Below are 57,671 nucleotides of genomic sequence, written 5' to 3'. Positions count from 1 at the left end.
TTTGCCCTGGTTGATGGCAAAGAAAGATAATTAATTCCTCTTACAATGAGCAATATTATGCAGTTAGATCAGCTTCCATGTTGAAGTTTTTCTAACGGTCAGATTATCGTTCAAGATCGGCCAAATACGACTGTTCAAGGCAAAAGATTGATCTCTTACAGAAAATCAGATTCACTTAGTTGCTTCATAATCCTGGCTGTCACTCCCCAGATGAAGTGTTCGCTTGCTGTAAAAACAAGAGTAGAAAAAACAAAACCATCTTTTTTCATTTTTCTTTCTGTATAGTTTTTTTGATTTATAACCCGTTCCAGCGGTATCTTGATCAATTCAGATACCTCATCTTTATTCATTTCATAGGGTTCGATGGATTCAATTCTGGCAAGCCAAGGAGAAACTACAGCAAGAAATAACGTTTTATCTTTTTCCAACTCACAGACGAACGTTACTCTGGACGGTTGTATACCCAATTCTTCTTCCAGCTCCCTTAAAGCTGTGGCATAAAGGTTTTCATCCTTACTTTCTCTCAGGCCGCCGGGAAAGCAGACATGGCCAGGTTGAATACGCAAATTCATGCTCCTGCGTGTCAGGATAAGACAGTCTGAACTCTGCTCATGTAAAACAATGACAGCCGATTCCGTCCGGTAAGCAGGTATTCTGTTAAAGTCCATGGATAATTGCCGAAATTTTAGTGAAACCTTCAAAGTATTCGCTTAACCAGTCGGAGTCAATAACTATTCCCCCACCTGTGGATAAAGAAAGCATTTTATCTTTTTCCGTGACTGTACGGATAGCCACACTGGAATCAAAACGTCCATGAGCAGAAAAATAGACAACAGAACCACAATAGATGCCGCGCGCATATTGTTCCTCCTCATTAATAATACGCATGGCTTCATGCTTGGGCGCACCTGTAATTGAACCTGATGGAAAACAGGACATAAATGCCTGTATTGCATGAATGGAAGGCAAGCATTGTGCACGAATATCACTCACCAAATGATGAACGCCATTAAAACTTTGTACCTCGCATAAAGAAGAAACATGAACGGAGCCAGGTTCTGCAATTTTACCTAAATCATTGCGTAACAGATCCACAATCATTACATTCTCAGCACGGTTTTTAGGGCATTGTTGCAGTTGCTCTTTTAAAAATTCATCCTCGTTTTTGCTGTCAGACCGTTTAACGGTACCTTTGATGGGAGAGGTTAACAAATCTCCCTTATTCATCAGTAAATAACGCTCAGGAGAAAAACTTAAAATATTAAATTTATCCATTTTCAGATAAGCGCTGAAAGGAACCGGATTCCTGCTGCATACTTGATCATACATCACCCAGGAATCACCCTGGAAAGAAGTGGTAAAAGGCTGAGTATAATTCACCTGATAACTTCTTCCTTTTCTGATGTTCTCATGAATACTATCAAAAGCCTTTTTATAAGACTCTTTTGAAACCAAAGGTTGAAAATCGCGCTCAAGATAAAACTCACAGGAGGGGCTTTGATTTTTCTCCCACAGAGTCAGCACTTCATCAATAATGTGAGCGGTTTCTGCCTGACGATGCGCGGCAAAAAGAAAGACCTGTTTTAAATGATGATCAGTGATGATAGCCCAGTCATATAATCCGAAGTCCAACAGAGGGGTAGCAAAAACAGGTTTGAGCATTGATGGTATATCTTCCAATCTTAGGCCAAAATCATAGGATACATACCCTATAGCGCCTCCTTGAAAAGGAACATCCACCGGCAATAATTGCTGAGGTAGCAGTTCATGCAATCGACTCAAAAATTCATTCGTGTCCTGATGCTCTTCAAACTCTATTCTCTGGTAAGGACAAGCGCTGACAATATCATATCGTCCCCTGAGTGCATCACTGCTTTCCAATAATACAAAACCGGGCAAATGTTTTAATCGGCTGTAAAATGGGCGCATGTTGCCAGCGTAATGAAGAGGAATCAAACTAAAAGTATTCATAATTATGACTATTCTTTACTCAAAAGGGAGGTTATTATACAATTTGTCCTTTGTATACAAAGAGGCACTCGAATGTACGTCTATTTTAATAAAATTAAATATCAAGGAAAGCCTTTACTTTGGAAAGTGGATAAAGAAAATAATACAGCCATCTGTATGTATGAGTGCCACCGAGAAAACAAACCTCTTGATTCAAAAAAAGTTAACGCAGCCTTAAAAGATATTATAGGAATTGACTCAAGCGACTCATCGGCCAAAATCAGCGATTATCAAAAATTTCTAAAAAAACATTCTGCTCAAGAGGCAAACCAAATAAGACGATCCAGTTCTGCACCCAAAATTGTAGTGCCGCGACAATCTTCTCATGGAATGTTTAGTTCCAATTCCAATTCGCCATCAAAGAAACCCTCGTTAACAAGAACACTATCGACTCCACATTACCTTAAAACTTTCACTACAGATGAAACTCCCCAAAGTTTGTTCGAGATTGTAACACTCCCCTCCAAAGGTGAAACTACAGCTTATTATACATTAGCAGAAAACAGCACAAGAAGACTCAATGAGAGCCCAAAAGGTGTATTAGCGCCGATTGATATAAAAAATTTACTTGTACAGTTGCTAAGGGACGAATATTTACACCCTTTTCGTGTACGACAACTTGATCTGTTAAAGCAATTTTTTGATCAATATCTTGAACCCATTTACTCTGAATTAAAGAATGATTTAAAGGGTAAAGAAGCCATAGAGCTTTACCTCCAAAATGCCGTTCTTAATGGAGTTCGCCAGGTGTCGGTTAATAATCTGCTCACTGTTTTTAATGTACGAGGCCCACTTGTCCCTCATAATCAAAAACAGGTAATACAATTTGCCTACCAACAAAAACAGCTCATTGCGGATTTTATGATAATGTATCTTGAGTTTTTCATTCGTGATGATTTACAGGTGGAAGATATACTTAATGAGCAATTGGTTGAAAATAAAGAATTAATCACTTGGCTTAATGAGGTGAAAAAGAAATTTCTGCCACATCAAAAGGAATTAGCAAAACTTTTCAATACTTTAAAATTACTGACCGTCTATTTTGGAATAATTTCCTACGAACTCAGCACAGTGACTTCTGAAGATTGTAAAAAAAATTCCACCTACGACATCAGTGAATTGACAAAACAAATGGCGGAAAAATCCAACAACCCTCTATTAAGTTTTGTCTTAGGGATATTTGAAGAAGATTTTGCTCAAGAAATTTTGCAGCAATTACAAAAAAGCAAAGATAACACTAACAGTGGGCTTTTAAATACCACCTACCATTCCTTATCCGCTCTAATCGATGAGGCGCTTGAAAAAATATATAGCCCTGACAAACTGAAAAAAAAGGATATACTGCCAAATTTAAAAAAAGAACTTACAAAATCCGTTATTCAAGCCATCTATGCCATCACTAATGGTGATCGGCATTGTCCTGAGGCGCAATATATTACTACTTTAACCGATGACGATTTATATGTTCGCAGAGAATGGAAAGAAGAGCTAATGGATATTTTAGAGCACCAACTCCTGTCAAAATATGACAAGAAAAAAGAAAGCAGCATATCCAGCAAAGCCAATAAATACCTGGAAAAACTCATATCCTCATTTTTCAAAGAGAAAGTGGATCACTTGGTTAAAATGGAAATGCAGGCTGAAAAAAAGGAAAAACAGGAGAAAGAAGAACAATCACTTAAAATATTTGGTTAATTCTTTGCTATCCTTTTGTTTGCAGCCTCTAGGGCTGCTTTTTTTTATTCTTTAGCGTAATAGCTCAATCCATTATATTAACCCCAGTTCGAGGTTATGTTAAATAAATGAGCAAAGGAGAACCATTATTAACGAAGCATAAACAAAAATAGATCTGCTGGGGAATGGGAGCTATAAATGATGGCTTTTACTCTGGTTTTTATCAGCAATTATGAGTATCCTTAAGCATCATGTTGATAAGGAGATAAGCGATGACTACAGTTGCTCAGTTTGCCATAACTTACCAGCAATATCTTGATGAAAATGGTGAACTCAAGAACTCCTCTCTCGAATTGGCCAAAGACAAGGAAACCCTTTGCAAACTATACCGTACCATGGTCTGTACACGGATGTTCGATAAAAAAGCCATAGCATTGCAACGAACGGGGAAAATGGGAACGTATGCACCAATTAATGGACAGGAAGCCCTTTCCACTGCCATTGGACACGCTATGCAGCCGGAAGATGTTTTTATTCCTTATTATCGTGATTATGCAGCCCAATTTCAGCGCGGAGTAAAAATGTCAGAAATCCTTTCTTATTGGGGAGGTGATGAACGAGGCAGCAATTATGCCTGTGGTTCGGAAGATTTGCCAATATGTGTTCCCATTGCCTCTCAATGTCTCCATGCAACAGGTGTAGCTTTCGCCTTTAAATACCGTCAACAGGCACGCGTAGCCGTGGTTTGTGTTGGTGAAGGCGGCTCTTCTGAAGGTGATTTTTATGAAGCCTTGAATGTAGCTGGCGTCTGGAATTTACCGATCGTTTTTGTTGTAAATAACAACCACTGGGCCATTTCCGTCCCCAGAAATCAGCAAACATCCTGCCAAACCATAGCCCAAAAGGCCATTGCTGCAGGATTTACCGGCATACAGATCGATGGCAACGATATCCTGGCTGCCCGTCAGACGATAGGTGAAGCCATTGAAAAAGCCAGAAGAGGAGAAGGACCAACTCTCATCGAAGGTTTGACTTATCGCTTATGCGATCATACCACTGCTGACGATGCCACCCGTTATCAACCTTGCGAAGAAGTCGAAGCAGCAAAGCTTAAGGAACCGCTTCAGCGATTCAAACAATATCTAATCAGTCAATCTTATTGGTCTGAACAGGAAGAAGAACAGTTAATTAAAGAATGTACCAAAGACATTGATGAAGCCGTATCTGAATACCTTAATAGCATCAGACAACCTGTAAGCAGCATGTTTGATTATCATTATGCCGAACTGCCAGACTACTTGATTGAGCAACGAGCCATAGCCATGGAGGATGCAACAAATGCCTGATATTACTTTGGTTGAAGCCGTGACCCAGGCACTGGCTTATGAATTGGAGCAAGATGAAAACGTCATCGTTTTTGGGGAAGACGTAGGTAAGAACGGTGGAGTCTTTCGCGCAACTGCCGGATTACAGGAGCGTTTTGGGGAAAAAAGGGTCTTTGACTCTCCACTGGCTGAATCCATGATTGCAGGTCTAGCCGTAGGTATGTCGATCCAGGGTTTAAAACCTGTGGCTGAATTTCAGTTTATGGGATTTATATATCCAGCGATGAATCAAATTATCTCTCATGCAGCACGCATGCGCAATCGTACAAGAGGCCGTTTACATTGTCCCCTGGTTTTTAGAGCACCTTTTGGTGGGGGCATTCGTGCGCCTGAGCACCATTCAGAAAGCACAGAAGCCTTGTTTGCACATATTCCGGGATTGCAGGTTGTGATTCCTTCATCACCTAGGCGGGCGTATGGATTGCTGCTTGCTGCCATTCGTAATCCTGACCCTGTTATTTTTCTTGAGCCTAAACGCATTTACCGACTGGTAAAACAACCGGTAGCAGACGATGGTGAAGCGCTTCCCTTAGGACAATGTTTTACCCTGCAACAAGGCGAGGACGTTACTCTGGTTAGTTGGGGTGCAAGTCTTCACGAAACCCTGCAGGCAGCTAAACAATTAGGCGAGGAAGGAATTTCTTGTGAAGTCATTGATGTCGCAAGCATTAAGCCTCTTGACAGCGAAACCATTATTGCATCCGTTGAAAAAACCGGACGTTGTGTCATCATTCATGAAGGAGCAAAAACTTGTGGAGTAGGCGCCGAAATTTCCGCCCTTCTTATGGAAAACAGTCTGTCTGATTTATTGGCACCGATTCAGAGAGTAACAGGCTATGATGTGGTGATGCCTTATTTTCAACTGGAAAAACACTATATTCCCAGTGTTGAGCGAATTAAACAATCTGTAATGAATATAATGGAGTGAAAATGACTATTTTCAATTTACCTGATTTGGGTGAAGGACTGCCTGACGCTGAGATTCACGAATGGTTTGTTAAGGAAGGTGACATGGTAAAAACGGATCAGCCGCTGGTATCCATGGAAACTGCCAAAGCCGTTGTAGACGTACCCTGTCCGCAAGACGGTAAGATAACCAAATTGTATGGTAAACCTGGTGATGTCATTAAAACCGGCGAACCTCTCGTTGCCTTTGAATCTGCCAGTGAAAAACCAATGGATAAAGGCACTGTGGTAGGTAATCTCGAAGAAAGCACTGAAGTCAGTGAAGATCATTTCATCATTGGCAAAGCAGCTGGCAAACCATCGCGTCCCAAAGCAACACCCGCTGTTCGCATGCTGGCTAAAAAACTGGGTATTGATTTAAATAAAGTGAAAGGAACGGGTGAGCATGGCATTATCCTGCGCGAAGATGTAGAACAATTTGCCACTGACGAAACCCAGCTCCCAAAGGGCTATGAACCGCTTCGAGGTGTACGACGTGCCATGTTGAACAGTATGGTGCAATCACACAAGGAAATTGTACCCGTCAGCATCTTTGATGAGGCTGATATTGACTGTTGGAAAACAGGCACCGATATCACCGTAAGGCTAATACGAGCCATTATTGATGCTTGTCGCAAGGAGCCAGCTCTCAATGCCTGGTTTAGCACACAACACAGTGCCAGAAAATTAATGGATAAAGTTCATTTGGGTCTGGCAATGGACAGTGATGAAGGATTATTTGTGCCGGTCATCCATAATGTAAGTGATAAAACAGACACAGACTTAAGAAAAGAAATTGATGAGTTAAAAAAACAAGTCCAAAGCAGGCAGGTTGAACCGGAAAAACTTAAGGGAGCCACCATCAGCTTATCTAATTTTGGAAAATTTGCCGGTCGCTTTGCAAGCCCTATTATCGTACCTCCAATGGTTGCTATTCTGGGTGTTGGAAGATTATATCAGAGTGCTGTCAGCCATAATGGCAAAATTGAGAGTCACAAGGTATTGCCGCTTTCATTAAGTTTTGATCATCGTGCCGTTACCGGCGGTGAAGCTACGCGTTTTCTGGGGGCAATAATAGACTCATTACAGCAACCTTAATAAAGAATTAAAAACTGCTGTAAAATCAGCATGGCTGTCTGTCGATTTTAGCTATTTTTAAATACTTGACAGAGGGTTCTACATAAAACCGTATGGATGCCGCGGCAATCCGTAAAGTTGTATTTTTTCCCAAATCATTACATCGAATCCCCGCTACTTGATAGCGAGGTCTAACTAAAGTTTCGGATAGATGCCGCGGTAATTTAGGGGATTAACCTCGAATCATGAAACAGACCACTCCATAGCAAGTTCATTTAAAACCGCTGCCAGACGACAACCTGCCAAGGCTACTCTTTGGGCAGAAATGTTTTGCGCATGTTTTTGATAAGCTTTACCAGGCTTTTCATGCGGATGAAGCTGATAGACATCCTTAATCGCAATTGCATGCGACTCTTTAAGCCAATCTGTCGGCTTTCTGCTGACTGGTTTTAGTTCACAAGGCCATTGTTTTTCAATCTGGTGAGCGCGTCTTATAAGTTGCGGCTGTTTAACATAATCAGTTGTTTTAAAAAGACCTGCTCCTTGATCCCAGTACCAATGCAGATCATCGGCAACTGCATTTTTACCAAGGGAAAAAAGATTACCGCCAGCATCGCCCTTAGGGTATTTCCGAGTGACCAAAGTTGCACCATGAAGAGGTTGATGAAGATCGCCTACTACATGAATAAGAACTCTCAAGGCAATGCCCTTATCAAAAACAAAAGTTCGTTTATCCTGCAAAGTCTTTATTGCATTCTCAATCGCCCATACTGCATTTATCTTTTGTACCTCTGGCAAATGCGATCCATCCATGGAAAAAGGTTGATTAACGTAATGCATCGCATCAAACCACATCACGCCGTTATTATAATGAATGGTATCAAGCCAAACAGCTGCATTTACAAAACTTTGTGGTTTATATACTTTATCCAATGCATGATTGATTTGATTAAATCTGTGTTTTGCCTCAGGAGTCATGTAATCATAGGCAATTTGGGCAATCAGTCTGTGTCCCAGGGCATTCCAGCTGCCCGCCTGGGAAGAGAAGAAAAGAAAAAGTGAAGCAATCAACATTTTTATGTAACAAGTCATCTGCATTCATTCCTTTAATTAGCAATGTTAACTTCGATTGCTCCCGGAGCAAATCCGGGAGCAGCAACTCGTGGTTTTAGAAGAAGCCGCGCATCTCCTTTAGCGTAGTGAATAAAATCTACCCTAAATAAGGCGACCAGGCAGGCTCCTGTACATCACCTTCGCGGGCAGGTAAGCGCATTCGTATGCGTCCATCAATAGATACTACTCCTAAAACACCCTTTTCTTTATGACGAGTCGCATAAAGAACCAAACGACCATTAGGAGAAACAGAAGGCGACTCATCGAGAGAAGAAAACGTAAGAGGTGTTACAGAACCTCCTCTAGCCGATTGCACGGCAATGTTAAAATTACGATCCTCACGATGAAGCATTACAATACTCTTTTGATCAGGTGTGTATGAAGCGCGCGCATTGTAATTACCTTCAAAAGTGACGCGATTTATGCTGCCGTCAGCAAAGATTAAACGATAAACTTGTGGAGAGCCCCCACGGCCCGAAGTAAACAACAGGCTTCGACCATCCGGCGCATACCTGGGTTCGGTATCAATGGCACTGCCAAAGGTTAACTGCTTTAATTGTCCATTTCGCAAATCCACCCTGTATATTTTGGGTGCACCATTTTTAGATAACACCACAGCTAGCTCTTTACCGTCTGGAGACCAGGCAGGAGCGCCGTTAATTCCCGGAAAACTGGTAATTAAACGACGACGGCCTGTTTCTACAGAAACGGTATAAATCTGAGCGCGTTTTTTTTCAAAAGTTACATACGCAATCATTTTACCATCGGGTGACCAGGCAGGAGACATGATTGGCTCTGTTGAAACTAAAAGACTTTGTGGATTATAGCCATCAGCGTCAGCTACTTCCAGAGAATAACGAGCTCGTTCGGCATTCCTTTGTACCAGGATATAAGCAATACGAGTGGAAAAAACGCCGCGTTCACCCGTCAGCTTCTGATAGACCTGATCACTGATGTGGTGTGCTAAAGCACGAAATTGATTTTGATTCACCCGATAGCTACGGCTTAGCAATATTTTTCCATTTGTAACTGCATCAAGCAATTCAAAATTCACTTCATAATGCCCTCCGCCAACAGAATGAATTTGACCAGACACAACGCTGTCAGCCCCCATTTTGCGCAAAATCTGAAAGGTAGCATTGGAAGTCGAGCTGCCAGGCCCGGAAACAATTTTAAACTGCCCTGATGAGCGTAAATCATTCTCGATCACTTCCGCTATCTGGTTACCCAAAGAATCCTGACTAAAAGAGTTCACGGCTATAGGTAATGCCGAATTAATGCCTTGTGTAAGCTCCAAATCAAGAGCAAAACCACTTACACTGAGCAGCATTAAAAAACCTGCAAGATATCGAGAAAACACTTTTTTACCCCCTAACTTGTTCTGGACGCACCGTCAAACTAATGTCGCGAAACAAATTGAATGTTTCTATATCACTGGGAACTGGCAAAGGCGATGCTTTGTATATTGCTGTCTGGGCTGAACGATCGAGGACAGGATCTCCGCTGCTGCGCACCAAAGTGACTTCAAGCACCATGCCATCCGGCGCCAGCCGAATACGAAACTTGCTGGATAAACTGTCGTCAACATTCTCTGGCAAAATCCATTGTCTGCTGATGGCATTTACGATTAAGGCCTTATATTTATTCACCTCACCAGCCATACGAGCCTGTTTTTCAGCTTCACGTGCTGCCTGCTCTCTGGCTGCTTGTTCTTGTTCTGCCTTTAATTTCTTGACCCGCGCCATTTCTTCAGCTTGCTTTTTCTTTAGTTCAGCCAGTTTTCTCGCTTCCTCCTCCTTCTTTCTTAATCTTTCCTGTTGCTGTTTTAATTCAATCAGACGCTTTTCTTCTTTAGCTTTCTGTTCAGCCAACTCTTTCAAACGCCGCTTTTCCTCTTCTAATTGCTTTTTTTTGGCGATAGCTATTTTATCGGCCTCTTCTTTTAGCTTTTCTATACGTTTTTGCTCTTTTAAACGAGCCTGTTTTGCCTGCTCAGCTTCACGGGAAAGCTTATTCTGACGTGCAATTTCCGCCTGCCGTTGCTTTGTTTTTTCTTCTCTCAGACGTTGTATGGTTTCTGTAACTTCCTGCTGATTGATACTCACCGCTTTCACGATTTCCTGTGGCTTTAACTGTTCGTAACGATTTGCCTCAGCTTTTGCCTGTAAATCCATCGTGGGAGTTTTATGATGAGGTTCTATCCATAAAAAAACGGCGAGGAGAACATGCAAACTGATAGCTAAATAAAAAGCCTTACGATAACCTTGTACATCATTCATGATTTATTCACACCTGTATCACTGTAAGAGTCGGTTAATAATCCGACTTGTTCTGCACCAGCTTTTTTCAATAGACTCATTGCCTCTACAATCTTGCCGTAAGGAACACTGCGATCACCTTTGACAAGGACATTCAACTTCTGTTGAGATTCCCTGGCAAGAGAAAGTTCTGCAGCGACTCTTACAGCCAAAGATTGTGCATCTATTGGTATAGAGGGAGTAGAACTGATGTTCAAAAAAAGACTACCCTGTTGGTTAACGGAGACAATAATGGGTTCTCTTTCCGTGGTTTTTAAAGACTGACTGGCGGCCTTCGGTAAATCCACGGTAATGCCCTGAGTTAGCATGGGAGCCGTTATCATAAAAATGACTAACAAAACCAACATCACATCGATATACGGAACTACATTAATCTCAGAGACAGGCTTTGTAGAGTCTTTATTTTTTCTTTTTATCATGAATAACCTCTGACGGTTTCACTTACAGCTATAATCTAAATTTTTACCCGCTATTTGAGTCATGACCCTGTTGTTCAATCAGTGAGACAAATTCTTCTTGAAACAAATCATAGCGATTTAGCAGGTTATTTGCCCGCGTCGTATAGCGGTTATAAGCGATTACTGCGGGAATCGCCGTAAATAAGCCAAGTGCTGTAGCAACCAGAGCCTCTGAAATACCCGGTGCAACCATAGCGATCGTAGCTTGTTGTGCCTGTCCAAGTGCCTGAAAGGATGTCATAATACCCCAGACTGTACCAAACAAACCGACATAAGGCGCTATTGAACCTACGGAAGCAAAAAAAGGCAAGTGTTTCTCAAGCTTCTCAGCTTCTTTGGCATGACTAATCTGCATGGCTCTTTGAATAGGCTCAATATTTATCTGGCCCGATTTACTGCTGCGCACAAACTCCTTAAACCCAACCTGAAATATAGCAGCCAGCCCTTGTATTTTTGAGCTCTGGCTGTTTATCTCAGTATATAATTTACCGAGATCAGCACTTTCTGAAAAACGCTGAATGAAATCCATCATCTGCCGCTTTTTTCGCTTAAAATACCAAGCTCTCTGAAAAATTAATGTCCAGGAAGATATGGAAGCAATCAACAGCAAAAACATCACCAGTTTAACGACCAAACCTGCCTGCCAAAAATACATAAATACGCTGCTATTTGCCACAATTTACCTCCAATAACTTATTGCTGTTCAATGGGAACTAAACCGAAATGCCGGTAAGCTGCTGATGTGGCTACTCGCCCTCTTGATGTTCTCATAAGAAAGCCTTGTTGAATCAGGTAAGGCTCAAGAACATCTTCGATAGTTCCTTTTTCCTCTCCGATGGCTGCAGCAATACTATCAACACCTACGGGGCCGCCTGAAAAATGTTCAATCACAGCCAACAATAATTTGCGATCCATAATGTCAAACCCATGATGATCGATATCCAACATCTCAAGTGCGTGCCGGGCAATCTCTAAAGTGATGATACCCTGCCCTTTCACTTGTGCAAAATCTCTAACCCGTCGTAATAAACGGTTAGCTATTCTTGGTGTTCCCCGAGAGCGTGTTGCAATTTCACAAGCACCTTCCGTTTCTGTCTGTACGCTTAATAAGCGTGCAGAACGACTGACGATATGACTCAAAGCTTCTGTTGAGTAAAATTCCAGACGTTGGACGATACCAAACCGATCACGTAATGGTGACGTTAAGGAGCCTGCTCTCGTGGTTGCACCGATTAAAGTAAATGGAGGCAGGTCCAATTTAATGGAGCGTGCAGCAGGACCTTCGCCAATCATGATATCCAGTTTATAATCTTCCATGGCAGGATATAAAATTTCTTCAATCAATGGATTCAGACGATGTATTTCATCAATGAACAATACATCGTTTTCTTCCAGATTGGTCAAAATCGCCGCAACATCTCCAGCGCGTTCAAGTACAGGTCCTGAAGTCTGCCGTATATTTACTCCCATCTCATGAGCAATGATATTGGCCAGAGTCGTCTTCCCTAAACCTGGAGGACCAAATATAAGCACATGATCCAAAGCATCATTACGCTTTTTCGCAGCATCAATAAAAATACGCATTTGTGAACGAATATTTTCTTGACCAATGTACTCATCCAGGCGTACAGGCCTAATGGCTCTGTCAATGGCTTCTTCAGAAATAAGCGATTGAGCGCTAATTAAACGATCACTTTCCAGCATGGGCGTTTTTATTTTGGGCTTTAGCCGCCATTCTAACACAGCTTTTAAAATGGTTGCAGAAGATTTTATGGTAATTGAGACGGCTAAAATAACATGAAAATTACGATCACCCCTTTAAGATTTGATGTCTGCTATACTAACTGTTGTGATGATGGTGGGCAGACAAAATGCGATTCAAAGTGAACAAATACCGAAAAATGAAAGATTTTAAAGTTAGTATTCGTGTCAGCATTATCACTTTATTTGTTATCTTATTAAGCTTGATTGGTTTTTCAATTATCGGTATTCAATATGTGGCTTTAAATAAAATTCTAAGTTCAAGCACCATAAGATTGATTGATAAAAGCTCTCTTTTGGTAAAAGAACGTTTTCGTAATTATTTTCTACCCTTAAATACGTATTTGCTTGAAATTAAAAATATGATCCATCAGGACATTATTCACCCCGAAAATCGAGAACAATTCGATAAATTTCTTATTGAATCCATAGATGATAACCTTGAGTTGTCCATGATTTATTTTGCAACACCAAAAGGGAATTTTTATGGAGTGGAACGAGGCACAAATGGCAAACTATATCTTGACCATATTATCAACTCCCCAAAACCCTCTTCCCGAATCCGTTATGAAGTTGGTACACAAGGAAATATTGTAAAAACACAATGGCAGAAAAAAGACTTTGATCCGAGGAAACGACCGTGGTATCAAAAAGCCGTTAAAGCGGGAAAAGTCATTTGGACGGATGTATATAAATTCCATGGTTTTCAGTCTGGCATTAATGCTGATGAACAGTATGGGATTAGCTCTGCAGCACCAATTTATGATAGCAAACGTCGGTTAAAGGGTGTGATAGGCATTGATCTAACAGTGAATAATTTGCAGCGTTTTATCCAGAGTTTACAAATTACAAAAAATACCATCATTTATATTATCAATGAAAATAACCAGATTCTTGCTTACCGTGATATGACACAACAGGACAATCTTCTAGGAAAAAGACTTTCCCCTGAATTAGTTAAAAAACTTTTTTCAGCTTTTCCTTCTTCTGGTTTGCATCAAGGGAAAACTTTAGTTACTTCCTATCAAAAAAATAGTCAAGATTATTTTTTAGCCTACCAGCCTCTTACAGATCACTCTAAAAAAGTTTGGCATGCTATTATTTTGGTTCCCTCAAATGATGTTTTAGCTCCCCTTAAACACTTGAGTCTTCGTAGTTTGTTATTAACTATTTTTATTCTTTTTATTGGGATTATTATTGTCCGATATATCTCACAGAAAATATCCAGACCTATCATTCAGCTCGCCCGAGAAGCTAAAAAAATTAAAAAACTTGAGCTTAAACCTCAGCCTCCATTAAAAACCAGGATCAAGGAAATCAGTTATATGGACCGATCCTTAACGGCTGTACGTTCCGGCCTCTCTTCCTTCGAGCGCTATGTTCCGAAATCTTTGGTTAAAAAATTAGTAAAAAGTGGGAAAATTGCTGAAGTTGGTGGCAAAAATCAAGATATTACTATCTTGTTTTCTGATATTAAAAATTTTACTGCATTATCAGAAAAGACTGATCCTCAGCAATTAATGAACTACCTGTCTGATTATTTCCAATCTATGACAGAAGTTATATTACACTCTCACGGTACTCTTGATAAATATATAGGTGATGGCATTATGGCTTTATGGAATGCCCCTATATTCGACGCTCAGCATGCACTTCATGCCTGTCAAACTGCCATAGAAATGATGGATAAACTTAAAAAATTGAATAAAAACAATCAAAAACTCGGCCTCCCTGAGTTGACTATAAGAATAGGAATTAACTCAGGAGAAGCTATTGTAGGAAATGTTGGCTCGGAAGAAAGGCTTGGATACACGGCCTTGGGCGACGCTGTTAACATAGCGAGCCGTCTTGAATCAATCAATAAAATATATCATACACATATCATTGTCAGCGAATCAACTTTCAAACAGGTTGAATCCTTTTTTGCATTTCGTTTGCTTGATAAAGTCGCTGTTCGTGGTAAACATGAAAGTACGACAATCTATGAGTTAATCCTTGAGTCTCATTTACCTCATCTCGATCAACATAAAAAAGAATTTTCAAACGCCTTTGCCAAATACCATTCTGGCCAATGGAAAGAAAGTATGGAATTATTTAAAAAACTTACCCCTGCGTATGAGGGAGACCAATTAGCGTTAGTTTATATAAAACGTTGCCAAGCATTAATCAATTCACCTCCGGTAAAATGGGACGGCATATGGCGAACGGAATATATGTGAATTTCGATAACTACAAACATAGCTCACAAACCCAAGTTCCTAGCCATGTGATATTTACGAAAAATAATATTGTCCACTGTGCTAATTCCTCAAATAGAGGCTTTGAGCAATTGACGGGCTCTGTAAATACGTGATCGTACTGTGCCCACAGGGCATTTCATCCGATTTGAAATTTCCTCATAACTGATACCCTCAATGGCATGCAATCCATAACAGCATTGAAGTTTTTCAGGTAATTTTAAAAAAGCTTGTTCTATTTGTTGCCCTAATTCTACGCCCATAGCATTATTTTCCGGCGACTGATTATCTGTTTTATTTTGATGTGCGTAATGAAACTCGCATTGAGCACGTAATTTTATAGCGCGATAATGATTTTTTATCGTATTCAGCGTAATTCGATATACCCATGTTGAAAACTGAGATTGCTGTTTAAACCCATGCAGACAACGGTAAACTTTAAAAAAAACATCCTGAGTAAGATCATTTGCAGTAGCCTGCTCACGAATATACAGGTTAATTAATAAACGAATTTTTTTATAATAACGTGATAGAAGAATGCCGTAAGCATTTTGATTTCCGTTGACAGCCAAATCAGCTAACTGCTCATCGGAACACTCGGCTGAAGATACCATATTGGCCTCCTGCTCAAACGATAAGATTCTATTTTTGCATTTGATTTTGACCTTATTTTCCTTAATTATGAATCAATAGAAGACATTATGGTAATTTTTTATGTTATTTGTTGTAAAAATAATTGTAGCTGCCAATATTCGGTTGGATTTAATTGATCTTTAAAAATAACAATATGCTTTTTGTCATTATCAGAAGAAAACAGCAGCAGCTGAAAGAGGTCTGTATTCACTAACAGCCTTACTTCCTTAAATAAATAAGATTGTTTATCCTTTATCGTCCAACCATGATTTCTATATGCAATCTGCTCAAGAAAGGGATGAGGTTTTTTATATTTATTAATGGCAGATATTTGCCATAATATGACAATGAATAAAAAAAACTTTATAACCATCCATAAGGCAGAAATCGCCAACAGGATTCCGGCAACACTATAAGCCGTCATGGTCAAACGAAAGTAAATCCAAGACTTAGCGGTTTTGATCGCAAATTCTGATGTATTCAACAAGAGCGTATAATTCCTTGTCAACTGGCTGAGCGTGTCCCATTAACCAAGCGTACAATTCAGGATCTGTACAGTGAAGTAAATATTCAAAAGTTTTTAATTGTTTCTTTCCCAATGATTCCAGATATTTATCGACAAAACGTCCAAGGATCAGATCAAGTTCCAACATTCCTCGACGACAACGCCATCTCATTTTTGCCTTGAATTCAGGACTCATTTTTAATAAATTACCTCACTATTCAAGTGATTAATGATACACTAGAGTCAGTTGGTATTTCTACTGTCTTAACCAAAATCTTGACTTCTGTGCTTCTATGTCCTAGCACCAAAGCAGCATTGAATGATTTTTCTCAGGGTTGCCCAAGGGATGCAGTGCTTTAATTTATATTAATGCCCTGAAATTTGAAGTTTTATGAATAGAATCCAGATATTCACAATAATATAATAAAGAATTTATCATGATAGAAAGAAAAGAAACATATAGCATCAACAGCCGTTCTTTATCCATGTTCTTTCCCTTAACAGAAGACATAACTCTGGAAAAAAATAGAAATTATCTTTTTGATTTATCCTATATGAGGATACTTAAAGTCCGAGGTGAAAAAAGTGCAGAATTTTTACAGGGGCAATTAAGCTGCGATACGAATCAGGTTACAGAGCAAACCATGCGGCAAGGAGCTATGTGTAATCTCAAAGGACGAATTCTGGCACTGTTGGATGTGTTTTATTATCAAGGCTTAAACCTTCTACTCCCTGCTGATTTATGTGAAAGCACGCAAAAATCTCTACAAAAAGCCGCTTTATTTTCCAAAGTTAATCTTGAACAAGACTCTCATTTTAATATTTATGGTTTTTATTATCAAAACCCAAGCGATCTGAAACCATGTGAAATTCCTGCCTCCTGTTCAAAATACCAGATGATACAGTCCTCCGATATAAACGGATATCATTTAGGTCAGGGATTATTCATCTTTTTTGTCTCAGGACAGCAAAAACAAGTGGAATTACTCGAGTCTTTTAATAATGAAAATAAACAACGGCGTAGTTCCTTAGCCTGGCACAGACTGATCTTATCACATGGTTTCGTCAATATTTATCCAGAAACTCGTGGACTTTTTCTGCCTCATCGACTAGATCTGCACCATCACGGCTATTTGAATTTTGAAAAAGGCTGTTATAAAGGCCAGGAAATTATTGCCCGCACTCATTACAAGGCAAAACTGAAGCATGAGTTAAAACTGTTTACCGTTGAAACGTCTGAAGCACTTTTTTCCAACCAAAAAATATTTGATGAGACTGGAAAAAAGGAAGTTGGCGAACTTGTAGACTATTCGCCAGTAGATAAGGAGCAATTCCTTGTCGCTCTAAGCCTTCTTGTAGAAAGGACAAATCCAGTTTGGTTTGAACGTCATGATAATCCTGTCGATATCTATGAATATTCCCCTCCATGATCTCTCAACTCATAAGTGTTTAAAAAAACGGAGACAACTTAATAGTGAAATCCTCTTGTTTGCCAGAATCTGTGGAAGTTGATGATCTGAAAAGGGAAGGATTGTATGATTCTTTGTTTTGTTTTTCCACTTCGGTTCTTTGCTCTATTTGTAAATAATAATAAAAATTTTCCAGTGTTTCTTCCAGCACATCCTGATAACCCCAAAGTGGTTGCGGTTCCCGCTCAAGCACCTTTCCAGTTACCGGACACACAGAATAAACAGGACTTGTATCCTTCCTAAAACAGCTTCTTTTATCTAACACTATACCGGAGGCAAGCACATAGGGCTCTGTTATAAATTCAAAATCAATCACGTCAGTCAAATCATCATCTAAATGATTAACTTCTAACCAGGATACAAATTGAGGTATCAATTTTTCTCTATCTATTTTAACCTCTGATTTTTCATCCTTCGAAAAACTGATTTCCCTTAATATTTCATTCACTTTTTCCAAAGCATCTATAGGATCATTAAAAACCTGTGGCGGTAAAACGAGCAAGTCTTTATTAAAATTCTCATAAAGTATTTTTAACAAACCAGGGGGTATTTCCTGACCATTAAATTTTTTATATGGCTTACCTCCCACAAGATAAGGTTTTAATACTTCCGAGTCTGATACTTCCACCCAACCTTCACTTAAATCACACAACATCCGACAGTGATAAGCAATTTTATCCTCCTTATATGTAATTGTATACATACCTTCCTCTCGGCTTTGACGAATAAGCCAGCTACCGGGCGGAAGATCGTCTAGCAGCAATGTAAGACGATTTATATCCTTCTCTTTTTTTAATTTTCTAAAAGCCAAAACCGGATTTTGCTTTTTGTCTTCTTTAAGCTTTGTTGCTATTTCATCTTTAGGAACCATATGCACCTCATTACATGTTATTAAATAACAAAAAATATATTAACCACAAATTCTTAACAAATTATTAGGGGTAAAAAATTTTTATTTCCTCGCCAGGGCGATTTCATCAAAGTTCAAAATCCAATCATTTTTTTCAAATATTGAGTAGAAAGGGCAGCTTTCATTCGTTTTAAAGCAATGCCATCTTGGTTTGAAGTATCCTGGGTTAATAATTTAAGGACTATTTTACGCATAATGCTCAAATTTCTATCTGCATAGCCGCGATATATGGGGCATTGATCTTCGTTCATACCGACATCCAACTTATAGTGTAAGCCATTTTCTATTTTCCAATGGTCGCGAATCGCCTGACGCATTAAGTTGTGTTTTTTATAAGGCAGGGATGTCATGTAGTAACGTGTAGCCGTTTCAATGTCTCCTGTGGGTAAATGCCGCGTGGATTGCACACGGATATAGGCGCTTAAATCTTTCCATTGTTGACCGCGAAGGTACATGGCTGGTAATACGGTGTATGTTCTTTCTTCAAAACGGCTGTGGTCATAATTATTGGTGTCTTTCTGTTGGAAAACCATGGCTTTGTAATTTAGGGAGTCCGCTTTTTGAAAGAGGTTATCCACTTTCCGGTGCATGCGTTTATGATTCTTTTTTAAAGCAAGCACATAATGAGCTTGTTTGAGACGTATTAAATTGGCAATTCCCTTTTGCGTTCCCATTGCATCAATCGTTATTACTTTATCTTTGATATTGAGTGCTTTTAGTAGTACAGGTATCCCCTTTATTTCATTAGACTTGTCAGGTGTAACCGTGCTTCCAAGCGTCGCGGATAAGCGTGGGGAGTAAGCATTCACCAGATGGGTCGCCTTCTTATGGCCCCTTTGATAAGAGGAGCCGCGACTCGTCTTACCATCAATCGCAATCAGCTCATCCATAAAAAATTGACTGATTCCTTCTATCCATGAACTTAAACAACGCTCAAATTCTAAAGGGTCAATCAGAGAAAATACCCGTGCCAATGTGTGATGGCTTGGCAAACCTTCACTGACGTCAATAAATTGGCTTAACCATCGCTTGCGCGACCTGGCAAAAATCTCCATGGCTTTCCAACTGTCACAGCCACATATTAATCCGCATAAAACAATAATCAGTATCGTTAAAAGTGAATACGTGCAACGACCTCCAACTCGTGGATCGCGGATGGACAGAAAACAATGAAACAAATATTGATTTTTTCCAAATTTACGCGTACTTTCTAACACAATCAGGCTCCTTCTTAAGATTTTTATAATCTACGTCGGTCAACGTAGGTGCCTGATTATTAACACTTTCTATTTTAATTTGCCAGATAAATCAACTCTCTCTTCTACAGTTGAGATACTCTTATCGTTTGATTTTTGAACTTTGATGAAATCGCCCTGTTTCCTCGTAAACCAACTAAGCCTTAAACATAGAGAGCTTACCAACAAGAATGAAAGACAAAGAATTTTATAACACCGTATCATTAAGCAGGTATCCAGATTTAAGTCCATTAGAAAAAAAACGAATATCAATTTAAATCTAAAGTAAATCAAATGATTATCTGTACATAAAAAAATTTATGCTATACTAATTTTGTTATTTGAATATCAAATAACCCCTATGGAATAATTAACAAGGAAAATCTGTCATGAAGAATAATACTATTTCAAAAGTAACAATGGCTGCCGTTATGGCCGCTGGTCTTTCAGTTAGCACTTTACCTGCCAATGCCGCAGATAAGCCTGGTATGGAAAAATGCTATGGCGTAGTTAAAGCCGGAAAAAATGACTGTGGTACTGCTAAACACAGTTGTGCTGGACAGGCTAAAAAAAGTGGTGCTGAAACAGATTGGGTTTATCTACCCAAAGGTACCTGTGAAAAACTTGCTGGTGGTAAGTTAAAAAAAGATGAAAGCTAATTTGTAATGGCTTCTTTCATTAGAGACAGCTCTCAGACCGCAAGATTTTCTGGTTGCACAGGCATCGGATTGCGGTCTGAGCATGTAGGCAATATATTAAAACAGCGGCCGAAAATAGATTATTTCGAAGTGCTTGCTGATAATTATCTGCAACAATCCAACACACATTTTAACCAACTTTTAAAAATTGCTGAATGTTACCCTTTAAGCTTACATAGTGTCGGTTTATCCATTGCTACCTCCAGTAAACCAGATATGCAATATTTGCAACAATTAAAAGAACTGGCCAATCGTCTTGATTGTACCCTGCTTTCGGATCATCTTTGCTGGACGCATGCAAAAGGACATTACACTCATGAATTAATGCCATTTCCTTATACTGAGGATACCTTAGCCTTCATTGTCGAAAAAATTCATTTTGTACAGGACTTTTTACAACAGCCTGTGATGTTTGAAAATGTTTCCCGTTATATCAGTTATAAACAAAATACACTAACTGAAGCAGAATTTCTCAATGAATTATGCAAGCAAACAGGATGTGGGATCTTATTAGATATTAATAACTTATATGTGAACCACTATAATCATAATGATGACATTCATCTTTATTTTTCATCCTTAGACTCAAAGAATGTTTGGCAAATGCACCTTGGCGGTTTTTCGAAACAACAAGGTTATTTACTTGACAGCCACAGCGATCGAATTTATCAGGAAGTATGGACTTTTTTTGAAAAAGCACAAATCTTATTTCCTAAAACACCAACCATTATTGAGTGGGACAACCAGTTACCTGAATTTTCTGTCTTATACGAAGAAATGCAGAAGGCCAAAAAAATCATGGAGCACATCTCTGCAAACAGGAGCGTTCAACATGCACAATCATCTGCTTGAAACCATTCAAAATATTTGGATACAACAATTGACTGGCGTTCCTTCATCAGAAGAACTGCATAACTTACTAATTCCTACAGATTATAATGGTGTTGCTGTTTATGAAGAAAGCAGTCATGCAGCCTTATTTAATCACCTAAAAGACAGTTTCCCTCTTTGCTGCAGACTAGTGGGCGAGTCATTTTGGTATGCCTTATTACATCAATACATAAAAACACACCCTTCAAAAGAATATGATATTAATGCGTATGGCGACAGTCTTCCACTCTTTATTGAGACATTTGAACCAGTGAAAACCGTTCCTTCTTTAATAGAACTTTCTGAAATTGAATGGCACTGGCATATCTTAAGTCTGATGTCCCCAGTAAGACCTTTTAACTTTGAAGCCTTTTCCAGATTGGATGAGGCTGATTTTCAGTCTTTACGTTTTCACTTAACTCCAAACCTGAAAATTATCCAATCACAATTTCCCATTTATCAAATCTGGGAAATGAATTATTTTGAGCTGGATAAAGAAATTAATTTAAACGAACCCGGCGAAAGCATTGTTCTTTATCAAAAAGAGAATGTTCCATGTATTATGCTTATCAATGAGGAAGAGCGCCTTTTTCTTGAGTATTTATTAAAGCCTTTGCCCTGGCATCAGATAGCAACATTGTTAAACGAATATATGAACACCAACAGGCTTAGCGAAATTTTAACCAAATCAATGAGTTATCAATGGATTAATCAGTTCACCATGGAGGCCGTATGAAAAAATGCATTGCGAGAACATATGAATTAACTGATAAAGGTTTTGATTATATAGCACCTTTATTTATTTTACTTGTCCGACTTTATCTGGCACAAGTGTTCTTTATGGCCGGTTTAACAAAAATAGCTAACTGGGAATCAACTATTTTTCTTTTTGAAAATGAATATAGCGTTCCGTTATTATCTCCTGCCATCGCTGCTTATCTTGGGACAATTGCAGAACTGGTTTTGCCTGTACTGATTGTTCTTGGAATTGGATCAAGATGGGTGATTCTCGTGTTTTTTATCTATAATCTGGTAGCTATGTTTTCATATAGTTTTTTATGGACACCCGATGGAAGTGTAGGTTTAACAGATCACATTCAGTGGGGACTATTGATTTTAATGCTTCTATGCACAGGGTTTGGAAAATTTTCTCTGGATTATCTTATAAGACGTTTTTATCTGAAAATGGATAAATCAGAATAATAGATCGCATCCCTGGATTTAAGTTCAGGTTGGACGAAAAATAAGAGAAAAGCACAGCATAGATAGCAAGATGGCTATGTGAGCATTTTGAAGGCTTATTTTCATTCAAGAACAAATCCTACCGTTCAAGGCAGCCCGTCTTTTGCGCTACCTCATACGACGAGTATTCCCCGGTAGCATGCGTCTTAGCACATTATTTTTATCAATAAAATGATGTTTCAAGGCAGCAATAACATGCAAAGCCACAAAAGTAATAATTACCCATGCAAGGATTTCATGGGTTTGATTCATCCATTTTGCCAAAGCTTTATCCGACCCTATACCAGGAAATGGTAATATAAATAAACCAAAATAACTGGGTGGCTTATTAGCAGCTACAGACATTATCCAACCTGATAAAGGCATTAATATAAGTAAGAGATACAAACTGTATTGCACAAAACGAGACATAAATCGTTGCCAATCAGGAATGTTGTCCGGCAACGGGGGTTTTCCGCTGATATGTACCCAGACAAAACGAAAAAGCATTAAAAACAAAACAGTAATGCCAAAAGATTTATGAATCATAAATGCAAAACTGCGATATTTCTCAGGTACTGAATCAAGAAAAAAACTAAAGGATAGCATCATAATCACAATGAAGGCTATCAGCCAATGAAACAACTTACTCATCGGCGAATAAGTTAGGTTTTTATTCTTATTCATACCATCAAAACTCCTTGATATTTAAGATCTCTTGACACTCTAACTTAAAGCCCTAGCATTCTATATTACATGCACTTCAGCTATAAGATGCATCACACAAAAAAGCCAAGACTTTTGGTTCGGTAGCCTAGGTTCTATGCAATTATCTTATACCGCTTGCAAATTCGGGTGCTTTTCTCAAATTTTCGCTACGACAAAAATAAGTGCACAGAACCATCGAAATATCAATTATGATGACTTATTATTCGTCATCTGTGATGATGTTTGCGTCAAGTCTAAAAGCTCTCTGATAGCAACAAAAAACATCGTATAATTTAATGAAGCACTTGATCTTAAATCTGCTAATATGGAACGCCATCGCTCAATAAGCTCAGCATATTTATCTGACCATCTGTCAAAACGCTTCATATAATCTTTTTCATCCGTTTCTATGCTGATGATACTTGCGGTTAATTGTCTTTGTTGCCAATCCAGATCATCCCTTAAAGCTTCTCTGGATAAAGATTCCCAGTGGCTTTCTGTAGGATGAATAATGACTTGTGTCCGTATCCAGGCTAAATCAAGATATTCACCAATTTTAAAATATATTTCAGCTACTTTAGTCACATCAATATTCATTTCATTCGCAATTTCGATAATATCCACAGCCGCGAACAACCCGCGTGTTACCGTAAGCTCATGCGCCAACCCTTCTGGAATACCATCCTCAACATATTCCTGAAAATGCTCAAAATATTTATTTCTATGTCCTTCACCAAAAACATCCGGCATCGATTTTTTTAAAAGAACCACACCGGGTGAATACACAGAAACAGCCTTACTAATGTCAAGTTTATGCCGACGAGTCCTTAGAAACCATCGAGTGACTCTTCGAGACAGTCGGACATAAAGCAGCATCATATCAATTTGATTCTGTGCTGATATACTGGTACCCAATGCTTCGATTTGACGCCAGATATTTTCCAAATCAAGCACAGCGCGTGTAATCATGTAAGCTCTTACAATAGCCGAAACAGGTGCTCCGGTCTCATCCTGCAAGCGATAAACAAAAGTAAAACCCATTTCATTCATCATAATATTACTAATACGAGTCGCAATAATCTCTCGACGCAAAGGATGCCCTTCCATCTCTTTACTAAAACGATCCTGCAGAACTTTTGGGAAGGCACGCAGTAAAAATCGCTTTAAATACGGATCTTCAGGTACATCAGAGGATAAAATCTGTTCTTTTAAAATGGTTTTACTGTAGCATAGTAAAACGGCAATGCCTGGACGGGTTAATCCCTTTCCTGCGAGCTTGCGCTCCATGAGAACCTTTTCATCTGGAAGAAATTCAAGACTACGATCCAGTTTACCGATACGTTCCAATTCATTCATATAACGACTATGTAACTCAACAGCACGTGAAGCCAAGGCAGCTGTCAAACTAATTGCCCGAGTTTGCACGTAGTTATCACGCAACACTAATTCTGCCACCTCATCTGTCATTTCACTGAGCAACTCATTGCGTTGTTTGTAAGTTAAATCACCGCTATTCACGATGCTGTTTAACAGAATTTTTATGTTGACTTCTTTATCTGAACAGTTGACGCCGGCTGAGTTGTCGATAAAGTCAGTATAAATTAAACCTCCATTCATGGCATATTCAGTTCGCGCTAACTGTGTAAGCCCTAAATTCCCACCCTCACCGACTGCTTTACAGCGCAATTCCGTGGCATTAATTCGTGTAGCATCATTGCTGCGATCACCCACATCAGCATTACTCTCGTATTTAGACTTCACAAAGGTCCCAATCCCGGCACTCCACAGCAGATCCACCTTTGCCTTAAGAATAATACGGATAAGTTCATTTGGCTCCACAACCGCCTGCTTAATGTTAAAAGCTTGTTTCATTTCCTTACTGACCGTAATCGATTTGGCAAAACGGCTGAAAACACCTCCGCCTTTGGAAATGAGTTTTTTATTATAATCTATCCAGCTTGACCTCGGCAGATTAAATAACCGCTCACGCTCTTTATAAGAGATTTCCGGATCGGGGTCAGGATCAACAAAAATATGAAGATGATTAAAAGCCGCCACTAATTTTATGTGTTTGGATAACAACATCCCATTCCCAAAAACGTCACCACTCATATCACCAATACCAATGACAGTAAAGTCAGTGGTCTCGATATCAATGTTCATTTCGTAGAAGTGACGCTTTACTGACTCCCAGGCACCCTTTGCGGTAATCCCCATCTTCTTATGGTCATATCCAATAGAGCCACCAGAAGCAAAAGCATCCCCCAGCCAAAATCCATATTCAATGGATATTGCATTAGCAATATCGGAGAAACTGGCAGTTCCCTTGTCAGCCGCCACCACGAGATAAGGATCATCTTCATCATAACAAATCACATCTTTTGGTTTGATGACCTCACCTTCTTTCAGATTATCGGTGATATCGAGTAAACCACGTATAAATTGCTGATAGCAGTTGATTCCTTCTGCAAGTATTTCCTCACGAGTACTATACAGAGGCAATTGCTTAGGCACAAATCCGCCCTTCGCACCGCTGGGAACAATAACCGCATTCTTAACCTGCTGCGCCTTCATTAAGCCAAGAATTTCTGTGCGAAAATCTTCTCGGCGATCGGACCAGCGCAATCCACCACGAGCTACTTTTCCCCCACGTAAATGCACACCTTCAAAGCGCGGTGAATGCACAAAAATCTCATACATGGGGTAGGGTCTGGGCATTAAGGGAATAGTTTTGCTGTTTAATTTAATGGCGATATAATCCTTATGCTTACCCTGGGCGTCTTTTTGATAGAAATTGGTACGTAAGGTTGAACTTATCGTTTGAACATATTGCCTGATGATTTTGTCTTCATCAAGATTGGAAACCGAATCAAGATCAGTTAACACTTCACTTACCAAAGCATTGAATTTTTTGTGCTCAGCATCAAATAGCTCCGGATTAAACTGTAATTCAAACAAATCTATTAATTTTTTCGCGATCATTGAATTATTATTCAATGCGTTTTCAATATACTCCTGACTAAAAGCTATTCCGATCTGTTTAAAATATTTAGCATATGTGCGTAAGACAGCAACTTGGCGCCAATTCAATCCAGCAGCTAGCACCAACTGGTTAAAACGATCATTTTCTGCCTTGCCAAACCATACATTGGCAAATGCATTTTGAAATAAATCCTTTATGCTATCCAGCTCTAAATGGCTCCCTTTGGTATATTGCATGGAAAAATCATTAACCCAGGTGATCTTGCCATCCTTAAATTTCAGCATATACGGTCGTTCGCTAATGGCGCGTAATCCTAATGATTCCAGTATGGGAAGCACATCAGATAAGGCAATGGTGGTTTCATGCTGATACACCTTCAATCTGAAAGAGTCGGGACCTTCATGCATAGGACGATAAAAATTCATCCCTAAAGGATTTTCATCTGACAGCTGACGAATATGTTTTATATCATAAACAGCCGTTCGCGGTGAGAAATGTTCACAATAATCTACAGGAAAAGCGTCTTTGTATTCAGCAAACAATCGATTCGATTCTTCTTCGCCAAAGGTTTCCAGGAGATAATGTTGTAATTCATCAGGCCAGGAGCGCCCTACTTCAATCAATTTTTTTTCAATTTCCTTCAAATCATAATCCGGGCAATGTTTCGGATCAATGCGTATGATGAAATGAATCCGTGCCAAAACCGACTCGGAAAATCGCGTGGAAAACGAAATTTCTTTGGCATTAAAACTTTCTGCCAGAATTTGTTGCATAGCTTGTCTTAATTCAGTATTAAAGCGCTCTTTCGGCACATACACCAGACAGGAAATAAAGCGTCTGTAAACATCCTGACGAGCAAACATACGGATACGATTTCGCTCCTGCATATAGAAAATTCCCATTGCCATTTCGAGCAACTCATCTTCACTGGCCTGAATTAAATCATCGCGAGGTAAAGTATCAAGAATGTTGATAAGAACTTTACCTGCGTGGCTACGGGGACTTAAATTTGATTTTTCCATAACCAATGCCACTTTTCGACGAAGAAAAGGAATATGCTTGGGATTGGTATTATAGGCTGCGGAGGTATACAAGCCAATGATTCGACGCTCACCTATTACCTGACCTTGTTTGTTAAAACGTTTAATCCCAATATAATCAGTGTATGCATCGCGATGCACGCTGGCCAAGGTGTTGGTTTTCGACATCACAAGAATGCGGGAAGATAAGGTCAATTCCCGTGCTTCTGGAGTCATGGCAGAAATACTGCGGGCACTGGATTTACTTAAATTCTCTCTGAGAACACCTAAGCCTGTTTCAGGAATAGATTGTAAAATGGTTTCTTTTCCTTTCTGAACCAATTCATAATCTCTCACACCAAGAAAGGTAAAATGATGATCCTCTATCCACTGTAAAAATGCCTTTGTTTCCTCAACCTCATCCTTATCAACAACAGATGAAATATCATCAAGTTCTTTTATCGCAGCGCGCACCCTTTCACGCATTTTGCCCCAGTCTTCATAGACCACACGATTATCTTCGAGAACACGTTCAAAATTTCGATGCATTTCTTCCAGTACATAGGGATCGGTTTGTCGGTCAATCTGAAGAAAGATAGCTGCCTCATGATGTAAAGCAGGAGCTTCATTAGCCTTTACTTTTTTTGCCTGAAAATCAATAACACGACCTTGTTCATCTCTCTCAATTTTAAGCCCGCCAATGTGCATAATAAGATGCAATGAAAAACCCATTCGCCGAATAACCATGCGGATTGAATCCACTAAAAACGGCATATCATCAGTTATAATTTCAATGACAGTGTGGGTGGTTTGCCAGCCATGACGTTCAAAATCGGGATTATAAATTCGTATTTTAGTTTGATGTGGTGAGCGTTCCTCTATTAATGCCCAAAAACTGATGGCAGCACCGTATAAATCATCAATATCCCATTCTTTTAAATCTTCAAGGGAAACGGTATTAAAGAATTGGCGAATGAATCGAGTACAGTTCTTAACCTGCTTGCCAGTCAACTTCTGTTTGATTCGCTCAGTAACGGCTTCAATGATTAAATCTTTGCCTTCTTCAAATTTATAGGACATTCACATTACCCCATTGGAACATAACAAATTGCGCTGAATTATATACCTATTAACATCCTTTTTGCGATATTCCGAACCTTTGTTTTCACCATATTTTCAAAAAAATATCCGATTTCATTGCATTATTCATTCATGATACGCTGCACAGTGTTTAGCAGATTTGGACGCATTTTGAATTTCAAAGCGCAGTTTACATGAGTAAATAAGCATTTGAAATTCAAAATGCGTCCGAGATATAAAAAGTTGAAGCCGGGTAATATGAGTTATTCAATATAAATATAACTACCTGCACTAACCCAGTTTGCCAATTCAATAATTTCAAAATTTCTCATGCGAATACAACCGCGGGAACCGCGCTGACCTAACAGCGTACTGTCTGGAGTACCGTGTATATAGATAAAACGCTGCAGGCTATCCACGTCCCCGCCTTTATTTCGTCCATCCTCCAGCCCGTCAAGTCGTAAAATACGCGTCAAAATCCAGTCACGGCCGGGATATTGTTCCGCCAGTTTTTCACTATAGATTTCTCCAGTCCACTTTCGACCGACAAATACGCTGTTTATTTCATGCTCGAAGCCAATGATAGAATGAATGGTATGCCAGCCGCGTGGTGTACACTCGCTGCCACGCATCTCTCCCAGACCATTCTTCGCAGTGGATACTGAATAAGTATACACCAGTTGATCATTTTCATAACAATGCATCTGTTGTGTTGCTGTTGATATAAGCAATAATTGATTTTTATTTTGCATTATCGGATTCATTAATCCCTACTGTTTTTACATTTATAAATTCCAAAATACCTTCTCGTGAGAGTTCTCGACCATACCCTGATTGCTTGATGCCACCAAAAGGCAGTCTTGGATCAGATGCCAAAAAGTCATTTACAAAACAACTGCCTGCCTGGATTTCTTCGGTGGCAATGCGTTCACCTCTTTCTATATCACGAGTAAATACCGCAGAACCCAGGCCAAATTGACTTTTATTAGCCAATCTGATTGCTTCGGCTTCATCTTCCACCGTAGTCACGCTAATGACAGGGCCAAATAATTCTTCATCAAAAGCAGGCATACCAGGTTTGACTCCGGTCAATAAAGTGGCCGGATAATAAAAACCTTTTCTCTTAGGAATGACGCCGCCTCGTTGCAGTTTAGCACCAAGCTCAATACTTTTTTGCACTTGCTGGTGCAGAGCATCACGCAAATCTCCTCTGGCCATAGGCCCAAGTTTGGTGGAAGGATCTTTGGGATCCCCCATTTGATAACCCATTATTAATTGCTCAATTTTATGAATTAATTCATCTGCGATAGATTGGACAGCCAAAATGCGTTTTGCTGCGATACAAGACTGGCCTGCATTATTGAATCGTGATGAGATAATGGCATTTGCGGCCAAATCCAAATCTGCATCCTCCAAAACCAGATAAGGATCATTTCCTCCAAGCTCCAACACGGTTTTTTTTAAATATTTGCCAGCTGTAGAAGCCACAGAACTACCTGCTTTTCCGCTGCCTGTCAGCGTCACGGCGACAACATTGTTGTTCGCTATGACTTTAGCCGCACCTTCATTATCTACAATAAAATGCTGAAAGAGATGCTCGGGGTATCCCGCTTCCAAAATTAATTCAGCAATCGCTTCACCTGTTCCGGTAGAAATGGGAGCATGTTTCAGGATGGCGGCATTACCAGCCATTAATGTGGGGGCCGCGAAACGAAATACCTGCCAAAACGGGAAATTCCAAGGCATAATGGCAAACACAATTCCTAAGGGTTGGTAGCAGACCTTCGTGCGTTTCATGTCTGTATCAATAAATCTGGCCTTCAGGTGTTGTTCAGCCTGCTCAGCATAATATTGACAAACCCACGCGCATTTTTCAATTTCAGCTTCACTGGAAGTAATGGGTTTACCCATTTCACTTGTAATCAGTGAAGCATATTGCTTTTTATTTTTACAAAGAAGATCTGCCACTCTGTTCATTAACTTTTTTCTTTGAGAAAAATCTGATTTTCTCCATGCTTGAAAAGCAAGATGGCCTGCATCAATTCGTGAATTGATTTGTTCATTATTTAATAAAAGATAATTTTGAATCACTTCTTCTGTTGCTGGATTAATTGTCTGAATCATCGTATTCTCACCTGAAAGTTCCCTTTGTAAGTAGTGTAGTCTCTATCTTGCAATTCAAGCAAGCCTCAAAATATCGCTCTTTCTGTCTAAGAGCGTGTTTTTATTTCATTCATTGAAGCGAATAGCGGCCCTGTTCGAAGAATCAAAATCATTTTGGCTCCAATTAACCGTATTTATTGCCAAATAATGAAATGAGGAAACATCCCTGACACAGCAGAAATTTTTGTAATAAAAATATCGGTTTTGTAATCAGATTTCTTGCTTTAGCTTTTTAATTATTGATACTATTTATGAATTTGTCGATATTGATTTTATGTCATGAAAAATGACCTGATTTTTCAAGCTTTACAGTCATATTCTTACTGCTTCAAAAATCAACTGATTACGACTCAAAAAAAGGCTTCAGAATAAAAGACTTTGTGGGTTTTATTTATGGCATTTATAACAATACAGTTTCGAAAGAAGTCTAATAACACTTTTAGGATGGCTGATGAACAATAACAAACATACATTTCATCTCGCTCACTACCTAACGGCATGGGCAGTACATGCTTTTACCGCCAGCGCCGCTTTCATTGGTGTCTTAACCATTGCGATGATTTATCAGCATGATTATATTAATGCCATATGGCTAATGGCCCTGGCTGTAGTAGTGGATGCGGTGGATGGCAGCCTGGCCAGATGGGTTAAAGTTAAAGATGTATTACCATCTATTGATGGAACATTATTGGATAATATCGTAGATTATCTTAATTATGTTATCACACCTTGTGTGTTTCTCTATGTTAAGCCTAATATGCTTCCGGAGTCCTATTCTATTCTGATCATATGTGCGATTACCATTACGTCTGCTTATCAATTTTGTCAGGCTGATGCCAAAACCCCGGATCATTTTTTTAAAGGATTTCCTTGTTACTGGAATATCGCTGTTTTCTATATGTTTATTTTTCACACGTCAATGATAACGAATGCATTGCTGCTAATATTGCTTTGTATATTGATATTTGTTCCTGTTAAATATGTATATCCCTCAAGACTGGATTATCTGACTGAATCCAGAGTCCTGAAAATCATTATGCACGCTTGTTCCATCACTTATGGAATCAGTTCAGTCCTGGTATTAATAAGTTATCCGGAGCCAGAACCTTTTTGGCTCTCCCTGTCTCTAGGTTATGTGGTTATGTACTTGGTTCTAAGTTTTTACAGGACTTATTCCCCGATGATAAAAGCGAAAATTACAGCAAACAAGGAAGCGGTTAAACAATAAAAGGCAAGCAGAGGTTGATATGTCTTCTTTCAAAACAACGGTTTTATTTATTTTCATCAGCCTGTTCTCTGCAGATATATGCTGGGCACAAAACTACCCCAGAGGCTGTGAAGTTAAAGGTTTTGGATATGATGGTAATTATTTGCTTCTTAATGAAACCGGCGAACAAACTTTTTATTTGTTACAAAATACCAGTAATGCCAAAGTTGAATTACAGCGATATGAAACACGAAATGTATTCATGAGCCCGACTTTGCAGGTTCATATTGATCCGGAAAACTGGGCCGCTTTCGCATCAGATATCAAAAATTTAACCTTTCAATGCTATGTTCATAATAATAATCACACTTCCCTTGTCAATTGTCGGGATGTTTTGGATGTCTGTCAATATCCGAGAGTAAAGTTTGCCCTCAGTAATATGGGTAATTACTGGGTTTCTGTTAATAAAACACAAAATCAGGTCATAAAGGATGCCATTGCTAAAGGGATATTACTACGATGGTGAGCCATTAACTCTACATAATAAACTTTATATACTTCTGGGTGCCGTTGGCGCCGCTATTCTGATATTTAGTTTAAGTTTAGCCAAACCACAAGCTGGTTATATTATAGGCTCCGCTTGCATGCTTATTGTGGCTTTACATTACAAGCTGGTCTATTTTATTGCCTTGGAAATTATCCTCATCGCAGGTCATACAGCTTTCCTATTAGGAATAGGCCCTAAATTACAAGTCGCATTACCTTGTTTATTGTCTTTTCAATTATTTGTTTACTATCTTTTGACAGGTCAATTGCGCAATCCTTTTTTGCTCATTGGTGTCTCAGGCATAGGCCTGCTTTCTATCGGATTTGCATTTAACAATCAATGGATTTTTTTCATTGGCAGTACAGCGATTGCAATATATGCCTGTTATTCAACATTTTACGAAAAGTTTCCTTGCTTTCTCTGGGCTATTCTTAATACCATATTCGCAGTGATCACATTGCTGAACTTGTTAATTTAACAAGTTTGAGATAAAAGGCATGAATACCTTTTATCTCGCAAAACGATCGTTAGTTAATTGGATATTTCCTAAAAAATAAAGCTTTTATGGGATATCCTTTGTTTAATGATGAAGTATGGGAGTAACCTATGGTAAAAACGGCTTCAAATATGCTTAAACTTGGGACAAAAGCCCCTGAATTTAATTTGACGGATGTCACCAGCGGCAAAAAAATAAGTTTAATACAATATGCTGGTAAGAAAGCGACCGTTATCATGTTTATTTGCAACCACTGCCCTTATGTCAAATATATAAACTCTGAATTGTCTCATCTCGCGCATGAGTATATGAATGAAGATATACGCTTTATTGCCATTAACTCCAATGACGTTGAGCAATATCCCGATGATTCACCAGAAAAAATGCGCGAAACAGCTAAAATAAATAATTATCCTTTTCCATATTTATTTGATGAATCACAGGAAGTCGCTGCAGCTTATCATGCTGCCTGTACACCTGATTTTTACATCTTTGACAAGAACCTGGAATTAGTCTACCGTGGACAGTTTGATGATTCCAGGCCAGGTAATAACGTCCCCGTTACAGGACAATCCATTCGTGATGCACTTAACAGTATCCTGAACGACGAAGCAGTGGATGAACTGCAAAAACCCAGCCTGGGTTGTAATATAAAATGGAAAAAGGAATGAGGGCTTTTATGATCAAAAATTAGATGCGGTTAGCCTGATTCTCTCTTTTAAAGGTTGAGAAATCACAAAGATAAGGATAGACTTCGCTTATGTCCCGGTGGCACAGCTGGATAGCGCAGCCCCCTCCTAAGGGGCAGGTCGCAGGTTCGAATCCTGCCCGGGACGCAACTTTAAATTCGATACTTCACAACATTTTGCAGCAGAGGATATCTTAGAGAAATCATAATTCCAGCGGCGCATTCATATGATAAACGCTCCGTAGAGAATAAGCCTTATCTTTTTTCATCGATTTTATTTTTCCTATCATGAATAAATAATTCTATACCCTCAGCCTGGCTTAATGCTCTTGCACTATCAATAGCTGCCTGTTTCGTTTTGAAATAGCCGCTTGCTGCTCGGGCGTTTGTTTTTCTCACTTCCCAGCCTTTTGTCTCATGAGGAAAGACATGATAAGCTTCCATTCTTTTCTCCTTTTTAAGATCATTAATTTTACTATAGCACTTACCCTTCATAAGCCCCATCCATAGACTACACTTAAAATTATCATTGATTGCAAAAAACAAAGACAATAAATTGATTTTTCAGGTAATTTAATCAAATATGGATATAAAAGTATGGAGAACTCTATGTATACCATCGGACGTTATCTGGCAAAAAGACTTGAGGACTTGAGCATCAAAGACTATTTTGCTATCCCAGGCGATTATAATCTGGTTTTGCTGGATGAAATACTGAAAAACAAAAACTTAAGAATGATTAATTGCTGCAATGAATTGAATGCAGGCTATGCAGCGGATGGATATGCCCGTATCCATGGAGTTTCTGCCCTTTTCGTCACTTTCAGCGTCGGCAGCTTAAGTGCGATAAATGCTGTAGCCGGAGCTTATGCTGAAAATCTTCCTCTACTTCTCATTTCAGGCGGACCCAACACAAATTCTATTCAGGATGCAGAAATTTTACATCATACTTTAGGGAATGAAGACCACCTCTTTGTTCGTGATATGTATGATCGCGTAACCGCTCATTCTGTTCGTATTCATAAACCGGAGAATGCAGCCACAGAAATTGACTCCGCCATTGCGATTGCCATGCAAAAAAAGAAGCCGGTTTATATTGAAATTGCCTGTAATATTGCCGATTATTCCATTTCCAATCCAACTAAACGCGCATTTAATGCAACAAAAATAAGTGACAGCTCTTCACTGAAAGCAGCTATTAGCGATGCTGCCGCCAAATTAAATAGTGCTAACAAACCGGTTTTGATTATTGGCAGTAAAACACGCCCCTGTCAGGCTATTTCTGCTGTTAGCGATCTGAGCATTTCAACCAATTATGCGCTAGCCTCCATGCCTGATGCTAAAGGTTTTATATCAGAGCAACACAAAAATTACATTGGCATCTATTGGGGTCCGGTAAGTTCTCCAGGATGTGGTGAAATAGTGGATTCAAGTGATGCTTATTTACTGGTGGGTCCTAATGAAAATGATTACACCACGGTCGGCCATATGTGGGGAATTTTACCTGAAAAATCGATTTCGATTGCTGAGGGACAGGTCAAGATAGGTCATAATATTTATACAGAAGTGTATATGAACGACTTTCTGAGTGGTCTGCAAAAAGAGCTGAAACCGAATGACAATGCTCTTAAAGCTTATCAGCGTATCGCAGGTGAAGCACCCTTGTATCGAGAGTCCGAAGCCGATGAACAGCAAGCCGTCAGTACACGTTATCTTTTTGGCCAGATTCAAAAAATACTGAGTGATGATTATGCTTTATTGGCTGAAACAGGAGATTCCTGGTTTAACTGCATGCGCCTTAAACTTCCTGAGGGGTGTCCTTTTGAAATTCAAATGCAGTATGGTTCTATTGGCTGGTCAGTTGGCGCACTTTTAGGCATGCAGGCAGCATTAAATAATAATAAACGCGTTATCGCTTGTATCGGTGACGGTTCATTTCAAATGAGTGCTCAGGAATTATCCACCCTTATACGTTATGATTTCAAACCGATAATTTTCCTTTTGAACAATACTGCCTATACCATTGAAGTGCAAATTCATGATGGACCTTATAATGAAATTAACAACTGGCACTATGCTGAGTTAGTTGAAGTCTTTGGCAGAGAACAAAAAAACCTCAAGTCTTATGTTGTCAAAACCATTGGTGAACTGAAAAGCGCTATTGAGGAAGCGGAAAAAACACCTCATCTCTGCTTTATTGAAGTATTGTTAGATAAGGATGACTGTAATAAAAATCTTCTGGAATGGGGCTCAAGGGTTGCAAAGTACAATAGTCGCCCTCCCAGAAAATAAAAACGATATATAGGTTATCTAGCTTGCTGAATGATTTAAATTTAAGCAATATTTCTCTATACCGAACTCCCGCTCCCGAAACTTGATCCAGGCGGGAATCAATACAGGATGGTATTTTCATGGATAGGAAAGTCAATGTAGCAATCATCGGTGCTGGAACAGCTGGTCTTTCAGCTTATAAAGAAGCGAGAAAACATACTGATAATATTCTTGTTATTGACAAAGGCCCTTTGGGCTCCACTTGTGCTCGAGTAGGCTGCATGCCTTCAAAAGTCTTACTCCAAACAGCCAATTATTTTCATGACAGGCATCTGTTTGATAAACAGGGGATAAAAGGCAGCGATAAACTTAAGCTCAACATGCCCGACGTCTTAACCTATGTACGCCAAATGAGAGATCATTTCACCGAGGGAGTAATAGAATTTACAAAATCTTTAAAAGAGCAATTCATTTGTGGTGAAGCTCAATTTTTAACGCCAAACAGTTTACAAGTCAATCAAGAAAAAATTGTTGCCGACAGCGTTATTATCGCAAATGGTTCTCAAAGCGTCATTCCTGAGGAATGGATAAAATATAAAGACAAAATATTAACAAGTGAAAATATTTTTGAACAGGATGATCTTGCTAAAAACATTGCCCTGATTGGTGCAGGTAGCATTGGACTTGAGTTTGGACAATCTTTATCCCGCCTTGGCATAAACATCACTGCTTATCATGACACTTCATTCATTGGCGGTTTAACGGATCCAGATATCAATGAAGCCGCAATCAAAATATTCAAAGAGGAATTTCCAATCCACCTTAATGAAAAAGCTTCTTTAACTGAAAAAAATAAACAGTTATGTATTGCAGCCGACCAATCATTACCCATTGATCAAGTTATTGCTGCCATGGGTCGCAAATCAAATTTTGACTCCTTAAACTTGGGTGATTTGGATATTAAGTTGGATAAAACCGGAATTCCACAATATGATCCGACCACCATGCAAATACAAAAATTCCCTATTTTTATTGCAGGCGATGTGAATAAAAGCCGACCTTTACTGCATGAGGCAGCAGATGAAGGTAGAATAGCGGGTTACAATGCCGCAAACAAAACCCGATGCTTTCAACGTCGAACCCCGATTCGAATCTTATTTACAGAACCTAATATCGCTATTGTCGGTAAAGCTTATCAAGAATTAGAAGAAGAATCTTTTGTTGTAGGCGAAGTTGATTATTCAAATCAAGGTCGTGCAAAAATTATGCGCCATAATAAAGGATTGCTCCATATTTATGGTTCAAAAGAGAACGGTAAATTGCTTGGCGCAGAATTTATTGCTCCGGAAGGAGAACATTTAGCCCATTTACTAGCCTGGGCAATATATAAAAACCTGACAGCATTTGAGGTATTGCAAATGCCCTTTTATCATCCGGTCATTGAAGAAGGTATGAGAACTGCACTGAGAAATTTAACTAAAAAAGTAGAAAAACAATCCACTTCATTTGATTTAGCCATGTGTGACAGTGAAGCTATTCCTTCGCTATCATAAAACAATGGCCTCACAATTGCTCAAAAACCAAATATGGCCTTTCCCGAGTGCGACAAAAGCACTTACATCCAAAATCATACAGGCGGAGGCGGAGGACCTCGATGTCGTCCAATTAACCCAGCGATAAGAAACACAATAAATATAATAATGAACAGAAAAAACAATATCTTGGCCACACTGGCTGCAACTCCGGCAATGCCCCCAAAGCCTAATGCCGCTGCGATAATGGCTATGATAAAAAATAAAAGAGCCCACCCTAACATAATAATACTCTCCCTGATATTTCATCCTTGTTTTTAATTATAGAACATATGGATTAAACCCGACATTTCGCATTACAGTATTTATCTAGACAAATCATCGTGAAAATAGGAAACCACAAGCGTTTAGACCCATAAAAAATAATTACATCAGTGATTAGTTCTTTGACTTAAAAAGCTGAAATACCAGTATGGATAAAACTGAAGTTATAATAAAGACGGCTGCCGTGGGCAATTGATTTTCATCATGAGAAGTCGCGATGATACTACTGGAGATGGCCCCACCAGAAATTTGCATGAAGCCAAATATTGCACCGGCCGTCCCTGCGATTTTGGGAAAAGGAGTTAATGCACCTGCTGATGAGTTGGGAAAAACGAGGCTGGATCCAAACATAAAAATTAGAATAGGAATAATAATTACATACACATTTATATATCCGAGCAAATAAAAAAATAACATCAACAAGCCCGCACTGAGCTGACAGAAAAAACCAAGTCGCATCATTTGCTCAATCCCAAGCCCTGCAACCACTCGCATATTTAAAACGGCACCAGCAGCAAATCCAATACCGGAAAAAATATACAACCAACCAAACTGCACCGCATCAAGACCTATTTTATCTTGAAATACGATGGGGGCTGCTGTAATCCAGGCTATAATTCCTGCATAAGTGAATAAGGGACATAAGGAAAATCTTAAAAAGATCGGGTTCATAAGTAAGTTTCTGGCACTCAGGAAGATTATTTTGATTCTGAAATTTTCTTTATGAATATGCTTGCTGGTTTCTGGCGTGTTGAAGTAAAAAGCGCAGAGAATAATAAAACCGTACACACTGAGAAATAAAAAATTATATCTCCAGCCAGCATAATACTGAATGTAACCTCCAAGTATAGGTGCAGTAGCCAAAATAATCACTGTAGATACAGCCAGGTAGGAATTGTAAATGGCCAATGTTTCTTTTTCAAAGAGATCTCTCAGTATAGGTCGTGCCAGAGAAGTTCCTGCTCCAACACCCAGCCCCTGAAGGAATCGCCCTAAAAATAACCAGTATATGTCCGGAGAAACCCAGCAAATCAGACTACCGGCAAAATTGAAGGATAAGCCTGCTATTAAAGGAGAGCGTCTTCCAATTGCATCCGATAAAGGTCCATAGACTAACTGCGACAAGCAAAACCCAGTCATATATATGGCAATGGTAAATTGTATCCAGCTTATTTTAACTTCAAGTTTTTCTGCCATAGCCGGTAAAGACGGTAAATATAAATCTGAACTGACTTGGCCAAGCGAGGAAACCAATAGAATGACGACTAATAAACCAATATGGGAAGGGACTGGATTTTCTTTCACAATTTTTAGCAAAAAGACGCGAGTGTAGAATATCGATATAATAACAATATCATACAATTAAACAAATATATCCATAACTCACAATCTCTTCTTTAAGTCCTGATGACTGTCTTTAAATAAAATGAATAACGCTTTGTTAAATTGAAAAACAGAAGCAGCAAGGCGCATAAAATCTTACTCTTAACGTTCTATTCACAGACTTATCCACTGATTTTGTGGATAACCGTTCGCTGTCGTGATGCAATAATAGCGACGCTGGATAAAGGGATGGACTTCAATGCTTCATTTGCCAAAAACAAACTATAATGTAAATATTATAAATAAGTCTAAATACTCGTTAATCAGAAAAAAATAGATACGAGACGCTGTTTCCCAATCAAAACGGCTTAACCAATTCATTTTCGAAAGTGTAAAACTGTATGGCGCGCATTGTTATTCTTCAACATTCCCCTTATGAACCGTTAGGGATTATTATTAACACCCTCAAACAAAAAAAAATGCGTTTAAAATATGTGAATTTCCATCGAAATCCGGATCATTCAGTGAATCTGCAAGGGTATGATGGCCTCATCATTTTAGGGGGCAATATGAATCCGGATGAGTTGGAACACTATCCTCATTTAACCTTTGAAATAAAACTGATTCATCAGGCCATTGAGAAAAACATCCCGGTCTTAGGAATTTGCCTTGGGTCACAATTATTGAATTTGGCTTTGGGAGGAGAATGTTATTGCTTGGCAAAATCAGAGTTTGGATGGTCGAATATTTATAAAAAATCAAACCACCCTTTGTTTACCTCATTTCCTGAGTGTACTAAAGTTTTTCAGTGGCATCGTTATGCCTCTCGCGTTCCTAACCATACTGATGTTGTTCTTGAAAATGAGCAATGCGTTCAGGCTTTTTCCTATCAAAAAAAGCATATAGGTCTGCAGTTTCACCTCGAGGTGGATAAATATTTGATTTCTCGTTGGATGCAGCATCCGGATTATCTTACGCATTTAAAATCTCATATTGGACCAGAAGAAATCGAAACAATTCGTTCAGATACAAAAAAAGAACTGGAGAGATCAATACAAATAGGAAAAAAATTTTTTGAAGACTACAGCCTCTTGTTTGATAAGAAAAAATATGCCTTATCTTCCGGGCATGCAGGTAGACATTAATACCGTTTCCATTTAATTTTGAGTTAAATAGGTTGTAATAAAAACTTTCAAAGTTTATTTTAGGCTTGAGACTTGTTCTGCTGGGAATCAGGAGTGCCAGGATCACAATTAACTACCAGATTACTCACACAATGTTATGCATGATCAATTATAGTGCAATTATGGTTCTTTTTGGTTATTTATTATTCTTTGAAAAAAGAAAAAATTTCTTTTGCAAGAGTCGCGCTACCTCATGAAAGATTTTGGGACATCCAAGTCCCCAAAATCGACTCGCCAACGCGCGAAGTGTTTGGGCCGCGAGCGTCCTGTTTACGGCACGTTTGCTCTGAACGAGCAAAGCGTACGCCTTCACCAATGACTTAACGGCTGCAGAAAGATTTTTTTAACATCCCTTCGGGCTGTTTAAAAAAATCGCAGCCTATCGCGGACTACGCGCCTCGGCTTTCAGCCTCCCATGGCGCGCAGCGAGCGTGATTTGATTACTTGGTTTTTGCTATCCTATATATGGTACAATTGATAGCACTCCAATATAATTGTTGAATCACTGCAAATGAATGAGAAGAGGCTTCCTCAACAGGCTATTGAGCAAGTTAAAAATTATTTGATCAATTTACAACATCAGATTTGTCTTGAACTCGAAAACATAGATGGCAAGGGTCGTTTTAAAGAAGATGCCTGGCTTCGCCCAGCCGGTGGTGGAGGATGCACACGTGTTCTGGAAAATGGCGATATTTTTGAGAAAGCCGGAGTGAATTTCTCCCATGTTTCCGGTGAAAATCTACCTTCATCCGCCAGTGCGCATCGACCAGAACTTGCAGGTCGGAAATTTCAAGCAATGGGCGTTTCATTGGTTCTCCACCCCGATAATCCTTTTATTCCTACATCTCACGCTAATGTTCGTTTTTTCATCGCTGAAAAAGAAGGTGCCGATCCAATATGGTGGTTCGGTGGCGGATTCGATCTAACACCTTATTATGGCTTTGAAGAGGACTGTATACACTGGCACCAAACTGCTTCTAAAGCATGCCAACCTTTCGGTGATCATCTTTACCCCCGTTTCAAACGCTGGTGTGATGATTATTTTTTTCTTAAACATAGGCAAGAAGCCAGAGGCATCGGCGGTCTTTTTTTTGATGATTTTAATGAAGTCAGTTTTGATTACAGCTTTTCATTAACGAAAAGTATAGGCGATCATTTTCTGCAAGCCTATACTCCAATTGTTCAGCGGCGAAAATTACATTCTTTTACTGATCAACATAAGCAGTTTCAGCGCTATCGACGAGGACGATATGTTGAATTTAATCTGGTTTACGACAGAGGGACCCTGTTCGGCTTACAGTCAGGCGGTCGAACAGAATCTATTTTGATCTCGTTACCACCTGAGGTATGTTGGTCTTATCAACGGCAGCCAGAAAAAAACAGCGAAGAAGCTAAATTATATACGAATTTTTTACCTATACAGGACTGGCTTGCAAAATCGAAACTTCAGGACTAAGCGTTTGTGTGGCCGCCAGCACCCGGTAAGATCCACCATAAACTAAAAGCTACAATGGCATTAAGTATACTTAAAATTAAAAAGACCTCAGGGATGCTGAGATTCAAATAAATTAAAAACATGACTAATAATGTTCCAACCACCATAAAAAATGCATTGTAAATATTATTCGCTGCAATCGTTCGGGCGCGCGATCCTGCACGACTGAATACCTGCAGATGTGTATATAAAGGAACAACAAACAAACCGGCACTCACAGCTAACATCAATAAATCAAATGAAATTCTCCAGTGTCTAAACGAGAAAAAGAAGTTGATGATGCTATACATTGAAGTTTTTTCTTCTGTAACAGATGAAGCTAGATAAAGATCAAAGGCAAAACAAGATAAAATAAATATTGATAAAGGTACATAATATAAAGAAACCCGCCCCGATAACAATCGGTTAATCAGTAACGAGCCAATTCCAATGCCGACAGAAAACAATGCCAGAAATAAAGCAAAAACAATATTATCTGCATTTAATACGTAATGCGTATAATCAGGTAACTTGGTAAGCACAACAACACCAATTAACCAAAACCATGAAATCGTTAAGATAGGTATGAATAAATCAGATTGTTCTTTAACTTCTTTTAGCATCACAAAGGTGGCTCGCAATATATTCCAGTCTATTTTAAAATCATTTTCAGTATGTGGGGGCGCTTTAGGAATGAAAAAACTGGATGTTAAACCAGCCACTGCAGCAAAATTGGTAAGCAGAATTGCAAGATAAGTACTGCCTTTATCGGTACCTATTGCAAGTGTCCCCAATGTGGTTCCTAATAGTATGGCTAAAAATGTGCTGCTTTCAATTAAACCTGTTGCACCCAATAAAGATGACTTAGGTAAATGATCAGGTAAAATCGCATATTTTATAGGTCCAAAAAAAGACGAATGAATGCCCATGCCAGTCAGTGTAATCATTAACAGAGCAATATGTCCAAAATAAAGACCCATACCACCAATCATCATGAGTAACAACTCAAAACCCTTTAGGTAACGACTCATTTTTGCTTTATCCAATTTATCCGCAATTTGTCCAGCTGTCGCTGAAAAAAGAAAAAAAGGTAAAGTAAATAAAGCACCAGCAATAGCCTGATAACGTTCGGACTGTACCTGCGAGTGGCTCAGGTTATAGCTGATCAATGTCAACATGGCGAGTTTAAATGCATTGTCATTGAATGCGCCAAAGAATTGAGTAAGAAATAAAGGTAAAAAATGCTGCTTTCTTAAAAGATAAAAGCTTCCTTGATTCATTCATGCTCCTTAACATCCTTGCCCATCACCAAAAACATTGATGGTCAAATATCACATAACTCCGCAATAGAAAAATCATGGCAAAAAACCGGACTTTGAATTTGGATTAAGCAAAATTTGCCATTTCTGTGAGTCTATGGAAATTACAAAGATGCCATTTAATCCATTGTTAACGCTCTATTACTCAATGAGGTTATTAATTTTTCAAGATTATGTATGTGGGGTTCAGATTGAGTAATGATAGCGTTTGTCTTTTGCTCACAATAGTGTTTAATTTCTTTGTCTGGAAGAATATAAAAGGTTTTTCTGGTGATTTCATCAATAATATAAGCTGCGACTTCTTCTGCAGGACGACTATGCTTAATTAATGAAGATATTAGCTGATGTAATTTATCCTCATGTAAAGGGGCAGAGTTTGTTAGTAAAGGGGTATTTACAAAGGAAGGACAGATAACAGAAACATCCACAGGTTTATTTAATCGTTTTAAATCAAAATAAAGTGCTTCAGAAAGAGCCACTACACCATGCTTGGAAATGGCGTAGGCTGACATGTTAGATCCGCTGCATAAACCATAAATACTGGCCATGTTAATAATATGTCCACGGTGCGGTTGTTTGAACATGAGAGGAAGAAAAGCCTGGATACCATTAATAGCTCCGAAGAGATTAATATCAACGACCTTGCGTATGTGCTCATTGGTCAACTCCCAGATAGGGGCTAAATGACCACTAATGCCCGCATTATTGATCAACCAGTCAATACGTTTAAATCGTTCGTAGGTTTGCTTTGCCAAGTGCTTAAAGCTGCCTGCCTGAGTGACATCACAAACAACCCCCATTACTTTGGTGTTATATTGACGGCTTAATCTTTCAACTTGATCACAAAGGGAAGTAATAGCATTATCAGCCATAACCACATGCATATCTTTCTGTAGACATATACGCGCCATCGCAAGTCCTAAACCACTTGCAGCGCCAGTTATCACCACAACTTGATGATCCATTTCCATAAAAATATTCTACTAATCAAATAAATTTTCTTAAAAACTCTGATTTTTATCATAGTATGTTACACACCAAGGCAAAAACTGCTTTTGGGTAAAAAAACAGTCATTCCCTAGTTGAAATCAGCTATCATTTGAAAAACCAACCATACAATTCTTTAATGATTTTTCTTGTATGGACAGGAAATCAGATTAATAAGAAGATCGTAAAACAGGATAAGTCAAATTTCTAAACCTGACTTATTCATTGACTACGACAACTTCCTGCGCCTTGAAGCCTTTTGGACCTTTATCAAGGACATAGGAAACATGGTCATTTTCATGGAGAGTTTTAAAACCTACTCCCTGAATATCCTTATAATGAACAAAAATATCTTCGCCTTGTTCATTAACAATAAACCCAAATCCCTTTTTCTCATTAAACCACTTAACATGGCCAGTTTCACGTTGCGACATTACGCTTTTCCCCTTTCAAACTAAAATATTCCTTTTTTCTGCTCAAAGTTAGCTACTTGGCAGATAAATCTTCCAGAGATATCAGCAAATACAATTCCGATATATCTCTGTAAACACCGACCCAACATGATATCCAAAATTAGAATATATGTCAGTTACTTGATTAAAGTAGAACATTGCCGAATTTTCGTCAAGCTGTAGATCTTACAAAGCTAAAATATTATTTACTCATATTAAGCAATTTCTTCGATTTTTTATTTTTTATTAACAGCAAAACCTGCCTGTTTTAATAGATTGGATTTCACAACACAAACAATTTATTCAGCTAATATAAACGTAAAAACACTCAAGAAATAAAAAGCATATGGAGTAATAGGGTAATCCTCCCACAAAATAGTTGATGCCAAAAGTAGAATTTTCTCGTAATGTATATGCAAGGAGATTCTGCATGAAGAAATCAAAATCTAGTGGCAGCCAAATCCTGTCGATATTGAAGCAAGATATCAGAAGAAGCATTAGGAGCTGTACCATGGTCAACAGGAAGATATAAATCAAAATAGCTTGAGCTTTCAGGAAGTTTTTCAATCTCGGTTAAAAATTTTTTTATGTATTTCTTCTTTATCAAAATCCATTATTGTTTCCGTTTCAATAAAAGGAATTTGGAAGATAATATAATGAGTTTACCTCGTCAAATTGATCTGGTTGATTTAATCCCGATTATTATAAGCATTAATACTACAATAAGCCCTAAGAAATCTTTCAATTGGTTATGAATGTTTTTAAAATCATTCACTCATAAATAATTATTTTATTGGGAATTAAATATGTTATATTCAAAAGAAGATTTTATACGCCTAGCTTTGCATTATCAGGTATTAAAATTCGGTGAGTTTACTTTAAAATCAGGACGAGTCAGTCCTTATTTCTTTAATGCCGGTTTATTTTATCACGGTGAAGCGCTTCATAAATTAGGCAAGTTTTATGCCAATGTACTTTTAGAAAATCATGTAAAATTTGATCACTTATTTGGACCAGCGTATAAAGGCCTTCCTCTGGCGACCGCCACCTCCATAGCTCTTGCTGAATTTGGCAAACCATCTACTGTGACTTTTAATCGAAAAGAAATGAAAACTCATGGAGAGGGTGGCCAATTAATTGGTTCACCATTACACGGCCGAACCATTATTATTGATGATGTTATTACGGCAGGTACGGCCTTTAGAGAAGCCCAGTCTCTCATTAACGCAAATGGAGGAAAATTGACGGGGGTGGTTATTGCTTTAGACCGCTGTGAACGAGGAATATCAAATGAATCAGCTATTGCAGAAATCAAACAGCAAGGTATTGAAGTTTATTCAATCATTACACTTTTTGATTTAATTGAGTATTTAAGAGCAAACAAGTTGAATCAAGAGGTCGACAAGCTTATGACTTATCAGGAAAAATATGGTGTTTAACCGCTTTTTTTTATAAGATAAACTTTAGTCTGTTGGGATAAATATCTCCTCTGTAAGAGAAAACTATGCGGCAAATAAAAAAAATATGTTCTGTTGTTTTGTTATCGAGTTGTTTTAGCCAAGCATCCCTCAGCCAGAATGGACCTTGGTTCACTGGCCCACTTCTTGCTCCTGCAGGTCATATCATTCCAACAGGACACACTAATGTGGAGATATACGGAATTCACACTGAGAATGATGGCATATTTAACCGACATGGAAAACTAATCCATACACCGACTAATAGCAGCACCATATTAAACCCTTTGCTTTCTCATGGGCTATCGGATTATGTCGATATTCAAATCAGCGTACCTTATACCTATAATTCCAATTTAGGTGAACACAGTAATGGATTTACTGACAATTCTGTTATTTTAGGGTTTCAGTTACTTGAACAAAAAAATTCTCGCTGGCGTCCTGATTTGAGGGTTAGCCTCAATGAGATTTTACCGGCAGGGAAATATGATCAACTAAATCCCGGAAGAAACGGTACCGATGCCAAAGGATTAGGCAGTTACCAAACTTCAATCGGCTTTCATTTTCAGCACCTTCTTCCTGTTTTTAAAACCCATTATTTGCGAACGAGATTAAGTCTCAATCATATTTATGCAAGTAAAGTGAAGATTCATGGACTCAGTACCTATGGAGGAGCAGTTAATACGAATGGTCGAATACGACCTGGTAATTTTTCAAGCATTGATCTTGCTGGAGAATTTACTTTGACTCAACATTGGGTGGCTGTTATGGAAGGGTTTGCTGCATATAGGCAAGGTACGCAATTTAAAGGCTTCAGAGGTACTACTGCCACAGGAATGCCAGCTTCAATCGGACACGGTACAGTTCAGTTTATTTCTTTGGCTCCAGCCATTGAATATAATTTTAATGCTAATTATGGAATCATTGCAGGTGTCTGGTTTGATCTGAAGGGGAAAGAGACAGTCAAGTTTGTTTCACCCATGGTGGCTTTCAATGCCTTTTGGTAAATAAATAATTGTGGTCCACACTCTTAAGTACTAGCTTTATTATCCGTAAGAGATCAACTCCTGCCTTGAAATAAGTATACTTTATACATCTTGAACAAAAATAAGGATTATAAATGCTCACATAGCTATCTAAGCTGGGTTTTTTTCAGTCTTACTGTTAGAGAAATCTTCAACATGGAGGCGATTTATTATACTATGAAGGGATGGGCCTTTCGGCCCAGTTAAATCTTGTTATGCAGGGACAACTTCTACCTGTAAGTTTGCAATAACATCACTGTGAACATGGATTTCAACCATATAATTGCCAATAGAATGGAATGGCCCTTCTGGCAAAATTACCTCTCGTTTGTTTATTTCTATATTCTTTTCTTTTAAAGCCGTGGTAATTTCACTTACTCCGACAGAACCATATAATTTTCCTTCCTCACTTGCCATAGCCGAAATAACAACCGTTGTATCATTTATTTTGGCAGCGCGTTGTTCAGCTTTTGCTAAATCCTGTTGAGCCTTTTTCTCTAACTCAGCGCGTCGTTTTTCAAACTGCTCAATATTTTCAGTAGTGGCAAACACCGCTTTATGCTGTGGGATAAGGTAATTACGTCCATAACCCGCTTTTACTGAAACTTTATCACCTAAATTTCCTAAGTTTCGAATTTTTTCCAATAAGATGACTTCCATCTGATAACCCCTTATGCTAATTCTCGCTTTTTAGCGAGTAAATATACTCTAAAATTAAAAATACTATCTAATAACCCAAAGATGATATAAACAGGAAATATAATAATGGGCTTAACCAATAAAGATAAACTCATTAAAATAGCAGCTCCCTTGATTTTTTTTTGTGACAGTACAACATAAGCCAGAACGGCTCCTGCAACCAGAAAATACAGCAATACCAATGGCAATAAGTCTATGGCAACCAATACCTTGCTATAAGCCGCTGGGAATAACAGCAATAATAAGACTAAAGCGAATTTTCCACTGCGAAATCCAAAGACTTCTTTCTTAAAACCACCTGGATTGTAGCATTTTGCCTGCATCCATCGAGCACATAACAATGATAAAACGGTTGATAACAGCACACTAACCATTTGAGCACTAAACAATAAATGTGCCATGATGTTTTGATCAATTTTTTTGCCATACTCGCCAAAAACAAACATTCCGTCAAAATCCTGATACTCCGTCAGCAAAGATTTTAGCAGCATAAATTGCTCATTGATCAATTCAGGAGCAAAAACTTGTATTAGGCCCACAGTCAGAAGCGACTGAAAAAACAATGAACCCAAGCTATAACGCCAACTAGCCGTACACCTTAATACATAAGCTGCAATAAAAGCCGGAACAAAATTGATAAGCGTGCTGTAAAAAACAGCCTGTACAGGAGCTAAAAGCATCATTACCGTAAGATTTACTATCATCGCAAGCAGTAATGCCTGTATGCCCTCCTTCTCACCTTTTCTCAATGTAATCAAAGCAATGAATGCTACAGCCAACCAAGTTGCAAAAGGTATAAGTGTAAAAAAGGAAATAGCCAAATAGGCATATGGCTTATTTTCCAACAACATTTTACATTGTCTAGCTAAAAAACCAGTTGCAGGATTCATTTTGATTTAATTTTTACTTGTGACTGTCGCAATAAGGCAATAAACCAATAAATCTGGCTCTTTTAATGGCTTTTGCCAACTGACGCTGATATCGAGTCTTTGTGCCAGTAATTCGGCTGGGAACAATTTTACCCGTTTCAGTAATGTAGTTCTTGAGCAAATTAATATCTTTATAATCAATTTCAATGCTGTCCTCAGCACCGAGACGAGACATTTTTTTACGACGAAAATAGGCTGACATAATTATTCCCCTTAAGCTGCTCGAGTGTCTTTATCTTTTTTCATTAACACAGATTCAGTGGTAATGGCTTCTTTTTGATTTGTGATTAAATACCTTATCACTGCATCATTGAACTTAAATGTCGTTTTCAGCTCATTTAAGGTGTCCAGATTACACTCAATATTTAATAAAATATAATGTGCTTTGTGAACATCATTAATGGGATACGCCAATTGTCTTCGACCCAGATCTTCCTTACGATGTATCACTCCGTTTTGCTTAGTGATGATCCCCTCATAACGCTCAATCATTGCTGGCACCTGTTCACTTTGATCCGGGTGCACAAGAAACATAATTTCATAATGTCTCATCATTTCTCCTTATGGATAAAGCCTTCCGCAATATGAACGGTAAGGCAAGGTTTAAAAAACGAACAATGGTAACCGATTCTTCATCAGAAAACAACTCAGTTTCTTCTGAATCAGATGTTCCCTATCTCCTTAAGTGTGGGAATAAAATAACATCACGTATAGAAGCGGAATTGGTAAAAATCATCACAAGCCTGTCAATACCCACGCCTTCACCGGCCGTTGGAGGCATTCCATATTCAAGCGCTTCAATATAGTCACTGTCAAAATGCATGGCTTCAAAATCACCGGCATTTTTTTCTTCTACCTGCTTCAGGAACCGTTCAGCCTGATCCTCAGCATCATTCAACTCCGAGAACCCGTTGGCAATTTCACGTCCAGCAATAAAAAATTCAAACCGATCCGTCACTTCCGGATTGGCATCATTTCGTCTGGCTAAGGGGGACACTTCAGTAGGATAGGCGGTGATGAAGGTAGGTTGAATAAGCAAATGTTCAACCGTTTCTTCAAAAATAATCATCTGTAGCTTACCCAAACCATCCCGTTCTTTATATTCAAGATCGAATTTATCCAATACAGAGCGACAACCTTCAATGGTTTCTAATTGTAAAGAGTTAATATCAGAACGATAATGTATTATCGCCTCTTTAACTGTCATACGCGGAAATGGTTTTGAAAAGTCCAGGATCTCTCCTTGATATTCAATCTTTCTTGTACCTAAAACTTTATCGCACAGATAATGCAATAGTTCTTCAGTCAAATCCATCAGATCATTGTAATCAGCATAAGCCTGATAAAACTCCGCCATGGTAAACTCAGGGTTATGGCGAGTAGAAATGCCTTCATTGCGAAAATTTCGGTTAATTTCATATACACGTTCAAAACCGCCCACCACCAATCGTTTCAAATACAATTCAGGAGCAATACGCAAAAACATTTGCATATCAAGTGTATTATGGTGAGTAACAAAAGGACGAGCAATGGCCCCACCAGGAATAGGATGCATCATAGGTGTTTCCACTTCCAGAAACTGATGTTTATCCATAAATTTTCTGAAAGCCTGAATTAAACGTGAGCGAATTAAAAAGGTATTGCGTGTTTCTTCATTAGCAATCAGATCCACATAACGCTTACGGTACCGCATTTCCTGATCCGCAAGACCATGAAACTTATCTGGTAAAGGCTTTAAGGATTTGGTCAACAGTTCAATGTGATGGGCATGAACAGTAAGCTCACCAGTATTGGTTTTAAATAAAGTCCCTTGAACACCCACAATATCGCCTATATCCCAATGCTTAAATTGTTCATATAATTCGGGAATATCATTCTGACGAACATAAATTTGAATTCGTTCGCTTACATCTTGAATATGAAAAAAACTTGCCTTCCCCATGATTCGCCTTAACACAATACGGCCGGCTACTACTGTTTTAACCTGTTTTTCAGACAAGCTATCTTTCTCTTCTTCACCGTATTTTTCAATTAAATCCAAAGCGTAATTCTTACGGCGAAACTGATTAGGAAACCTAAAGCCCTGTGTACGCAAATCGGCCAGTTTTTTCTTGCGGACCTGATATACTTCACTTTCATCTAAATGCTCTTCTGTCATACTTCTCCTACTCCTGCCTTTAAACTGGCTTCAATAAACTGATCCAGCTCCCCGTCTAAAACAGCCTGGGTATTACTGGTTTCCACACCCGTGCGTAAATCTTTAATTCGAGACTGATCCAGAACATAGGAGCGAATTTGTGATCCCCAGCCAATATCTGATTTATTAGCTTCCAATGCTTGTTGTTCAGCATTTTTTCTTTGCACTTCAATTTCATATAATTTAGCGCGCAACTGCTTCATGGCCTGATCTTTATTTTTATGCTGGCTTCGATCTGTTTGACATTGCACAACGACACCGCTTGGAAGATGTGTGATCCTTACGGCCGAATCTGTACGGTTAACGTGCTGTCCACCAGCGCCTGATGCCCGATAGGTATCAATACGCAAATCAGCCGGGTTGATTTCGATATCAATATCATCATCTACTTCAGGTGAGACAAATACGGCCGCAAAAGAAGTATGACGCCTGTTGCCAGAATCAAAGGGTGATTTGCGCACCAGTCGATGGACACCCGTCTCGGTTCTCAACCAACCATAAGCATATTCACCGCTAAAATGAATTGTGGCGCTTTTAATGCCGGCCACCTCTCCTGCGGAACATTCTATCAGCTCTGTGGTAAAATTGTGTTGCTCACCCCAACGTAAATACATTCTTAATAACATTTCAGCCCAATCCTGAGCTTCTGTTCCGCCAGAACCTGCCTGGATATCAAGATAAGCATTGGAAATATCCATCTTACCTGAAAACATTCGACGAAACTCAAATCCTGCAACCTGTTGTTCGATGCCGCTTAATTCCGAAGCAATATCAGCAATTGTACTTTCATCATTTTCCCCGCGAGCCAATTCAAACAATTCGGTTAAGTCATCAATAGATTGAGTTAAACCCTCTAAAGAATGCACAACCGATTCCAATTGAACCCGTTCACGCCCTAAGGCCTGTGCCTGCTCCGGATGATTCCAGACCTCCGGAGATTCCAGTTCTCGGCTCACTTCTTCTAATCTTTCCTTCTTCTGATCAAAGTTAAAGATACCCCCTTAACGCTTTGATACGCTTATCTAAATCATTCAAACTGAAGTTAATCTGATTAATTTCCAACATATAATACCATCCTCATTCATCATTAAGGCCATATTCTACAGCGAATGAATAAGCCTGACCACAAATGTATTTAATGTATACAGTATGTGTTATAATTATTTTTTTATCTTTTAAATATAGAAAATGCTTGAAACAATTCATACTTTTCTCAGCCATTTAGTGGTTAGCTTTGATCAGATTCTTGTAGATAAATCAAGCTATTTGAATTTCATTCAAGTATATACAACATCGAATCCATTCGAAAAAAATTATCTAATAAGTAAACTCCATCACTCAACCACAATACCCATTATTGAGCTTAAAACTCTTTTTTCTTTGTCCTTTCCTGAATCAAGAGACAATGAAGCTATTAACAAATTAAGCATTCAATTAACAGAAACTCTAATACCCCAAGTAAAACGCTTTAAAAGGCGAGCTCATGCGATATTGCCGAAAATAGATGAGCTTTCACTCTCTGACAACGAATGGCTTCTTTTGACCTGCCAGTTTCAGTCTCATAAAAGAAAATTTTTAAGTTCTGCTTATTTGATAGAACAAATAAGCCAATTAAGAAATATCGACTACGATCAACTAATTATAGAGTTAAAAAAGGAACTGCCACACCGCAGAGCACGAAAAATCACTAAAAATGAGTCAACAAATGACTCAAAACTTCGCCCCAAAAAACGTCGGAAAATCAATGACGATGAACCTAATTGGTTCGTTATGGATTCAGAAACTGATTGCTCTCCCGCTCTCTCTATTCTATTGCAGGAAAAAGGAGTCCGTCAACGGCCTCTTACCCCTGCTACTCCGGTTAAAGGATATTCTAAAGTCTGTAAAACCCCCGAGAAAGGTACTCGTCATTATTGTCTATATGAAAGCAAAGTGAGTTTATTTAAACCTTTGACACCTATCAAAAGTAAAAAAAATCCTAAGGGAATGCTGGATACCAGTTTGAGTAAAAAGTCCAAAATATACAGAGAGTTGCCTATACTGGATTATGAGCGTCCACATCCCATTCATTTTAAAGCAACAAAAACGTCCATTGAAGCCTGTCAGGGGAAAAAAAGGCGTATTAGTCAGAAACAGTTAACACATGCTTCCTGCAGAGAAGTGTTCATTGCCCACGGTGATGATTTTGCTATTGAAATGAGTGGAAACAAATTTCACTGGTCACATTTAATAGCTTATTTTCTAGGAGGAGAACAAAACAAGAAAAATATAGTACCTGCAACTGCTGCTTCCAACTACAATACCCTGGAACTGGTCGAGGAATTTGTAGCAGAAAAATTACGTAACGAAGAGTGCAAGTCAATAGATATTGTTGCCAGTCCAGTATGGACAAATGAAGAATCATTAATTCCTGACGAGCTTGTTTTCAATTTAAGTTGGAAAGAGTCCAACGAGCTTGGAGAAATTCTAAATAAAGAAGAAACCATTTATATTAATCCTCGCTCTCACACGCGAATTACTTCCACAATGCGTCAGAGTATAGAGCTTATTCGAACATTTGATGAATCCATGGAAGAATTTACCTTTAAGAGATAATACCCTGTCATTGAGTCAAAAGTCAGGAATTTTTTGCGGATAACGACCTTGAATGCCGCGATAAAAATCAAGAACTTGCGGGAAATCTTCATTAATATCGCCGGTAGGCCAAAAGGGCTCATTGATAATGATTTCTTTTTTAGCATAATCAAAGCCAACCATCACAATAGGTATCTTTGCTTTATTGGCGATATGATAAAAACCTGTTTTCCAGCGCTTGACAGGGCTGCGTGTGCCTTCGGGGGTAATTCCCAATACAAATTTCTCTTTTTGTTCAAATAATTGTACGGCCTGCTCAACTAAATCTTGTGATTTGCTTCGATCCACAGGTATGCCACCCATAGCTTTTAAAAAAAGATTTAAAGGAAAAAAGAAAAGTTGTTTTTTGGCTAAGAAATGAAACCGATCCCCAACAGCAAACTGAGCGGTCAATCCTACCAGCAAATCCCAGTTGCTGGTATGGGGAGCTACAATAAGAATATATTTATTTAACAAAGGTAATTTTCCCTGAATTTTCCAACCGAACAGATGCAATAACATCTGGCTTAATTTTTGCATTCTTCTTCCTAAAACTATTTGTAAAAATACATTTTTCCTAGAGCGCCGAATGATTTAAATATGTATAAGTTAAATTTGATTATTGATGAATCAAAAATATTAACTTCGTCTCTAGGACCTGTTGCCATTTCGTTTTCATGATATCGCTCAAATGCCTCCGTGCCGCGGTTTATCCGCAGCATCCATGAGATTATGGACCGCGGGCAAGTCGCGGTAAGTAGAGACTATAGAGCAATTGTCAACAGGTCTAAAAATGTTCGGCACTTCCTTTTTCCCAATGCACTCTGTAACAGTCAGGTATGTTATCAGTAAGTAACTGCCCTGGCTCCAGATATACATAAATTTCATTGAAAGCCTTTACACAGTCAGTGCTGACACGACGCATTATATAATTGGGCTGGAGTTCTGTCGGGTTAGTCAGTCCCATGGCCCCTACAATTTCTAAAAAACTTTTCATGGTATTATGATGAAAATTGGCGGCACGAAATTTTTTCTCATCGATCACCAATCCACGTTGCAGGCGTTTATTTTGTGTCGCCACTCCTGTGGGACAGGTATTGGCATTGCATTGCTTGGATTGAATACAACCTACTGCCAGCATCATTGCACGGGCAGCGTTACACATATCTGCACCTATTGCAATCTTTTCTACCATATCAAAGCCGGTTGATACCTTACCGCTGGCAATAACTCTAATTTTATCACGAACATTAATACCCACGAGAGCATTATGAACAAAAACCAATGCTGATTCCAATGGAACGCCAATATGATTGGTAAATTCCAAAGGCGCAGCTCCCGTTCCTCCCTCAGCGCCATCCACAGTAATAAAGTCCGGTAAAATATTGGTTTCCACCATTGCTTTGCAAATACTCATAAACTCGGATCGCCTTCCCAGGCACAATTTAAAACCTACTGGTTTACCCCCAGACAAATCACGCAATCGCTGCACAAATTCCAATAAACCTTTTGGTGTGCTAAAAGTTGAGTGCGCAGGAGGAGAAATCACATCATAGCCTATGGGAACTTTCCGTACCCTGGCAATTTCATCTGTCAGTTTAACGGCTGGTAAAATACCGCCATGAGAAGGTTTGGCGCCCTGAGAGATTTTAATCTCTATCATTTTAACTTCTTCCCTACAGGCTTCAATTTTAAACTCTTCTTCACTGAAATTGCCATTTTCATCCCGACAACCAAAATAGGCTGTACCGATCTGAAAAATAACATCGCCGCCTTGCAAATGATAAGGACTTAACCCCCCCTCACCGGTGTTATGAGCAAAGTTGCCAATTTTAGCTGCTTTATTTAAAGCCATAATGGCGTTAGGGGATAAAGAACCAAAACTCATAGCAGAAATATTTAATCTGGAAGCGCTGTAAGGCTTCTTACAATCAGAACCACCGACTGTAATACGAGGCATAACCTCAGATACGTGTTTTGGAGCGAGGGAATGCAAAACCCAGGTATAACCCACCGCTAAAATATCTAAGTCAGTACCAAAAGGAATCGTATCGCGAACAGATTTTGCCCGCTGATAAATCAATGATCGTTTTTCACGATTATAAGGTCGTTCTTCTTCATCATTGGCAATAAAATATTGCTGAATCTCTGGACGAAAAAACTCCAAAAGAAAACGTATATGCCCAAGTACAGGAAAATTACGTAAGATGGTGTGTTTTTTCTGCATCACATCATAAATTCCGACAACAGCCAATGGAATAGCCAAAGCCAGAAACCAAATGGCATCATGTAACATCACCAGAATTAAAAATATAGCTAATAAAACTATCCCAAAGCCAATATACCATTGACGGTGCATGATATTCTTCCAAATAAAAATGAGTTTACCAGGATGTTAGACTCTCTCTGCATGTAAATTTGAATTTTTATAACGAATTGCATGAACTACAAAGAATAAGTACCTCTGAATCGCCACAGGGATTGTAAGTCAAGCATCAGGCAATATATAACTAACTCATATTACGCAGCTTCGTCTTTTTTGCCTCTTGGACGCATTTTGGAATTTCAAATGCTCATTTACTCTATGTAAACTGCGTTTTAAAATTCCAAAATGCGTCCAAATCTTCTAAAAAATACTGTGCCGCGTAACATGAGTAATTAAAAAAGATATATGCCATATATAATAATTTAGCAACTGTGATTGATAAGTCAATGAAAATTCAACGAGATATATCAGGAATAGCCCAAAAAACCTGGTGTCTAGGCAACATTAATATTGACAGGCACTAGTCAGGAAATCTCGATTTAATCCGCAGTATTGCTTGAGTATGAATTTGCGACACTCTGGATTCGCTCACGTCAAGAATTTCGCCAATTTCTTTTAGATTTAAATCATGTTCATAATACAAAGACAAAACCAAACCTTCTTTAGGGGGCAGGCCAGCTATAATCTGAGCTAATTGACTTTTAATGTCATTCCTCAAAACATTCAGGAAGGGTTCTGTAGAATCAAGGTCCGTTTCTGTTTTTATAGCTTCGTCCGTAACTCCCAGTTCCTCAAAGCCATAGACATGACTGCCAACTGAATCTTGTAACATATTATGATATTCATCTAGACTGATGCCAAGCTCCTCAGCTACTTCTGTATCTTTGGCATCGCGGCCAAGTCGATTTTCTATTTGTTTAACTGCTTCGGAAATCATACGAGCATTACGATACACTGAACGTGGCACCCAATCGTTTCGCCTGACCTCATCAATCATCTGACCGCGTATACGGATACTTGCATAGGTCTCGAAAGACGCGCCCTTAGTAGCATCATAATTTTTTGCCGCTTCAAGTAAACCCAACATTCCAGCCTGGATTAAATCATCCAGAAGAATCGATTGAGGCAATCGTCCCAGCAAATGGTAAGCTATGCGTTTCACCAGTAAAGCATGATGCTTTACAAGAGACTCCTGAGTTTGTTGTTTTATTTTATATGCTGCCAAAGCATCCACGACCCTCTCCTTAGCTCCGTGCTTTTTTCACTCGTATCACACAGCTGTATCTTTGGGCGCATTTTGGAATTTTAAATGCTCATTACTCCATGTAAACTGCGCTTTAAACTCCAAAATGCATCCATGCCAGCTAAAAAATACTGCTTAATATGAGTTTTTCAGCAAATCATCTCAAAAGCCATTAAAAATGAAAAAAATGAAGTTTCTTCATTTAAAAAACGCGCAGTTATCATTTTTATATTTTAATTTTAGACGACTTTTCAGATTCTGGGTACTTGCTAATTTCGCGCCAGTTCAGCACATAAATAATACCGTTTTCTTACATCAAACTCATTTACTGGCTACAAGCCTATCCAGAAAGAAGCGAGTGTTTCCACCCAAAGTGACCTGGAGCGGCCAGGCTTCAACCGCATCGGCCAGATCCCTTAAAGCTGAGGAAGCTGCGGAATCTGGATAAGCCAGTAATATAGGCTCTTGTTTTTTAATGGCCTCATGAACTCGCTCATCAAAAGGTATTGAGCCTAAATAGTTCAGCTTTACCTCAAGAAATTGCTCGCATACATCATATAACCTGTTATACAAATGATATGCATCTCTTTCCTGCCGTACCATATTGGCCAATATATGAAAGTGCGTCACCCCGTAATACTTACTCAATACTTTCATTAAAGCATACGCATCAGTCAGAGACGTCGGTTCATCGCAAAGCACGATGATAACTTCCTGAGAAGAACGAGTGAAACTTAAAACAGTATCAGATATACCTGCAGCGGTATCAATGATCATGTAATCCAAATCATCCATCAACTCATTAAAGGCATCAATAATACCGGCATGCTCAGAAGGACTTAAACGTGTCATGGCCGCTGTGCCTGAGGCTGCCGGTATAACGCTGATGTTCGCAGGCCCTGGTAAAATAATTTCACTTAAGTGGCATTTTCCTTCTATGACGTGGGACAGATTATACTTGCTATG

55 protein-coding genes and 1 tRNA gene (2 of these 56 only partly in view) are annotated in these 57,671 nt (G+C 38.8%); 23 read left to right on the top strand and 33 right to left on the bottom strand.

Features of this window, described 5'->3' with window-relative positions; genetic code table 11:
* A protein-coding gene (locus tag E4T55_RS14675) for an amino acid permease (RefSeq protein ID WP_058502707.1) crosses the window boundary here: on the top strand, positions 1-34 show its 3' end. Its footprint begins 1,340 nt before the window's first position; 34 of the gene's 1,374 nt are visible here — the last part of the coding sequence; its start codon lies off the left edge, out of view; the stop codon is at positions 32-34.
* A 121-nt stretch (positions 35-155) separates the two neighbouring features.
* On the opposite strand, the gene E4T55_RS14670 is transcribed toward E4T55_RS14675, so the two are convergent.
* Both E4T55_RS14670 and pabB read right to left on the bottom strand, forming a co-directional pair.
* Positions 156-668 carry an NUDIX hydrolase gene (locus tag E4T55_RS14670; RefSeq protein WP_058502708.1) on the bottom strand — a complete coding sequence of 171 codons (513 nt, stop codon included), beginning with the start codon at positions 666-668 and terminating at the stop codon, positions 156-158.
* Positions 658-1,971 carry an aminodeoxychorismate synthase component I gene (gene pabB / locus E4T55_RS14665; RefSeq protein ID WP_058502709.1) on the bottom strand — a complete coding sequence of 438 codons (1,314 nt, stop codon included), beginning with the start codon at positions 1,969-1,971 and terminating at the stop codon, positions 658-660. The genes E4T55_RS14670 and pabB overlap by 11 nt, the downstream gene beginning before the upstream one ends.
* Before the next feature lie 72 nt (positions 1,972-2,043).
* On the opposite strand from pabB, the gene E4T55_RS14660 reads away from it, so the two are divergent.
* The 4 genes from E4T55_RS14660 to E4T55_RS14645 all read left to right on the top strand — a co-directional run bounded on the left by E4T55_RS14660 (position 2,044) and on the right by E4T55_RS14645 (position 7,112).
* Complete coding sequence (locus E4T55_RS14660) at positions 2,044-3,705, top strand: hypothetical protein (RefSeq protein WP_058502710.1); 1,662 nt, start codon at positions 2,044-2,046, stop codon at positions 3,703-3,705.
* A gap of 251 nt (positions 3,706-3,956) precedes the next feature.
* Positions 3,957-5,030, top strand: a complete 1,074-nt coding sequence (pdhA, locus tag E4T55_RS14655) for a pyruvate dehydrogenase (acetyl-transferring) E1 component subunit alpha (RefSeq protein WP_058502711.1) — start codon at positions 3,957-3,959, stop codon at positions 5,028-5,030.
* Positions 5,023-5,997 (top strand): alpha-ketoacid dehydrogenase subunit beta, encoded by a 975-nt coding sequence (locus E4T55_RS14650; RefSeq protein ID WP_058502712.1) that lies wholly within the window; start codon positions 5,023-5,025, stop codon positions 5,995-5,997. The genes pdhA and E4T55_RS14650 overlap by 8 nt, the downstream gene beginning before the upstream one ends.
* Before the next feature lie 2 nt (positions 5,998-5,999).
* Positions 6,000-7,112, top strand: a complete 1,113-nt coding sequence (locus tag E4T55_RS14645; protein WP_058502713.1) for a dihydrolipoamide acetyltransferase family protein — start codon at positions 6,000-6,002, stop codon at positions 7,110-7,112.
* 222 nt (positions 7,113-7,334) lie between these two features.
* On the opposite strand, the gene E4T55_RS14640 is transcribed toward E4T55_RS14645, so the two are convergent.
* The 6 genes from E4T55_RS14640 to ruvB form a co-directional block, all read right to left on the bottom strand.
* On the bottom strand, positions 7,335-8,183 hold the full coding sequence (locus E4T55_RS14640) for a S1/P1 nuclease (protein WP_065236025.1): 849 nt from the start codon (positions 8,181-8,183) through the stop codon (positions 7,335-7,337).
* Positions 8,184-8,301: 118 nt separating this feature from the next.
* On the bottom strand, positions 8,302-9,534 hold the full coding sequence (gene tolB / locus E4T55_RS14635) for a Tol-Pal system beta propeller repeat protein TolB (RefSeq protein WP_165475160.1): 1,233 nt from the start codon (positions 9,532-9,534) through the stop codon (positions 8,302-8,304).
* A gap of 34 nt (positions 9,535-9,568) precedes the next feature.
* Entirely contained in the window at positions 9,569-10,486 is a 918-nt protein-coding gene (tolA, locus tag E4T55_RS14630; RefSeq protein WP_172461000.1) for a cell envelope integrity protein TolA, read from the bottom strand.
* Positions 10,480-10,941: a protein TolR gene (gene tolR / locus E4T55_RS14625; protein ID WP_058502717.1), complete on the bottom strand. Its 462-nt coding sequence runs from the start codon at positions 10,939-10,941 to the stop codon at positions 10,480-10,482. The genes tolA and tolR overlap by 7 nt, the downstream gene beginning before the upstream one ends.
* 43 nt (positions 10,942-10,984) lie before the next feature.
* Positions 10,985-11,635, bottom strand: a complete 651-nt coding sequence (gene tolQ, locus E4T55_RS14620) for a protein TolQ (protein ID WP_058502718.1) — start codon at positions 11,633-11,635, stop codon at positions 10,985-10,987.
* 38 nt (positions 11,636-11,673) lie between these two features.
* Positions 11,674-12,684 carry a Holliday junction branch migration DNA helicase RuvB gene (gene ruvB, locus E4T55_RS14615; protein ID WP_058502719.1) on the bottom strand — a complete coding sequence of 337 codons (1,011 nt, stop codon included), beginning with the start codon at positions 12,682-12,684 and terminating at the stop codon, positions 11,674-11,676.
* Positions 12,685-12,863: 179 nt separating this feature from the next.
* On the opposite strand from ruvB, the gene E4T55_RS14610 reads away from it, so the two are divergent.
* The gene (locus E4T55_RS14610; RefSeq protein ID WP_245183896.1) at positions 12,864-14,960 is read left to right on the top strand and encodes an adenylate/guanylate cyclase domain-containing protein; all 2,097 of its coding nucleotides are present in this window, start codon (positions 12,864-12,866) and stop codon (positions 14,958-14,960) included.
* Positions 14,961-15,049: 89 nt separating this feature from the next.
* On the opposite strand, the gene E4T55_RS14605 is transcribed toward E4T55_RS14610, so the two are convergent.
* From E4T55_RS14605 to E4T55_RS14595, 3 genes are all read right to left on the bottom strand, one after another.
* Positions 15,050-15,592 (bottom strand): RNA polymerase sigma factor, encoded by a 543-nt coding sequence (locus tag E4T55_RS14605; protein ID WP_058502721.1) that lies wholly within the window; start codon positions 15,590-15,592, stop codon positions 15,050-15,052.
* Between the two features lie 98 nt (positions 15,593-15,690).
* Entirely contained in the window at positions 15,691-16,035 is a 345-nt protein-coding gene (locus tag E4T55_RS14600; protein WP_131780750.1) for a hypothetical protein, read from the bottom strand.
* Between the two features lie 25 nt (positions 16,036-16,060).
* Positions 16,061-16,312: an FAD assembly factor SdhE gene (locus E4T55_RS14595; protein ID WP_058502723.1), complete on the bottom strand. Its 252-nt coding sequence runs from the start codon at positions 16,310-16,312 to the stop codon at positions 16,061-16,063.
* 241 nt (positions 16,313-16,553) lie between these two features.
* On the opposite strand from E4T55_RS14595, the gene ygfZ reads away from it, so the two are divergent.
* Positions 16,554-17,546 (top strand): CAF17-like 4Fe-4S cluster assembly/insertion protein YgfZ, encoded by a 993-nt coding sequence (gene ygfZ, locus E4T55_RS14590; protein ID WP_058502724.1) that lies wholly within the window; start codon positions 16,554-16,556, stop codon positions 17,544-17,546.
* Between the two features lie 19 nt (positions 17,547-17,565).
* Here the strand turns inward: ygfZ and E4T55_RS14585 are convergent, their stop codons facing one another.
* Together E4T55_RS14585 and E4T55_RS14580 are read right to left on the bottom strand one after the other, a co-directional pair.
* Complete coding sequence (locus E4T55_RS14585; protein WP_058502725.1) at positions 17,566-18,456, bottom strand: SH2 domain-containing protein; 891 nt, start codon at positions 18,454-18,456, stop codon at positions 17,566-17,568.
* 113 nt (positions 18,457-18,569) lie between these two features.
* Positions 18,570-19,712, bottom strand: a complete 1,143-nt coding sequence (locus E4T55_RS14580) for an ISAs1 family transposase (RefSeq protein WP_115325234.1) — start codon at positions 19,710-19,712, stop codon at positions 18,570-18,572.
* 407 nt (positions 19,713-20,119) lie between these two features.
* On the opposite strand from E4T55_RS14580, the gene E4T55_RS14575 reads away from it, so the two are divergent.
* Genes E4T55_RS14575 through E4T55_RS14560 form a run of 4 tightly spaced genes read left to right on the top strand, consistent with a single transcriptional unit; the run spans position 20,120 to position 22,501 of the window.
* Positions 20,120-20,389, top strand: a complete 270-nt coding sequence (locus tag E4T55_RS14575; RefSeq protein WP_058501692.1) for a BufA1 family periplasmic bufferin-type metallophore — start codon at positions 20,120-20,122, stop codon at positions 20,387-20,389.
* A 6-nt stretch (positions 20,390-20,395) separates the two neighbouring features.
* On the top strand, positions 20,396-21,280 hold the full coding sequence (bufB, locus tag E4T55_RS14570; RefSeq protein ID WP_058501693.1) for an MNIO family bufferin maturase: 885 nt from the start codon (positions 20,396-20,398) through the stop codon (positions 21,278-21,280).
* The gene (locus E4T55_RS14565; RefSeq protein ID WP_058501694.1) at positions 21,261-22,034 is read left to right on the top strand and encodes an HvfC/BufC N-terminal domain-containing protein; all 774 of its coding nucleotides are present in this window, start codon (positions 21,261-21,263) and stop codon (positions 22,032-22,034) included. Before bufB ends, E4T55_RS14565 begins: the two co-directional genes overlap by 20 nt.
* Positions 22,031-22,501 (top strand): DoxX family protein, encoded by a 471-nt coding sequence (locus E4T55_RS14560; RefSeq protein WP_058501695.1) that lies wholly within the window; start codon positions 22,031-22,033, stop codon positions 22,499-22,501. Before E4T55_RS14565 ends, E4T55_RS14560 begins: the two co-directional genes overlap by 4 nt.
* 147 nt (positions 22,502-22,648) lie before the next feature.
* Here the strand turns inward: E4T55_RS14560 and E4T55_RS14555 are convergent, their stop codons facing one another.
* From E4T55_RS14555 to E4T55_RS14540, 4 genes are all read right to left on the bottom strand, one after another.
* On the bottom strand, positions 22,649-23,206 hold the full coding sequence (locus tag E4T55_RS14555; protein WP_058501696.1) for a cytochrome b: 558 nt from the start codon (positions 23,204-23,206) through the stop codon (positions 22,649-22,651).
* A gap of 228 nt (positions 23,207-23,434) precedes the next feature.
* Entirely contained in the window at positions 23,435-28,309 is a 4,875-nt protein-coding gene (locus E4T55_RS14550) for an NAD-glutamate dehydrogenase (RefSeq protein ID WP_058501697.1), read from the bottom strand.
* Positions 28,310-28,572: 263 nt separating this feature from the next.
* A complete protein-coding gene (locus tag E4T55_RS14545) occupies positions 28,573-29,061 on the bottom strand; it encodes a L,D-transpeptidase (protein ID WP_058501698.1) in 489 nt (162 codons plus the stop codon).
* Complete coding sequence (locus E4T55_RS14540) at positions 29,051-30,433, bottom strand: NAD-dependent succinate-semialdehyde dehydrogenase (RefSeq protein ID WP_058501699.1); 1,383 nt, start codon at positions 30,431-30,433, stop codon at positions 29,051-29,053. The genes E4T55_RS14545 and E4T55_RS14540 overlap by 11 nt, the downstream gene beginning before the upstream one ends.
* A gap of 490 nt (positions 30,434-30,923) precedes the next feature.
* On the opposite strand from E4T55_RS14540, the gene pcsA reads away from it, so the two are divergent.
* The 5 genes from pcsA to E4T55_RS14515 all read left to right on the top strand — a co-directional run bounded on the left by pcsA (position 30,924) and on the right by E4T55_RS14515 (position 33,558).
* Positions 30,924-31,700: a phosphatidylcholine synthase gene (gene pcsA / locus E4T55_RS14535; RefSeq protein WP_058501700.1), complete on the top strand. Its 777-nt coding sequence runs from the start codon at positions 30,924-30,926 to the stop codon at positions 31,698-31,700.
* Positions 31,701-31,719: 19 nt separating this feature from the next.
* A complete protein-coding gene (locus E4T55_RS14530) occupies positions 31,720-32,205 on the top strand; it encodes a hypothetical protein (protein ID WP_058501701.1) in 486 nt (161 codons plus the stop codon).
* Positions 32,171-32,704, top strand: coding sequence for a hypothetical protein (locus E4T55_RS14525; RefSeq protein ID WP_058501702.1), 534 nt, complete (start codon positions 32,171-32,173; stop codon positions 32,702-32,704). Before E4T55_RS14530 ends, E4T55_RS14525 begins: the two co-directional genes overlap by 35 nt.
* A 128-nt stretch (positions 32,705-32,832) precedes the next feature.
* Positions 32,833-33,393: a thioredoxin family protein gene (locus tag E4T55_RS14520; protein ID WP_058501703.1), complete on the top strand. Its 561-nt coding sequence runs from the start codon at positions 32,833-32,835 to the stop codon at positions 33,391-33,393.
* Between the two features lie 91 nt (positions 33,394-33,484).
* Positions 33,485-33,558 (top strand) — tRNA-Arg (locus tag E4T55_RS14515).
* A gap of 107 nt (positions 33,559-33,665) precedes the next feature.
* On the opposite strand, the gene E4T55_RS14510 is transcribed toward E4T55_RS14515, so the two are convergent.
* The gene (locus tag E4T55_RS14510; RefSeq protein ID WP_058501704.1) at positions 33,666-33,854 is read right to left on the bottom strand and encodes a DUF2188 domain-containing protein; all 189 of its coding nucleotides are present in this window, start codon (positions 33,852-33,854) and stop codon (positions 33,666-33,668) included.
* Between the two features lie 165 nt (positions 33,855-34,019).
* On the opposite strand from E4T55_RS14510, the gene E4T55_RS14505 reads away from it, so the two are divergent.
* Together E4T55_RS14505 and E4T55_RS14500 are read left to right on the top strand one after the other, a co-directional pair.
* The gene (locus E4T55_RS14505) at positions 34,020-35,702 is read left to right on the top strand and encodes a thiamine pyrophosphate-binding protein (RefSeq protein WP_058501705.1); all 1,683 of its coding nucleotides are present in this window, start codon (positions 34,020-34,022) and stop codon (positions 35,700-35,702) included.
* 119 nt (positions 35,703-35,821) lie between these two features.
* A complete protein-coding gene (locus E4T55_RS14500) occupies positions 35,822-37,234 on the top strand; it encodes a dihydrolipoyl dehydrogenase (protein ID WP_058501706.1) in 1,413 nt (470 codons plus the stop codon).
* Positions 37,235-37,308: 74 nt separating this feature from the next.
* Here the strand turns inward: E4T55_RS14500 and E4T55_RS14495 are convergent, their stop codons facing one another.
* Together E4T55_RS14495 and E4T55_RS14490 are read right to left on the bottom strand one after the other, a co-directional pair.
* Entirely contained in the window at positions 37,309-37,497 is a 189-nt protein-coding gene (locus E4T55_RS14495) for a DUF1328 family protein (RefSeq protein WP_058501707.1), read from the bottom strand.
* Between the two features lie 154 nt (positions 37,498-37,651).
* A complete protein-coding gene (locus tag E4T55_RS14490; RefSeq protein WP_162262325.1) occupies positions 37,652-38,842 on the bottom strand; it encodes a multidrug effflux MFS transporter in 1,191 nt (396 codons plus the stop codon).
* 419 nt (positions 38,843-39,261) lie between these two features.
* Here E4T55_RS14490 and E4T55_RS14485 point away from each other — a divergent pair, with 419 nt between their 5' ends.
* Positions 39,262-40,005, top strand: coding sequence for a type 1 glutamine amidotransferase (locus E4T55_RS14485; protein ID WP_058501709.1), 744 nt, complete (start codon positions 39,262-39,264; stop codon positions 40,003-40,005).
* Between the two features lie 550 nt (positions 40,006-40,555).
* Complete coding sequence (hemF, locus tag E4T55_RS14480; protein ID WP_058501710.1) at positions 40,556-41,500, top strand: oxygen-dependent coproporphyrinogen oxidase; 945 nt, start codon at positions 40,556-40,558, stop codon at positions 41,498-41,500.
* Here the strand turns inward: hemF and E4T55_RS14475 are convergent.
* From E4T55_RS14475 to E4T55_RS14465, 3 genes are all read right to left on the bottom strand, one after another.
* Positions 41,497-42,798, bottom strand: a complete 1,302-nt coding sequence (locus tag E4T55_RS14475) for an MFS transporter (protein ID WP_058501711.1) — start codon at positions 42,796-42,798, stop codon at positions 41,497-41,499. The genes hemF and E4T55_RS14475 overlap by 4 nt on opposite strands.
* 158 nt (positions 42,799-42,956) lie before the next feature.
* Entirely contained in the window at positions 42,957-43,802 is an 846-nt protein-coding gene (locus E4T55_RS14470) for an SDR family NAD(P)-dependent oxidoreductase (protein WP_065235989.1), read from the bottom strand.
* A 240-nt stretch (positions 43,803-44,042) separates the two neighbouring features.
* Positions 44,043-44,258, bottom strand: coding sequence for a cold-shock protein (locus E4T55_RS14465; protein ID WP_058501713.1), 216 nt, complete (start codon positions 44,256-44,258; stop codon positions 44,043-44,045).
* An 824-nt stretch (positions 44,259-45,082) separates the two neighbouring features.
* On the opposite strand from E4T55_RS14465, the gene pyrE reads away from it, so the two are divergent.
* On the top strand, positions 45,083-45,715 hold the full coding sequence (gene pyrE / locus E4T55_RS14460; RefSeq protein WP_058501714.1) for an orotate phosphoribosyltransferase: 633 nt from the start codon (positions 45,083-45,085) through the stop codon (positions 45,713-45,715).
* A 65-nt stretch (positions 45,716-45,780) separates the two neighbouring features.
* Positions 45,781-46,740: a hypothetical protein gene (locus E4T55_RS14455; protein ID WP_058501715.1), complete on the top strand. Its 960-nt coding sequence runs from the start codon at positions 45,781-45,783 to the stop codon at positions 46,738-46,740.
* A gap of 231 nt (positions 46,741-46,971) precedes the next feature.
* Here E4T55_RS14455 and rplI read toward each other — a convergent pair whose 3' ends face one another.
* From rplI to prfB, 6 genes are all read right to left on the bottom strand, one after another.
* Positions 46,972-47,418, bottom strand: a complete 447-nt coding sequence (gene rplI, locus E4T55_RS14450) for a 50S ribosomal protein L9 (protein WP_058501716.1) — start codon at positions 47,416-47,418, stop codon at positions 46,972-46,974.
* A gap of 11 nt (positions 47,419-47,429) precedes the next feature.
* Positions 47,430-48,347 (bottom strand): hypothetical protein, encoded by a 918-nt coding sequence (locus E4T55_RS14445; protein WP_065235990.1) that lies wholly within the window; start codon positions 48,345-48,347, stop codon positions 47,430-47,432.
* A 13-nt stretch (positions 48,348-48,360) separates the two neighbouring features.
* The gene (rpsR, locus tag E4T55_RS14440) at positions 48,361-48,588 is read right to left on the bottom strand and encodes a 30S ribosomal protein S18 (protein ID WP_058501718.1); all 228 of its coding nucleotides are present in this window, start codon (positions 48,586-48,588) and stop codon (positions 48,361-48,363) included.
* 11 nt (positions 48,589-48,599) lie between these two features.
* A complete protein-coding gene (rpsF, locus tag E4T55_RS14435) occupies positions 48,600-48,938 on the bottom strand; it encodes a 30S ribosomal protein S6 (protein ID WP_058501719.1) in 339 nt (112 codons plus the stop codon).
* A 121-nt stretch (positions 48,939-49,059) separates the two neighbouring features.
* Positions 49,060-50,544, bottom strand: a complete 1,485-nt coding sequence (lysS, locus tag E4T55_RS14430; protein ID WP_058501720.1) for a lysine--tRNA ligase — start codon at positions 50,542-50,544, stop codon at positions 49,060-49,062.
* A protein-coding gene (prfB, locus tag E4T55_RS14425) for a peptide chain release factor 2 (RefSeq protein WP_115325233.1) occupies positions 50,541-51,648 on the bottom strand; the annotation gives its coding sequence in 2 pieces (ribosomal slippage) (positions 50,541-51,572 and positions 51,574-51,648; 1,107 coding nt in all). The genes lysS and prfB overlap by 4 nt, the downstream gene beginning before the upstream one ends.
* 123 nt (positions 51,649-51,771) lie before the next feature.
* On the opposite strand from prfB, the gene E4T55_RS14420 reads away from it, so the two are divergent.
* Entirely contained in the window at positions 51,772-53,178 is a 1,407-nt protein-coding gene (locus tag E4T55_RS14420) for a DNA/RNA non-specific endonuclease (RefSeq protein WP_058501721.1), read from the top strand.
* 15 nt (positions 53,179-53,193) lie between these two features.
* Here E4T55_RS14420 and E4T55_RS14415 read toward each other — a convergent pair whose 3' ends face one another.
* The 4 genes from E4T55_RS14415 to E4T55_RS14400 all read right to left on the bottom strand — a co-directional run.
* Positions 53,194-53,736, bottom strand: a complete 543-nt coding sequence (locus E4T55_RS14415; protein WP_058501722.1) for a lysophospholipid acyltransferase family protein — start codon at positions 53,734-53,736, stop codon at positions 53,194-53,196.
* Positions 53,737-53,983: 247 nt separating this feature from the next.
* A complete protein-coding gene (locus E4T55_RS14410) occupies positions 53,984-55,555 on the bottom strand; it encodes an FMN-binding glutamate synthase family protein (protein WP_058501723.1) in 1,572 nt (523 codons plus the stop codon).
* Between the two features lie 427 nt (positions 55,556-55,982).
* Complete coding sequence (locus E4T55_RS14405; protein WP_058501724.1) at positions 55,983-56,696, bottom strand: RNA polymerase sigma factor FliA; 714 nt, start codon at positions 56,694-56,696, stop codon at positions 55,983-55,985.
* A gap of 330 nt (positions 56,697-57,026) precedes the next feature.
* Positions 57,027-57,671 carry the 3' portion of a MinD/ParA family protein gene (locus E4T55_RS14400; protein ID WP_058501725.1) on the bottom strand. 219 nt of this gene lie beyond the right edge of the window, so only the last 645 of its 864 coding nucleotides appear in the window; its start codon lies off the right edge, out of view — the gene reads right to left on this strand; its stop codon occupies positions 57,027-57,029.

Source organism: Legionella israelensis (assembly GCF_004571175.1).
Taxonomy (GTDB): Bacteria; Pseudomonadota; Gammaproteobacteria; order Legionellales; family Legionellaceae; genus Legionella_D; species Legionella_D israelensis.
This window is presented reverse-complemented; position numbering and strand designations above follow the sequence as displayed.

Bases quoted from the DNA above. Each gene is read 5' to 3' on its own strand.
- E4T55_RS14670 (WP_058502708.1), bottom strand. From the start codon at position 668: ATGGACTTTAACAGAATACCTGCTTACCGGACGGAATCGGCTGTCATT.
- pabB (WP_058502709.1), bottom strand. From the start codon at position 1,971: ATGAATACTTTTAGTTTGATTCCTCTTCATTACGCTGGCAACATGCGC.
- E4T55_RS14660 (WP_058502710.1), top strand. From the start codon at position 2,044: ATGTACGTCTATTTTAATAAAATTAAATATCAAGGAAAGCCTTTACTT.
- pdhA (WP_058502711.1), top strand. From the start codon at position 3,957: ATGACTACAGTTGCTCAGTTTGCCATAACTTACCAGCAATATCTTGAT.
- E4T55_RS14650 (WP_058502712.1), top strand. From the start codon at position 5,023: ATGCCTGATATTACTTTGGTTGAAGCCGTGACCCAGGCACTGGCTTAT.
- E4T55_RS14645 (WP_058502713.1), top strand. From the start codon at position 6,000: ATGACTATTTTCAATTTACCTGATTTGGGTGAAGGACTGCCTGACGCT.
- E4T55_RS14640 (WP_065236025.1), bottom strand. From the start codon at position 8,183: ATGACTTGTTACATAAAAATGTTGATTGCTTCACTTTTTCTTTTCTTC.
- tolB (WP_165475160.1), bottom strand. From the start codon at position 9,534: ATGCTGCTCAGTGTAAGTGGTTTTGCTCTTGATTTGGAGCTTACACAA.
- tolR (WP_058502717.1), bottom strand. From the start codon at position 10,941: ATGATAAAAAGAAAAAATAAAGACTCTACAAAGCCTGTCTCTGAGATT.
- tolQ (WP_058502718.1), bottom strand. From the start codon at position 11,635: ATGTATTTTTGGCAGGCAGGTTTGGTCGTTAAACTGGTGATGTTTTTG.
- ruvB (WP_058502719.1), bottom strand. From the start codon at position 12,684: ATGCTGGAAAGTGATCGTTTAATTAGCGCTCAATCGCTTATTTCTGAA.
- E4T55_RS14605 (WP_058502721.1), bottom strand. From the start codon at position 15,592: ATGGTATCTTCAGCCGAGTGTTCCGATGAGCAGTTAGCTGATTTGGCT.
- E4T55_RS14600 (WP_131780750.1), bottom strand. From the start codon at position 16,035: ATGACGGCTTATAGTGTTGCCGGAATCCTGTTGGCGATTTCTGCCTTA.
- E4T55_RS14595 (WP_058502723.1), bottom strand. From the start codon at position 16,312: ATGAGTCCTGAATTCAAGGCAAAAATGAGATGGCGTTGTCGTCGAGGA.
- ygfZ (WP_058502724.1), top strand. From the start codon at position 16,554: ATGATAGAAAGAAAAGAAACATATAGCATCAACAGCCGTTCTTTATCC.
- E4T55_RS14585 (WP_058502725.1), bottom strand. From the start codon at position 18,456: ATGGTTCCTAAAGATGAAATAGCAACAAAGCTTAAAGAAGACAAAAAG.
- E4T55_RS14575 (WP_058501692.1), top strand. From the start codon at position 20,120: ATGAAGAATAATACTATTTCAAAAGTAACAATGGCTGCCGTTATGGCC.
- bufB (WP_058501693.1), top strand. From the start codon at position 20,396: ATGGCTTCTTTCATTAGAGACAGCTCTCAGACCGCAAGATTTTCTGGT.
- E4T55_RS14565 (WP_058501694.1), top strand. From the start codon at position 21,261: ATGCACAATCATCTGCTTGAAACCATTCAAAATATTTGGATACAACAA.
- E4T55_RS14560 (WP_058501695.1), top strand. From the start codon at position 22,031: ATGAAAAAATGCATTGCGAGAACATATGAATTAACTGATAAAGGTTTT.
- E4T55_RS14555 (WP_058501696.1), bottom strand. From the start codon at position 23,206: ATGAATAAGAATAAAAACCTAACTTATTCGCCGATGAGTAAGTTGTTT.
- E4T55_RS14550 (WP_058501697.1), bottom strand. From the start codon at position 28,309: ATGTCCTATAAATTTGAAGAAGGCAAAGATTTAATCATTGAAGCCGTT.
- E4T55_RS14545 (WP_058501698.1), bottom strand. From the start codon at position 29,061: ATGCAAAATAAAAATCAATTATTGCTTATATCAACAGCAACACAACAG.
- E4T55_RS14540 (WP_058501699.1), bottom strand. From the start codon at position 30,433: ATGATTCAGACAATTAATCCAGCAACAGAAGAAGTGATTCAAAATTAT.
- pcsA (WP_058501700.1), top strand. From the start codon at position 30,924: ATGAACAATAACAAACATACATTTCATCTCGCTCACTACCTAACGGCA.
- E4T55_RS14530 (WP_058501701.1), top strand. From the start codon at position 31,720: ATGTCTTCTTTCAAAACAACGGTTTTATTTATTTTCATCAGCCTGTTC.
- E4T55_RS14525 (WP_058501702.1), top strand. From the start codon at position 32,171: ATGCCATTGCTAAAGGGATATTACTACGATGGTGAGCCATTAACTCTA.
- E4T55_RS14520 (WP_058501703.1), top strand. From the start codon at position 32,833: ATGGTAAAAACGGCTTCAAATATGCTTAAACTTGGGACAAAAGCCCCT.
- E4T55_RS14510 (WP_058501704.1), bottom strand. From the start codon at position 33,854: ATGGAAGCTTATCATGTCTTTCCTCATGAGACAAAAGGCTGGGAAGTG.
- E4T55_RS14505 (WP_058501705.1), top strand. From the start codon at position 34,020: ATGTATACCATCGGACGTTATCTGGCAAAAAGACTTGAGGACTTGAGC.
- E4T55_RS14500 (WP_058501706.1), top strand. From the start codon at position 35,822: ATGGATAGGAAAGTCAATGTAGCAATCATCGGTGCTGGAACAGCTGGT.
- E4T55_RS14495 (WP_058501707.1), bottom strand. From the start codon at position 37,497: ATGTTAGGGTGGGCTCTTTTATTTTTTATCATAGCCATTATCGCAGCG.
- E4T55_RS14485 (WP_058501709.1), top strand. From the start codon at position 39,262: ATGGCGCGCATTGTTATTCTTCAACATTCCCCTTATGAACCGTTAGGG.
- hemF (WP_058501710.1), top strand. From the start codon at position 40,556: ATGAATGAGAAGAGGCTTCCTCAACAGGCTATTGAGCAAGTTAAAAAT.
- E4T55_RS14475 (WP_058501711.1), bottom strand. From the start codon at position 42,798: ATGAATCAAGGAAGCTTTTATCTTTTAAGAAAGCAGCATTTTTTACCT.
- E4T55_RS14470 (WP_065235989.1), bottom strand. From the start codon at position 43,802: ATGGATCATCAAGTTGTGGTGATAACTGGCGCTGCAAGTGGTTTAGGA.
- E4T55_RS14465 (WP_058501713.1), bottom strand. From the start codon at position 44,258: ATGTCGCAACGTGAAACTGGCCATGTTAAGTGGTTTAATGAGAAAAAG.
- pyrE (WP_058501714.1), top strand. From the start codon at position 45,083: ATGTTATATTCAAAAGAAGATTTTATACGCCTAGCTTTGCATTATCAG.
- E4T55_RS14455 (WP_058501715.1), top strand. From the start codon at position 45,781: ATGCGGCAAATAAAAAAAATATGTTCTGTTGTTTTGTTATCGAGTTGT.
- rplI (WP_058501716.1), bottom strand. From the start codon at position 47,418: ATGGAAGTCATCTTATTGGAAAAAATTCGAAACTTAGGAAATTTAGGT.
- E4T55_RS14445 (WP_065235990.1), bottom strand. From the start codon at position 48,347: ATGAATCCTGCAACTGGTTTTTTAGCTAGACAATGTAAAATGTTGTTG.
- rpsR (WP_058501718.1), bottom strand. From the start codon at position 48,588: ATGTCAGCCTATTTTCGTCGTAAAAAAATGTCTCGTCTCGGTGCTGAG.
- rpsF (WP_058501719.1), bottom strand. From the start codon at position 48,938: ATGAGACATTATGAAATTATGTTTCTTGTGCACCCGGATCAAAGTGAA.
- lysS (WP_058501720.1), bottom strand. From the start codon at position 50,544: ATGACAGAAGAGCATTTAGATGAAAGTGAAGTATATCAGGTCCGCAAG.
- E4T55_RS14420 (WP_058501721.1), top strand. From the start codon at position 51,772: ATGCTTGAAACAATTCATACTTTTCTCAGCCATTTAGTGGTTAGCTTT.
- E4T55_RS14415 (WP_058501722.1), bottom strand. From the start codon at position 53,736: ATGCAAAAATTAAGCCAGATGTTATTGCATCTGTTCGGTTGGAAAATT.
- E4T55_RS14410 (WP_058501723.1), bottom strand. From the start codon at position 55,555: ATGCACCGTCAATGGTATATTGGCTTTGGGATAGTTTTATTAGCTATA.